The organism is Caballeronia sp. M23-90 (assembly GCF_053574605.1).
Genome location: NZ_JBSIPA010000003.1, coordinates 1 through 53,624, shown reverse-complemented (window position 1 = coordinate 53,624; position 53,624 = coordinate 1). Strand labels below are relative to the sequence as shown.

49 protein-coding genes and 2 pseudogenes are annotated in these 53,624 nt (G+C 54.6%); 30 read left to right on the top strand and 21 right to left on the bottom strand.

The genetic code is table 11. The features are described from left to right. Positions 1–211: 211 nt before the first annotated feature. The 5 genes from ACRXB1_RS00920 to ACRXB1_RS00900 all read left to right on the top strand — a co-directional run bounded on the left by ACRXB1_RS00920 (position 212) and on the right by ACRXB1_RS00900 (position 5,854). Entirely contained in the window at positions 212–544 is a 333-nt protein-coding gene (locus ACRXB1_RS00920; RefSeq protein WP_449490771.1) for a hypothetical protein, read from the top strand. Next, positions 544–1,725 carry a tyrosine-type recombinase/integrase gene (locus ACRXB1_RS00915; RefSeq protein WP_449490770.1) on the top strand — a complete coding sequence of 394 codons (1,182 nt, stop codon included), beginning with the start codon at positions 544–546 and terminating at the stop codon, positions 1,723–1,725. Before ACRXB1_RS00920 ends, ACRXB1_RS00915 begins: the two co-directional genes overlap by 1 nt. After that, complete coding sequence (locus ACRXB1_RS00910) at positions 1,722–3,425, top strand: integrase (RefSeq protein WP_449490769.1); 1,704 nt, start codon at positions 1,722–1,724, stop codon at positions 3,423–3,425. The genes ACRXB1_RS00915 and ACRXB1_RS00910 overlap by 4 nt, the downstream gene beginning before the upstream one ends. Further along, positions 3,418–5,484: an integrase gene (locus tag ACRXB1_RS00905; protein ID WP_449490768.1), complete on the top strand. Its 2,067-nt coding sequence runs from the start codon at positions 3,418–3,420 to the stop codon at positions 5,482–5,484. The genes ACRXB1_RS00910 and ACRXB1_RS00905 overlap by 8 nt, the downstream gene beginning before the upstream one ends. A 61-nt stretch (positions 5,485–5,545) precedes the next feature. Next, a complete protein-coding gene (locus tag ACRXB1_RS00900) occupies positions 5,546–5,854 on the top strand; it encodes a hypothetical protein (RefSeq protein WP_449490767.1) in 309 nt (102 codons plus the stop codon). Positions 5,855–5,861: 7 nt separating this feature from the next. On the opposite strand, the gene ACRXB1_RS00895 is transcribed toward ACRXB1_RS00900, so the two are convergent. The 8 genes and pseudogenes from ACRXB1_RS00895 to ACRXB1_RS00860 form a co-directional block, all read right to left on the bottom strand. Next, a complete protein-coding gene (locus tag ACRXB1_RS00895) occupies positions 5,862–7,559 on the bottom strand; it encodes a phage integrase family protein (RefSeq protein ID WP_449490766.1) in 1,698 nt (565 codons plus the stop codon). 187 nt (positions 7,560–7,746) lie between these two features. Continuing rightward, a pseudogene (locus ACRXB1_RS00890) lies at positions 7,747–7,959 on the bottom strand (transglycosylase SLT domain-containing protein); the annotation flags it as partial. A gap of 11 nt (positions 7,960–7,970) precedes the next feature. Further along, a complete protein-coding gene (locus tag ACRXB1_RS00885; RefSeq protein WP_449490765.1) occupies positions 7,971–9,239 on the bottom strand; it encodes a hypothetical protein in 1,269 nt (422 codons plus the stop codon). Beyond that, positions 9,236–10,039, bottom strand: coding sequence for a transglycosylase SLT domain-containing protein (locus ACRXB1_RS00880; protein WP_449490764.1), 804 nt, complete (start codon positions 10,037–10,039; stop codon positions 9,236–9,238). The genes ACRXB1_RS00885 and ACRXB1_RS00880 overlap by 4 nt, the downstream gene beginning before the upstream one ends. Then, entirely contained in the window at positions 10,032–11,282 is a 1,251-nt protein-coding gene (locus ACRXB1_RS00875) for a TrbI/VirB10 family protein (RefSeq protein ID WP_449490763.1), read from the bottom strand. Before ACRXB1_RS00875 ends, ACRXB1_RS00880 begins: the two co-directional genes overlap by 8 nt. Positions 11,283–11,287: 5 nt before the next feature. Next, a complete protein-coding gene (locus ACRXB1_RS00870) occupies positions 11,288–12,160 on the bottom strand; it encodes a TrbG/VirB9 family P-type conjugative transfer protein (RefSeq protein WP_449490762.1) in 873 nt (290 codons plus the stop codon). Positions 12,161–12,162: 2 nt separating this feature from the next. Beyond that, entirely contained in the window at positions 12,163–12,867 is a 705-nt protein-coding gene (locus ACRXB1_RS00865; RefSeq protein WP_449490775.1) for a type IV secretion system protein, read from the bottom strand. Positions 12,868–13,709: 842 nt separating this feature from the next. Then, positions 13,710–15,107, bottom strand: coding sequence for a replication initiation protein (locus tag ACRXB1_RS00860; RefSeq protein ID WP_449490761.1), 1,398 nt, complete (start codon positions 15,105–15,107; stop codon positions 13,710–13,712). A 786-nt stretch (positions 15,108–15,893) separates the two neighbouring features. On the opposite strand from ACRXB1_RS00860, the gene ACRXB1_RS00855 reads away from it, so the two are divergent. From ACRXB1_RS00855 to ACRXB1_RS00845, 3 genes are all read left to right on the top strand, one after another. Continuing rightward, on the top strand, positions 15,894–17,102 hold the full coding sequence (locus ACRXB1_RS00855) for a ParA family protein (RefSeq protein ID WP_449490760.1): 1,209 nt from the start codon (positions 15,894–15,896) through the stop codon (positions 17,100–17,102). After that, positions 17,099–18,079, top strand: coding sequence for a ParB/RepB/Spo0J family partition protein (locus tag ACRXB1_RS00850; RefSeq protein WP_449490759.1), 981 nt, complete (start codon positions 17,099–17,101; stop codon positions 18,077–18,079). The genes ACRXB1_RS00855 and ACRXB1_RS00850 overlap by 4 nt, the downstream gene beginning before the upstream one ends. Before the next feature lie 654 nt (positions 18,080–18,733). Then, positions 18,734–19,651, top strand: coding sequence for a hypothetical protein (locus ACRXB1_RS00845; protein ID WP_449490758.1), 918 nt, complete (start codon positions 18,734–18,736; stop codon positions 19,649–19,651). A gap of 2,332 nt (positions 19,652–21,983) precedes the next feature. On the opposite strand, the pseudogene ACRXB1_RS00840 reads toward ACRXB1_RS00845, so the two are convergent. From ACRXB1_RS00840 to ACRXB1_RS00830, 3 genes and pseudogenes are all read right to left on the bottom strand, one after another. Then, positions 21,984–22,156 (bottom strand): annotated as a pseudogene (locus tag ACRXB1_RS00840) (IS21 family transposase); the annotation flags it as partial. Between the two features lie 375 nt (positions 22,157–22,531). Then, positions 22,532–23,185, bottom strand: coding sequence for an IS110 family transposase (locus tag ACRXB1_RS00835; protein WP_449490774.1), 654 nt, complete (start codon positions 23,183–23,185; stop codon positions 22,532–22,534). Between the two features lie 526 nt (positions 23,186–23,711). Next, positions 23,712–24,188, bottom strand: coding sequence for a hypothetical protein (locus ACRXB1_RS00830; protein WP_449490757.1), 477 nt, complete (start codon positions 24,186–24,188; stop codon positions 23,712–23,714). An 888-nt stretch (positions 24,189–25,076) separates the two neighbouring features. Between ACRXB1_RS00830 and ACRXB1_RS00825 the strand changes: the two genes are divergently transcribed. The 3 genes from ACRXB1_RS00825 (at position 25,077) to ACRXB1_RS00815 (ending at position 27,280) form a co-directional block, all read left to right on the top strand. Next, positions 25,077–25,352 carry an HU family DNA-binding protein gene (locus ACRXB1_RS00825; RefSeq protein WP_449490773.1) on the top strand — a complete coding sequence of 92 codons (276 nt, stop codon included), beginning with the start codon at positions 25,077–25,079 and terminating at the stop codon, positions 25,350–25,352. 134 nt (positions 25,353–25,486) lie between these two features. Further along, a complete protein-coding gene (locus ACRXB1_RS00820; RefSeq protein WP_449490756.1) occupies positions 25,487–25,759 on the top strand; it encodes a DUF1488 family protein in 273 nt (90 codons plus the stop codon). Between the two features lie 399 nt (positions 25,760–26,158). Then, positions 26,159–27,280, top strand: coding sequence for a hypothetical protein (locus ACRXB1_RS00815; protein WP_449490755.1), 1,122 nt, complete (start codon positions 26,159–26,161; stop codon positions 27,278–27,280). A 34-nt stretch (positions 27,281–27,314) separates the two neighbouring features. On the opposite strand, the gene ACRXB1_RS00810 is transcribed toward ACRXB1_RS00815, so the two are convergent. Then, positions 27,315–27,515 (bottom strand): hypothetical protein, encoded by a 201-nt coding sequence (locus ACRXB1_RS00810; protein WP_449490754.1) that lies wholly within the window; start codon positions 27,513–27,515, stop codon positions 27,315–27,317. A 19-nt stretch (positions 27,516–27,534) separates the two neighbouring features. Then, positions 27,535–28,164: a sel1 repeat family protein gene (locus ACRXB1_RS00805; protein ID WP_449490753.1), complete on the bottom strand. Its 630-nt coding sequence runs from the start codon at positions 28,162–28,164 to the stop codon at positions 27,535–27,537. Between the two features lie 493 nt (positions 28,165–28,657). On the opposite strand from ACRXB1_RS00805, the gene ACRXB1_RS00800 reads away from it, so the two are divergent. Beyond that, positions 28,658–29,539 carry an H-NS family nucleoid-associated regulatory protein gene (locus ACRXB1_RS00800; protein WP_449490752.1) on the top strand — a complete coding sequence of 294 codons (882 nt, stop codon included), beginning with the start codon at positions 28,658–28,660 and terminating at the stop codon, positions 29,537–29,539. 413 nt (positions 29,540–29,952) lie between these two features. Here the strand turns inward: ACRXB1_RS00800 and ACRXB1_RS00795 are convergent, their stop codons facing one another. Beyond that, positions 29,953–30,420 carry a hypothetical protein gene (locus tag ACRXB1_RS00795; RefSeq protein ID WP_449490751.1) on the bottom strand — a complete coding sequence of 156 codons (468 nt, stop codon included), beginning with the start codon at positions 30,418–30,420 and terminating at the stop codon, positions 29,953–29,955. Positions 30,421–30,921: 501 nt separating this feature from the next. Here ACRXB1_RS00795 and ACRXB1_RS00790 point away from each other — a divergent pair. After that, positions 30,922–31,155: a hypothetical protein gene (locus tag ACRXB1_RS00790; protein WP_449490750.1), complete on the top strand. Its 234-nt coding sequence runs from the start codon at positions 30,922–30,924 to the stop codon at positions 31,153–31,155. Between the two features lie 121 nt (positions 31,156–31,276). Here the strand turns inward: ACRXB1_RS00790 and ACRXB1_RS00785 are convergent, their stop codons facing one another. Then, positions 31,277–31,522 (bottom strand): hypothetical protein, encoded by a 246-nt coding sequence (locus tag ACRXB1_RS00785; protein WP_449490749.1) that lies wholly within the window; start codon positions 31,520–31,522, stop codon positions 31,277–31,279. A gap of 1,131 nt (positions 31,523–32,653) precedes the next feature. Between ACRXB1_RS00785 and ACRXB1_RS00780 the strand changes: the two genes are divergently transcribed. The 4 genes from ACRXB1_RS00780 to ACRXB1_RS00765 all read left to right on the top strand — a co-directional run bounded on the left by ACRXB1_RS00780 (position 32,654) and on the right by ACRXB1_RS00765 (position 35,534). Continuing rightward, the gene (locus ACRXB1_RS00780) at positions 32,654–33,094 is read left to right on the top strand and encodes an SET domain-containing protein (RefSeq protein ID WP_449490748.1); all 441 of its coding nucleotides are present in this window, start codon (positions 32,654–32,656) and stop codon (positions 33,092–33,094) included. Positions 33,095–33,658: 564 nt separating this feature from the next. After that, entirely contained in the window at positions 33,659–33,907 is a 249-nt protein-coding gene (locus ACRXB1_RS00775) for a hypothetical protein (protein ID WP_449490747.1), read from the top strand. 53 nt (positions 33,908–33,960) lie between these two features. Continuing rightward, positions 33,961–34,281 (top strand): hypothetical protein, encoded by a 321-nt coding sequence (locus tag ACRXB1_RS00770; RefSeq protein ID WP_449490746.1) that lies wholly within the window; start codon positions 33,961–33,963, stop codon positions 34,279–34,281. Between the two features lie 842 nt (positions 34,282–35,123). Continuing rightward, positions 35,124–35,534: a hypothetical protein gene (locus tag ACRXB1_RS00765; RefSeq protein ID WP_449490776.1), complete on the top strand. Its 411-nt coding sequence runs from the start codon at positions 35,124–35,126 to the stop codon at positions 35,532–35,534. Here the strand turns inward: ACRXB1_RS00765 and ACRXB1_RS00760 are convergent. After that, the gene (locus ACRXB1_RS00760) at positions 35,473–35,970 is read right to left on the bottom strand and encodes an IS5 family transposase (RefSeq protein ID WP_449490772.1); all 498 of its coding nucleotides are present in this window, start codon (positions 35,968–35,970) and stop codon (positions 35,473–35,475) included. The genes ACRXB1_RS00765 and ACRXB1_RS00760 overlap by 62 nt on opposite strands. Beyond that, complete coding sequence (locus tag ACRXB1_RS00755; RefSeq protein ID WP_062093255.1) at positions 35,880–36,290, bottom strand: IS5/IS1182 family transposase; 411 nt, start codon at positions 36,288–36,290, stop codon at positions 35,880–35,882. The genes ACRXB1_RS00760 and ACRXB1_RS00755 overlap by 91 nt, the downstream gene beginning before the upstream one ends. Before the next feature lie 72 nt (positions 36,291–36,362). Here ACRXB1_RS00755 and ACRXB1_RS00750 point away from each other — a divergent pair, with 72 nt between their 5' ends. The 13 genes from ACRXB1_RS00750 to ACRXB1_RS00690 all read left to right on the top strand — a co-directional run bounded on the left by ACRXB1_RS00750 (position 36,363) and on the right by ACRXB1_RS00690 (position 50,434). After that, on the top strand, positions 36,363–38,234 hold the full coding sequence (locus ACRXB1_RS00750; protein WP_449490745.1) for an ATP-binding protein: 1,872 nt from the start codon (positions 36,363–36,365) through the stop codon (positions 38,232–38,234). Continuing rightward, the gene (locus ACRXB1_RS00745) at positions 38,224–38,874 is read left to right on the top strand and encodes a response regulator transcription factor (protein ID WP_449490744.1); all 651 of its coding nucleotides are present in this window, start codon (positions 38,224–38,226) and stop codon (positions 38,872–38,874) included. The genes ACRXB1_RS00750 and ACRXB1_RS00745 overlap by 11 nt, the downstream gene beginning before the upstream one ends. A 698-nt stretch (positions 38,875–39,572) precedes the next feature. Continuing rightward, positions 39,573–40,313 (top strand): hypothetical protein, encoded by a 741-nt coding sequence (locus tag ACRXB1_RS00740; RefSeq protein WP_449490743.1) that lies wholly within the window; start codon positions 39,573–39,575, stop codon positions 40,311–40,313. Positions 40,314–40,411: 98 nt separating this feature from the next. Beyond that, positions 40,412–41,746 carry a caspase family protein gene (locus ACRXB1_RS00735; protein ID WP_449490742.1) on the top strand — a complete coding sequence of 445 codons (1,335 nt, stop codon included), beginning with the start codon at positions 40,412–40,414 and terminating at the stop codon, positions 41,744–41,746. Positions 41,747–41,800: 54 nt separating this feature from the next. Further along, positions 41,801–42,832: a DUF4384 domain-containing protein gene (locus ACRXB1_RS00730; RefSeq protein ID WP_449490741.1), complete on the top strand. Its 1,032-nt coding sequence runs from the start codon at positions 41,801–41,803 to the stop codon at positions 42,830–42,832. An 87-nt stretch (positions 42,833–42,919) separates the two neighbouring features. Beyond that, positions 42,920–45,928, top strand: coding sequence for a tubulin-like doman-containing protein (locus tag ACRXB1_RS00725; RefSeq protein ID WP_449490740.1), 3,009 nt, complete (start codon positions 42,920–42,922; stop codon positions 45,926–45,928). A 141-nt stretch (positions 45,929–46,069) separates the two neighbouring features. Continuing rightward, positions 46,070–46,753: a tetratricopeptide repeat protein gene (locus tag ACRXB1_RS00720; protein ID WP_449490739.1), complete on the top strand. Its 684-nt coding sequence runs from the start codon at positions 46,070–46,072 to the stop codon at positions 46,751–46,753. Positions 46,754–46,914: 161 nt separating this feature from the next. Next, positions 46,915–47,550, top strand: coding sequence for a TPR end-of-group domain-containing protein (locus ACRXB1_RS00715; RefSeq protein ID WP_449490738.1), 636 nt, complete (start codon positions 46,915–46,917; stop codon positions 47,548–47,550). Between the two features lie 77 nt (positions 47,551–47,627). Then, on the top strand, positions 47,628–47,921 hold the full coding sequence (locus ACRXB1_RS00710; protein WP_449490737.1) for a TM2 domain-containing protein: 294 nt from the start codon (positions 47,628–47,630) through the stop codon (positions 47,919–47,921). A 207-nt stretch (positions 47,922–48,128) separates the two neighbouring features. Further along, positions 48,129–49,076 carry a CsgG/HfaB family protein gene (locus tag ACRXB1_RS00705; protein WP_449490736.1) on the top strand — a complete coding sequence of 316 codons (948 nt, stop codon included), beginning with the start codon at positions 48,129–48,131 and terminating at the stop codon, positions 49,074–49,076. Between the two features lie 7 nt (positions 49,077–49,083). Then, positions 49,084–49,404: a hypothetical protein gene (locus tag ACRXB1_RS00700; RefSeq protein ID WP_449490735.1), complete on the top strand. Its 321-nt coding sequence runs from the start codon at positions 49,084–49,086 to the stop codon at positions 49,402–49,404. After that, entirely contained in the window at positions 49,401–49,763 is a 363-nt protein-coding gene (locus ACRXB1_RS00695; protein ID WP_449490734.1) for a DUF4810 domain-containing protein, read from the top strand. Before ACRXB1_RS00700 ends, ACRXB1_RS00695 begins: the two co-directional genes overlap by 4 nt. Next, positions 49,760–50,434, top strand: coding sequence for a DUF799 domain-containing protein (locus ACRXB1_RS00690; protein ID WP_449490733.1), 675 nt, complete (start codon positions 49,760–49,762; stop codon positions 50,432–50,434). Before ACRXB1_RS00695 ends, ACRXB1_RS00690 begins: the two co-directional genes overlap by 4 nt. Positions 50,435–50,881: 447 nt before the next feature. Here the strand turns inward: ACRXB1_RS00690 and ACRXB1_RS00685 are convergent, their stop codons facing one another. The 4 genes from ACRXB1_RS00685 to ACRXB1_RS00670 form a co-directional block, all read right to left on the bottom strand. Continuing rightward, entirely contained in the window at positions 50,882–51,151 is a 270-nt protein-coding gene (locus ACRXB1_RS00685) for a hypothetical protein (protein WP_449490732.1), read from the bottom strand. 186 nt (positions 51,152–51,337) lie between these two features. Next, complete coding sequence (locus tag ACRXB1_RS00680) at positions 51,338–52,288, bottom strand: MarR family transcriptional regulator (RefSeq protein WP_449490731.1); 951 nt, start codon at positions 52,286–52,288, stop codon at positions 51,338–51,340. A 222-nt stretch (positions 52,289–52,510) separates the two neighbouring features. Further along, positions 52,511–52,906: a hypothetical protein gene (locus ACRXB1_RS00675; RefSeq protein WP_449490730.1), complete on the bottom strand. Its 396-nt coding sequence runs from the start codon at positions 52,904–52,906 to the stop codon at positions 52,511–52,513. Positions 52,907–52,999: 93 nt separating this feature from the next. Then, the coding region (locus tag ACRXB1_RS00670; RefSeq protein ID WP_449490729.1) for a hypothetical protein at positions 53,000–53,624 on the bottom strand (625 nt) is incomplete at its 5' end.

Below are 53,624 nucleotides of genomic sequence, written 5' to 3'. Positions count from 1 at the left end.
CGCAAAGCAGCCAGGTTCCGTCTGGTCCCCGTACGGCTCGCATAGCCCACCATAGGCGGCCGATGCATCGCGATGCGTTCTTCACACTCGCCATCGTCGGCCGAGCCATCAACTCCATAGTACTCAGGACTGTAACCTTGTAACAGTTACACAAAAGGCTCAACCATCGCCTATATTCAATTGCAACAGTGTTGTTCAGGAGTGCTTTTTTATGGGACCTTGGACTGCAGAGGAAATTGAATTAGCCAGAGCGGTGCCGTTTTATGTGCTGCTGCGTTTCGTAGGCGCGTATTACAAGCTGGATCGCGAATATAGATCCGCCACCTCTGGCGACAGCATTCGCGTCCTGGTCGGTTACCGCGGCCGTGACTTTCGGTTTGTCTTCACGAACGAAAAATGGGTCAACGAACTGATACCGCCTACCAAACGAGGGAGAGGCGGTGCGGGAGCGATCGATCTTGCCGCCCATATCACTGGGCTCGACTTTGTCCGGTCCGTAAAGATTTGCATCGATGCCCATGAAAGTACCGATGGGACGCTCTGATGAGACTCTTCTACACGACGCACGATTTCTTCTACAAAGGGCGGTCGTACCCGGGCATACCTTTCCTATGCTCGGAAGACATGGAACTCGTCAAACCGGCGAGCGACTATCTGCTGTGGGTTGCACTCGAAAACGGCCGAACGCGAAGCCACGCGACGTGGAAAAGCTACGCAGAAGCGATTTACGATTATTTCGCTTGGCTTGAGACTAACTTTTTTGACTGGGACGCATGGCAAATCGATTCTGAAGATTTCGGCGAAATATCGAACCTTGCGCTGTATCGTAACTGGTCGCTCGGCGTGCTCGACGCGAACTCCAGCCGACACTCCATGCAGCCGAGTACGGTACGCAAGCGGCTGTCGCAGATCATGCGCTTTTATGAGTGGGCCGCGACGCACAATCGTATCGCCCATGTTCCGTGGGACGTTCATCTATCGCGCACTGGAGACGAATCGCTTCGCGATGCGATCAGGGCATCGACCCTTCCCCGGGTACCCCGCCAGCCGATCCGGTTCCTCACGACCGAGCAGTGCCGCGCGCTTCTTGAGAACTGCAATAGCAGCACTGTGCAGTTGATGACGAAGCTGATGCTTCAGACCGGCTTGCGCAGCGAGGAATGTAGAACGTTTCCGATGAAATACCTCTTCGACCCAGCGACCGAAAGGCGTTGGCGCAAGGTCGCGATCGACCTGTCACCGTCTGATATGAAGATCAAAGGAAGCAGACCTCGCCGCGTCTACGCATCCGGGCAACTCATGAAGGATCTGTTCGACTTCGCCAACTTCGGCGAAGGCGCTGTACGGGCTAAGCGTTATCGAACGGCTCAAGGTGCAGCCTCCCCATATGTGTTTCTCAACCGGTTTGGGGCGCCTTGGAGCGAGAAAGGACTGTGTAACGCCTATCGAAAGCTGTGGAAGCCGACTGCGCCTGCGCGGCCTGTGCTCGACTTCAAGGTGACGCCGCACATGTTGCGCCACACCTTCGCTACCTTCGAGCTGTACGGGGAGAGTCAGAACCGTAACCTTGGGTATGCACTCGCGTGGGTACGTGACCGACTTGGGCATGCATCTATCTGGACAACAACTGCATACGTTCACTGCCTCGACATGCTTGGCGAAAAGCATCTGAACCGGTACGAGCAAGAAATCGACGAACTGCTTTTTGCGGGAGATACGCGATGAAACGGAAGAATTATCAACTCGACCGGGTCCCGAGGCAGCGTGCAGCGCCTGGCGCGACAAACGATGATCTACGGGTCGTTACAGCGAAGACGACCTTGGACTTCGGTCGGTGGCGATGTCGTACAGGAACGCAGATCGACGCTGGTCGCGACGAACTCTTACTGTCGATGACAAAAGGGCTGCGACGTCTCCAGCCGATTCTTGCTGATAACACTATCACGGCCATTTACTGGAACAGTCTAACAGGATGGTTCGATTTCCTCGACTCAACCATCGGCTCACGTCTTTCTATGCACCGCATATCGGATATCGATCGTCATTCGCTGCAGGCTTTCGTTGACTGGCTACAAAGTCGACCCGCCAACACGAAGAGTGGGCGACTGTCTCCGATAACTGCACGATCGCTATACGGGGGCCTGAAAACGGTGCTCGTGCAATGTGTTGCGACGGGCGAGCTTCGAAGGGACTGCTTCCCGCGACAGCCGTTTCCAAACGCTCGACGCGCCTGCAAGGCACCCTCGCCGTATACCAAGGAAGAAATGCAGAAACTCTTGGGTGCGCTAGCAAATGACCTCCGATCGATCCGGGCCGGGTTCTTTTCTGGCAATGAAGCTGATCGGTTGCTTGTGTACTTCCTTCTCGTCGCAGCCAGAACCGGCCGGAATCCGACTTCCCTCTTTGAGATGACACGCGATGCCGTGCGGGCTCATCCTCTGAAACCGCAGACGCATTCGCTGCTGACTACCTATAAGCGCCGCGGCAACAGCATCTTGACGCTGTCGATTGGCAAGCCCCACAAGGTCGAAGAGATCAGCGTACTTGCTGCAGACACAAGCGCCCTTATACGCGATGTGTTGGACCTCACTCACGAGCTGGTCGTCCTCGCTCCGCCAGAGCTGCGCAACTACCTGTGGTTGTATCGTCGCTCTCCCCATTTGGCACGCTGGGGCGCTGTGTCGGTGTTCTCCCAAAAAGTCCTTTCCACGTCCATCAAACGGTTCGTCGGGCGACATCAACTGTTCGTCAACGACGCAGACGAACGGGCAGGTGGCCAAGTCCCACTAGCGCTGTCTGTCATGCGGCTACGGAAGACGTTTGCATCTCGGTTATGGCATTTAACCGGGGGTGACGTCGCCATGACTGCGAACCTGCTCGGCAACCGACCTAATGTCACGGATACCCATTACCTGGCTGTGACACCCGAGATGGTTCGCAACCATCACTTCCTCGGCAAATGTCTGGAAATAGATTTGCGCGGGACCGCAAAGGATGCGCCAACACTAGCGCGACTGGCCAAGGAAATGAACGTCGCCCTCGACGAAGCAAAACGTATCGTCGCGGGAGAAAACAATACAGGTGTTGGCCGATGCTCCTCGCCACTCGATGGCCGGTATGCACCCAAAGACGGCCACACCGCATGCTCAGCCTTCCTTCACTGCTTCCGGTGTCCCAACCAGGTAGTGATGGAGAGCGACCTTTACCGTATGTACAGCTTCTACTGGCTGCTTGTGAAGGAAAGAAATCTGATTGGCAGGAGTCAATGGCAGAAGGTGTACGGGTGGGTGATCAGGGAAATCGACCGGGTCATTGCGCCCCGCTTTCCAGCGGCAGTCATGAAGCAGGCGAAGGGAAAAGCGCTCGTCGAACCTCACCCGATGTGGCGCGATCGATCAATGCTCCTTGTGCAAAACCATGGCTAACTCGACCAACCAACTTGTAGACTTGGCTTCAATCAACGATGACGAACTGAATCAGGTCATCGTCAGTCGGCAAGGCAACACGATCATTTCCCGCTATGGCGACGAGGTCTGGAATCTCGCGCCATACGTCGCACAAAAGAATACGACGGGCGTTCGGATCGTGTTCTCTTCCAAGCTTAACAAAGACGGTCGACTCACGGATCCCGCTTACGCGCCGCTGATCGCATCGGCGAAACGCTTCTTGTACACGCGATGGCGTGTAGCCAGTGGACAGCGTGGTAGGCCCGTAATGGCAGGTACGCTCATAAGTAACTGGAATCAGCTCAAAAAACTGCTTGTGTGGATGACAGATGAGGACCTGACTGCCTTCAGTGAGTTGACGCCCGACCACTGTGCTCGCTTTGCGTCAACCCTCGTTGGAGCACTGCAGCCTACAACAGCTGCTAGTATTCTTGGCACGATCACAAGCTACTACGAACTTGGCGACCACCTCGTTGATCGCATCCCGGAGTACCCATGGAAATATCAACATGGCGGTACGACACGTCTTGCCCGGGGCGGTCGCCAACCAAGACTGCAAAGCTGGAAGCAGGCGAGAACAGAAGTCATTCCTCAGCGGCTGATGAGCAGGCTAGTGCGTACGGCGCTTGACTACATTGAAAATCGGGCGGATTCACTCTTGACCTTGCGTGACCAGCTGGCCGCGCACGCAGCTAGCAAGTTGACCCGGGTCAAAGCGGCTCACCGTAAGACCCACCCAAAGGGGTTCTCAAGTGTATATGCCACTGAAGCTGAATACCTTCGTCGCAAGGCGAACCATCAAAGTTCGCCGGAGGAGCGACGACTGATCGCCGCGCATGGTTATAAGCAGCGGCTGGAGGTAACGGCCGACCTCCTCCATCTGCGGACCGCCTGCTACATCGTATGCGCTGCTTTCTCAGGCATGCGAGACTCGGAACTGGCGTCGCTCGAAGTTGGATGTTTCGTTAAAAGAAAAGGTTTCGACGGTGAGACGTTCTTCTGGCTCCGGGGAACGACATACAAGCACGAGCATGAACCGCGGCCGGCCGAGTGGATGGTGCCTGAGATTGTTGGAAAAGCGGTTGCCGTAGCAACTCGGTGTGGCGAGCCCGAACGTGCGCGGGGAGACAAACGGATCAAAGTCTTGGAGCGCGCAGCGAAGGCACCTGACCTCGATGAGCAATCCCGCGCAAAGATCCAAGTCAATCTTGAACGGGCTCGCCGTAATCGCAACGCTTTGATGGCCGTATATAACCCGGAGTATGGAAGTATTTCTGTTGTAGGAAGTGTGAGTGCCCGATATAGCTTGAGGGCGTTCAGCAAGATGGCAAATATGCTCGTCGAACAGCAGGACATGGACGGCGTGATCAAGCGAGATCGGATTCGACCTGGGGATCCATGGCCGCTCACTCCGCACGAGTTTAGGCGAACCTTTGCAGTCTATGTTGCCCGGCACGTGCTCGGCGACGTCCGGTATCTGCGCGAACACTTCAAGCATTGGTCACTCGACATGACCCTCTATTACGCCCGGTATGACAGCGGCGCAGATCGCACGCTTATTAACGACATCATGACGGAGCGTGATGAACTGCAAAGTATGATCATTCAAAGCTGGATGCATCCGCACAGTGGCCTCTCGGGCATGGGCGGTCAACGCATCATGGCATTCCGTAGCCGGGGCGAAGTTAAGACCGTTCGCGATATGCGCGACTTCTGCCGCAAACTTGGCGAAAGTGTCTTCATCCGAGGAACCGGGCATTCATGGTGTATGGCGAGCGGTAACGGTTGCGGGGGTCAAGGTCTCTACGATGCAGTGCGATGTACCTCGTGCGGTGAAGGCGTGATTGATTCGACTCACATTGAGATCTGGAAAGGGATCCGGCAACAGCAGATTGACGTGCTGCAATGCTCTGACCTTGGAAGGCCGTCACGTGAGCGCAGTGTCGATCATCTTCGTAAAGCCGAACGTGTACTCGCAGACCTCGGTGCCGAAGTGCCGCCCTTCAAACTTCCCAAAAAAATACGTCGTGCGAACTGAGCGCAAGAGCCCAACCCGGCGTCGCCTGGAGCTCGCACTTCGCCGATTGCAATTTGGCAGGATGCAGTCCGGCACCGGTGAACGGATTAGCATCGCGGCTGTTGCGCGAGAGGCCGGGTTAAGCAATTCGACGATACACAACCGATATCCAGACATCGCTGAACGCGTGCGCGCACTTCATGGTAAGACTAGCAGACACCAGAGAAAATCGCTTCCCGACAGTACCGATGTGCTTCAACGAAAGCTCAAAGAAGCACGCCAGGCGATCGAGCAGCTGAAAAGCGATCTGGTGAAATCGCAGTCGATCAACCTTCGCTTAGCCAAAGAAAACGAACAGCTGACCGCTCGCCTGAAAAAAGCATCTCAGTGAGCCGAACTCACCCCTCGGCAGCGAACGCGATGCTCACTTGCTGCATGCGCAGCCGCTCGTCACCATGCACATATCGCGAGGTCGTCGCGATCGATGCATGCCGAAGGTTATCGCGAACGCTGCGCAGTTCCACGCCACGAGCGAGCGCGCGCGTCGCATGAGTATGTCGAATCCAATGGGGGCTGGCTTGCTCGATTTTACGAGCCCCAACGGAATCCATCGGTCGGATCTGTTCGGCAACAAGACGGAAGAATCGCTTTAGCACGGCGCAAAGGCGCGTCCCGGAAATGCTCACCGAATGATCGCGGCCGAGTGCGGGCACAAGCGGTAGGCTCCGACTGCGATGGCGCGGGTCATCCTGCAGTCCTCGCTGATGAAGATAGGTTTGAAGGGCTTGCATGGCAAGTGGGGGCAAAGCGACTCGTGCGCTGCGGCGACCCTTCCCAACCACGCGAAGCCAGATGTCCGCAGCGTCCCCGAAGATCAAGTCGCCGATCCGCGCGTGAATCAACTCGTTCGCACGAAGGCCGGTCGCCAGCTGGAAGTCAAGGATGAAGCGCAGCCGTTGAGCTGCCTCGAGCGACCAGCCATGTTGTGTCGACAGATCATTGGCAACATGCCGAGCGAATTGCCACTCATCGTCATGAAGCGATCGCACGCTTCTGGAAACGGTTGCTCGCGTGGAACCTGCGCTCACGCCGGCGAACGGATTGGCAACCACGTATTGTTGCTCGACCAGCCACCGGAACATGGCTGAGAGCACCGACAATGCGTAGGCAACAGATGAGGGACTTAAACGTCCGAAGAACGGGCACCATCCATCAGACAGACGCGTTTGCCGCGGACCGATCCATTGATCTCGTGGCTCGGGGGAGCGCAGGAACGCTCGGTAGGCAATGGCGTCGCTGGTGTTCAACGATGAAAGCGCTCGCTTGCGCTCAACATTGGCCCAGAGTAAGAGCCGTTCGGCTTCCTTGCGATACGTCCGAGACGTTGTGGCGGCTTCATGCAAGGACAGCCATGCTTCGATCGCCTCGCGGTCGGTCGTGACACTGAGCAGGCACCTCGCCCTGGGCGCGCGATATCGCCCTCTAGAACCATCTCGACTGCGGGCGACCATGACAGCACTCCAAATAACGCGTTGCGTCCGTTCCGATCGCTCCACCAGCCGGCGCGCCGATTCGGTCAATGCCGGGTAACGCAAAAAGAACGCTTCGATACGGTGTGCTGACGCCGGGCCGATGCCCACCATCTCACTCCACCAGCGATTACGGCGAGGTACGCGCAATGTCAGCTCGGCAAACGTCCTGACACCCATTCGTCTCAACGCCAGGCTCACTCGCGGCGCCAACCACAGATCGAGATCGTCGCTGATCTGCGGCTCGCGGTCCTGCAACTCACGCAACGCCTCGATCGCCCGGTGAACGTTCATACCCCGTCGTGCGTGCTTCGTGTACCGATCCCTGAAAACAGCGGCAAGATCGTCTCGCCCGTTTGCTTCCGCGATATCGATCAAGCGGCGTCTGATCCGGCCAAGCATGCCGCGAGAGGATTGCGCCTGAACTCGCCTGTGCGACAAATAGCGTTCGACGGCCGTGCGCGCCGGAAGGCCCTCACACCACGCGCGCAGTGCCGCGAGGGAAGCGTAGTCGGGAAACGCGTCATACGTTTGCCCGTGTTGATCGATGCGATGGGACTGCTTCACGTTCGCCTCCGACGCGTACAGCGGTTCCACAGACTATGCCATGGCGGCTACCTTGCCTATCCCGCATCGCCAACGGCGCTGTTCTGATAACCGCTGTTATCGAAATAGCAGCTCACCATGCGAAAACTACTGCGCTCGGAACCGCGCTTAAGGCTCAGATCGTTATGTAACAGCATCAAAGGTTACGGTTACTCAGCATGAGGCCAATGTCTTCCGAACCATCGCTATTCACATTGACGGCATTCGCACGCATGCCCGATTCTTGCTGGGCAATGGCGCGCACGAGGACCACGTTCACGCGATGAAATGCGGCTGCATCATCAAGGCAATCTGCACGTGCGATCGACGGCGCAGCCACGAGCCACAGCACGACGCCAGCAAGAAGATGGTTGATCGTCATGACGGTTGTACTCACGATTTGGCTCTGTCAAAGAAGCGCACGTCATGGCGACGCGTCACATTCACCACGTTGCCGTCCGCATTCACAATGAACTGGTCGGACGTCCCGTTGAACTTGTAGTAGCGGCCTTTCTGTTCGCCTGTACCGAGATGCCTTGCATCAGCCACCGTTACGTGACCGACCGAATCAGCGAACTTGAAGAATGTCGATCCGTCCTTGTCGAACACACTTTCCAACGCGGCCTTATTCCCGGCGTCGAATTCGTAGACCGTTCCGGCGACCCGGGCCACTTCCACCTGGTCTGCGCCGTTCGATACAACGAAGCGCTCGGCGCGGTTGATCGTGAGTACGTTGCCCGCGTCATCCCACTTCGGACGCAACGACTTGCCGCTTTCATCGACCACTTTGATTTCCGCTGCCGGTTTTGCCGAAAATTTGATCTGGACGTGCGAGTCGTCGCCATCACGAATGGCGACCGCACCAAGCTTTGAGGCAAGCAGCGAATCATGGACGGGGGCGTCTGCAGAGCTCGCGGCAATCGCAGCAATTGGATCCGCGATCGTCGATGCCGATGCCGATGCCGATGCCGATGCCGATGCCGATGCCAACGGCGCATTGCTCGCGACATAATTCACCGCCACTGACTTGGGTGCCGAGCGCCGCAAGGTGACATGCCGCGAATCGAAATCAACGTCCGCGTACATGTCGGATGAGGCGACCAGTCGGTCGAACGACTGCATCCAGTTTTCGCCGTCCCGTGTAGCGAAACTCGTTGAAGCGGTGAGGTCGATATCCTTCTGTGCAGAGCCTGTCCACCCCTGCGGCACCAGCGCCTTGACCATTTGCGAAAGAGGCATGGTGGCGTTCAAGGCGCGGGTGCTTTCAAGGTGCGAGTGCGCACCGATTAGCGCGAGACGTCCGGAAAATCCAGTAAAACCGGACGGGAGATCGTCGCTTTCACGAGTCTTGTCGCCCATGAAGCGATTCGCTTTCTTCCAGTACGCCGTGGCAGTAGTTTGTCCCGTGGAGTAATGGATCACATCCGGGGTGCCCGGGACGACGACATAAGGTCCTTCGTTGCGGCCACCCTCGACACGCAGATTCTGTCCTGCCCGGGGCTGAAAGTACGTTGAACTTCCGTCATTGAAGACGAGTGCGGGACGCTCGAGTACATTGCCGGCGATTTCGTAGTCGAAGTCGAATGGATCGGTGCCGGCGAGCGCGACGTTCACTGAGAGCAGTGCCAACGCAATAGAAACGACTGTGAGTGATTGCTTCATAAGCCGCGATCGATTTGAGAGAGGTGCTGGACGAACCGCGCGAGATATTCGCGACCCGGCTGCGGGTTAGCGCTGTGGTAGTACGCCACCGCTTTCACCGCGGAACGCGTCTTCTGAAAGTTCTCGTTGAGAATCTCTTCGGCGACGTGGATATTGGTCGCCGGACTCAAGGCGTCCCACGGCGAAGCAAAGCGCTGGGAGTGGTATTTCCAGTTTATTTGCATGAGACCAATGTCGAAGTCGCTTCGACCATCGGCAATCAAGGTGCGAATCGCGCGATAGGCGTCCTCGCGCGTGCGAAAGAAGAACCCACGACCGGCTACATTCAGTGTCCATGGCCATGCGCGGCCGTTGTAGGCAGATTCGTTGAGTGCTATCCCAGCAAGGATTTTTGGATCGACTGTGGAGTGCATGGCATCAAACGGCGCTTGCGCGGACGCGCATGCCCAGCCACCACGCCGCTCTGTCATCGCAGCCTGGGCATCATCGGTGAGCACACCGGGTTGTACCCATCCACCTCTCACGAGGATGGCAAGCAGACTGACGGGCGCTCCAGCAACGTTGACGGTTGGCGTTGCGCCCTGCCCCGTTTCGAGAGATTGACCCTCCAGCCGTTGCGCCCACGACTGAAATGGCTTCATACCGCATGCGTAAACCGGGGTACCGCCGATATCGAGGATAGTGCGCTGTCCGGCACTGGATACGACGTATCGGGTTGGGCTAATGATTTCTTCTATTGTCGCCGCATGACATGCGGATCCAGTGAAGAGCAGCGCGGCTGCGAGGAGCGCTTTAGTCATGGTAGGGCTCCATGACGATGTCTTGCGTGACTTGCACGAGGAACTTCTCACCCGGATCGACCGTGATGGTGGGCGGGATGTTCTGGTTGCGCTGCAAAACGGCTTGCGCTGTCGTCGCGGCGACCTGACCTGCCGTGCTGCCGTAGGTTGTGACGCCGTTAGGACTAGACGTCGTTGCTGTTTGCGCGCCGTTGTCGAACGACTTCAGCAGGATCGCCGTGATGAAGCCAGCGCCGAAGATCTTTAGAAAGTGATTGTTTACGTCGCCGGAGAAACCAGCATAGCCGTTTTGATCAGCGCCTTGCATGCCGTTCATCGGCACGCTCTTTCCGTTGGGCAAGCGAAGAGATGTCGAGGCGACGAGCAAGCGCTCCTGACCAACCTTGACGTCCGCGCTGTACTGGCCGTTGATGAACGAGCCTTTCGGGATCATCAGACAGTCGCCTTGAAGGCTGTCGTACACGTCTTCATCGACCATGAGCGCGACGCGTCCCGGCTTATCCGAATTCAAGCCTTCAATCGTCTTGACGTGAATGTTGTGAGGGGGCGTAAGCGTGCAGCCGCGTGAGCGACCGTTGAACGTTGTCTGTTCGATGCCTCCCTGTGCGGCGGCCTCACGAAGAAACGCGCGATCCCGGTCTTCAGGCGCTTGCCCCTGCTTGGCCAACTGCATGGCGAGCTGCTCCGCGCCGGGGTCACCGGCGGCTGCTCGTGATGCACGAAACTCTTCCAACGAGGGAACACCTGGGGGAAGCGTTGTCGTCTGCTGAGGGTTGTTGCGTGACCCGCCCGACTGCTTGAATACGGAGGATGTGTAAATCGCGTCTTGAGCTGCATTACGTGCAAGCGCCTGCGTATCCGCCCCACCCTTGTCAATTTCGCTTTGGAAATCCGTTCCCGTCAGCATTGGCTTAACTGGATGCTGGGCAGCGGCCGCATCGGACGCCGCGCGCGCTGCCGCCTCTGCCGCTGCCGCGTCTCGCTGCTTGCGGATCTCCTGTTCGATATCAGTTGGACCTTTGTCGCCCGCGCCTTCGGTGCTGGACTTGAGGGCCAGGCTTTTTTTGTCGCGTGCGTCCTGCTCTGCCTGATTTGATGCCTTAAGTTCGTAGAAGAAGCCCAGAACACCGATCACGATTGCGGCAAGAATGCCGATGCTCATAATGGCGTTCCGAGGTGTCTTGCCCTTCGTAAGCGCGATCTGCTCTTCGTTGGGATTGTCAGCCGGGGTTTTCTTGGCCATGGCGATCAGAACAGCCCGAGCACGCGGCGGCGACCACGGGTGACCGTGACTTCGTCTTTGCCGGATTTCAAGACGATCTCATCTGCCAGGCGCTGCAGCACAAGAAAATCACCGCGACGAATGAAGTTGGCGACAACCGCGTCGCCGTGATCTTTGATAAACGGTACTGGCCACGACTGCGCCTTCTGGGGCATGCGCATCCAGATAGCGTGGCCGTCGTCAAACACCACTTCGGGTGTAAATTCAGTGCGACCGTCAACGCTGTAGTCCCAGTTCAACTTGTCCGGCGCGACACTGACCGATCCGGAATCGACACCGCCGCGATCCCCTGCAGTGGTCTGGTCGTCGCGCGAGGTCACACGTGTCATTGGCGAGTGCGGATACTGGAAGCGAACGGTTTGGTAGAAAAAGCCCCCTGCCGGCGACGCTATGAGCGTGAAGTCGTACTCGCGCTTGTTCGTCGTAAGGTGAAGGGTGTTCACAAGATCGGCCTTGTGGGGCTTGATGAAGAGGTGGTTCGACTTGTCGTCGTCGATCTCCCACTGGATGCTGTCGCCCATGGCGGGATCGGCAATGAGTTTTTCGCCCTTCTCCAGCTCGATCGTGGTGAGCTTGAGCGGTGCCGTCAGAACACGGTAGATCTGATCCCGGCTGTAGGGAAAGACGCCAATACGTGCGTCGCCGGGCATCGTCACAGGATCGGCCCCGCCATTGAACGGATTGAGCGCGCTCATGGGGTTGTCGGCGATCATCGCAGGTGTCGTTGCGTCGTTTGCAGATTTCTTGGCGAGCGCCGCAGGCGCGGTGACGACCGTTATCGCCGCGACTGCACAGATGGCGAATGCGCGCCGGCTAGAGTGTTTGAGATTGGCGTTCATGCTTAGGCAGTCCGCTCGAGGCGGAAAAACGGGATAAACACCCCGAATGGATTCGACGTGAGCGCGGCATCCGCAGTGGGTGCAACGATTTGATAGCGCAAAGTCAGCGCATAGGCCTTAACGTCCGGCTTACCAGCACCGCCCGCCTGAGAAGTCGTGGTTGTGAATTCGACGAGGACCGTTGAATCTTCCAGAAGCGCAATGTTTCGGACGTTGACCTCTCGGATCAACTTCGGGTTGGCGATGATCGCCTGGAAAGGTGCGTCTTCATTGAGCCAAGCTTTGAACTGACTTGCGCCTGCTCCAATCATCTCCGCTTTGACGGAGTTGATGTTCGTCGTCATGCGCGACGTTTCAAGTCGATCCGTCAAAACCGGTTCGATCGTGAACCATCGGACCGCCATGTCTCGCACGTGGGCGCGGATGGCTTGAGAATCCGGTTTGTATGCGACGAGCTCTGTCGTAACAGGATGTCCTGTCACATCAGCGGAGACACCAACGACGCGAACCACGGAAGGCGGCGGCTGGCGGGTCCATACGGCACCGGCCGCGATGGCTGCACAGGCAAATGCGATGAGCATCCAGCGATTCGACTCAAGCTTAAGCCGCGTGCTGGTTTCGAAAATGACTTTACTCGGATCTTCCTCGGCATACATGCCGGGAGCGGTGGCGAGCGCAGCTTGGCGCTTGTTTCGGAGAAGACGCATGGCAACCCTCGTTGAATGGGTTCCATTGAAACAGGTCATTTCATAAATTCTGGCTCGAAAGACAGTGCAATTTGCATGTCTTTGTCGCCGGATGCACAGACGAGTGCCTTCGATCCGAATGTCGAAGGACCGGACTAAATCATGATGATGCCCACTCCTTACAAAGGCCGCCAAATAAGCAGGTCTTTTCTTCACCACGAATGCTTAAGACGTGCTACCTGCCTGAAAAGCATGGCAGCAGAAACTGTCTGATGGTGCGGTCGATTTCAAAAGTCGTGTCCAGACCGCACCAGCCCTCCAAACCATAAATAGACTATTAAAATCAACATGTTGTGCTTTAAGAGCGGCCCCCTAGCTGACAACATCATGATGTGTTCAGTTTTCATGTGCATTGTTCGCCTTGATTCGCCCCCTACCGATCTTAGCCTAACGACATTTATCAGAAAGTTTGTTTGAACATCGCGAGGAAAGAACGCGCTTAAATTCGAATACATATTTTCCGTTTGCCGACGACGCAAATCAAACGTTATGGAACAGAGCAATCGTTTAGTTGCGCTAAGTGACTCGTGAACATTCGTTGATGTATCGATAACGCGGTTGACGCTGCCCACAAGCTGCCACGACATCCAAGCAAAAGGGTCGCCGGATTCCCCTGCAGTCGGGACCTTTTGCAGTTGCAAATCTATGGCTTGTCTTGAGTCAAACGACTGCAGGCAAAGGATTTTCAGATCAAGCAGAACTGCGTCTATCGACGCACCCAAGCAACTTGCTGGGCTAGTCGTCGGGGCGCGTCGGATCGTCCGCCGGGACCTCGCTACCAATTCTCGTAGATCCTTGGGCGGTCACGAGACAGTCCGCGATGCTTTGGGTTTGTTACGCAAATTCACGAAATGGTAGAACGCGAAGGAAAGGTCAGCATGTGCGAGCACGTCCGCTTCAGAAATCGTAGCAATATCAAACTTTAGACGTTTAATAGCGAGCTTTCCTGAAGGAGAAGCTATGTACGCCCGCATGAAGTCTCTTTTTGCTCGAGCGTCGGCTCGGTCAAAAGCGTCGTGACCGGCCCGAACTTCGGCCGCCAATCGCTGCTTAGCGTCTTCCTCATGAGCAGCACTACTTGCCTCAACAGCGCTTCTCGCCGTAAGTCTGGAAGTAGCTTCTGCCTGCGCTTCTTTGGCCTTCTGGCCTAATATCGTTTTCATGCGACGCTCAGCCTCGGAAAGCTTGTATCCCTCCGTGATCGCCTTCATCAAATAGCCGGCGGGACTCTTCGTTACCTTCGCTTCATCGATTTTTGCGCGCGTATATTCGATGGCATCAAGGATGCGCTCATCAGACCAATTTGCGCGGTTTTGGGAAATTAAGCTGAATTGTTTTTCTGTGAAAGCAAACTCGTTTTTCAGGGTTGTGTAAGTTTCTTTCAATCCAATCAGGCTCGCCCGGATGGTATTAACCCCTTCTTTTCGAGAAAGCCTAAACCGAATGCGGTCTATTTTCTTAGACGTTGGGCTCTCGGTGCGCGTTTCATAGCTCAGCTCGATGTCGGAGACTTCGTTGATCTGCTTTACTGCCGGCTCAAGGCTGTCTCGTTTGAAATACTTGAACACCGTTGCGCTGCCCCCGGCCTTGCCAGGCCAATGTCGAATCACGTCAACCTCAAACCAATCTGTAATCCCGTCCGCAACATAGCCGATAACGCGGTCGTATATTGCACGTGCATATGTGAGGGTGAACGCTGAAGTGATACGAAGACTCAGCCAATGCGACTTTTCCGGGTCTTTAATGTGGCGAATTAACGGTTGCGGTACTTCAAACGTTATTCGCCCGTTGTCGATACCAACGATGCCGAGCAGCTGCACGGAAATCCATTTCTCGTTTTCCTGTGAGTCGCTGCCTGGGGGAGTTGCGGAGACTTGAATAAGTGCTTTCTGTGCTTCAGAAACCACTGCTCTCAGATGCTTGTAGTTATAGCTGTCATAACGCATCAACCACCGGAAGTAGCTTAGCTCAACGTCGTAATACCTTGGCGATGTTGGCTCCTGCGCCACGATAAAATGCGCCGCATCAAGCAATCGACGCGCGGTAACACCGACGTCTGTAACGTCAACAAAAACGTTATTTCGTTGATAACCGATTTCCTTAGTTGCTTTATGGATCGGCGTGTCTGTTGACAGCATTTCCTCGAACAATTCAAGCGACATTTGACGTGATGTTGCACTTGCTGAAACGGCGGATGGCATTGTGAACCTCTTTTCTTGACTGTGGCCGCAAGCAGAATCTATCACCCGTAGGTGAGAAGTCAAAACAAAAAAGCTCACCATCATAGTACGCATCTCAACAATAGTTCTCACCCACTTTCTTGGTGTCAACAAAAAAAGACCTGCGCTGGGAAAGTGTGGGTGAGAACTATTGTAGCGACGGTTGGTTTGTACTTTAAAGATTTAAAAGACAATACCTACCAACCTACAGAAAGCTTCAAGGTCAACAAAAACAATGACTTAATAGCCGGAAAGTGAGCTGTTTTGGTCTGGAAGTGAGATGTTTTGTGGTTGAAGGTGAGCCATTCTGGTTGATGACGGTGAGCCGTTTACCTCCTTATGGTGAGGCTTTTTGTTGATGACGATGTAATGGTGAGGTGAATTGTTGGAACGCCACAGGCAATGGGCTCCATGAAACGAAAATATGTGTTTTCCGGGCGTCTGAGACACTGATATGGCGCTGGTTTACAGTTTCATGGACTCCGGAACGCCGGAAAATTCTTCGCTGTCCTAGTCCGAGTTGGGCGCTTCAACAATTTCCCTCACCATCAACTTCCTTGTCAGTAGGAGGTAAATGATCGTCGTTTGGTTGCCTTTTCGACTTTTCGCCGAAAATATTCCATATTGTGAAAAGCGTCCCCATATTGATGCTTCGAGTTACCGTTTGTGAGGGCGCTGGCCAAAGTTGTGCCTAAGTTTAATGCCACATTTTTGTATTTCCCTAGTACTCTACGCTTTGTATCGATTTCCGACTAAACCTTAAAAACCATGTCAAAAGCAGAATTTCCAGCAATCACGCGAAGGGTGACCTTAAGTGAACTCGCGGGCTTTTCAGAAAGGCTAAACACGCTTACGGAAGACTTGCGTAACAGTATTCTTACGCCAAAACCGCGAAAGTCGGCTCCGTCATTCACAACCGCGGAGGTCGCTGAACTATGTGGAATGGATCGTACGAAGATTCATTACCAGGCGACAAGGGAAGGGAGCGAGTTGCCGGCGGGTGAGGCATCAGGCACTGGCCGTAGCCGCCATTTCACTCTGGCAGAGGCTCGGATATACGTGCAGCAGCTATCGGAAATTTACCAATCGCCGCTCGTCACTGGGTCGCGCGGCGCGGATGGGAAAGTGATCCTGGTAGCGAATTTTAAGGGCGGTTCGACCAAAACGACAACATCAATGTGTTTGGCGCAGGGTTTGTCACTCCGCGGTCGGCGGGTGCTCGCGATTGACCTAGACCCCCAAGCATCGCTTTCAGAGCTTTGTGGCCTATACGCGGAAAAGGAGGTTGATGAGGACTCGACCGTTTTGCCGTTCATTTATGACCAGACGATTGAAGGGGGTCTTTCATCAGTAATCAAGCATACATACTGGGACGGTCTAGACGTCATCGCCGCCCATCCGTCGTTGTTTAGCGCGGAGTTCTACATTCCATCAATGCTAAAGGCCAAGCCTAGCTTTCAATTTTGGGCGATTCTTAGAGAAGGCCTCGCGTCATTACGGAATGAGTACGACTACATCATTTTAGATACCGCCCCTTCTTTGTCTTACCTAACTCTGAACGCATTGATGGCGGCGGATTCAATGGTCATGCCGTTGGTCCCAGAAAGCCTTGACTTCATTAGTTCTGTGTCATTCTGGGGTCTTTTTTCTGATATTGCGCGTAATTTTATGGAAAAAGAGGCTGATAAAGCCTACGACTTTATTTCTATCATTCTTTCGAAGGTTGACAACAGTCCTACTTCATCAGTTTCTGTGGTTCGCCCATGGACACAGCGGGCTTATGGTGACTGGCTTACAACGACAGAAATTCCTGCAAGTTCGGCAATGAGCAGCGGCGCACTTGCTTTGTCAACGGTATTTGATTTGAGCAAGAAAGACGCGAGCACTAAAACCGTCGAACGGGTTCGTCAGCCCCTTCGGGACTATTGCAAGTGGATTGACGACCTTTATGTCGAACAGTGGAGACTTGGCAAATGAATATTCGTGCTCGAATGGCAGAGCAGACCGCCAATTTGCGCGCCGCTTCTGACATTTCAAAAGATGAAGTAACGGCATCAATGCAAACAAACGATAAGCCAAAGACCGGTCCCGGGATGGCTGCCGCCTTAGCTGCAGCGAACATCAAAATTCAGGAGTTGGAGACACGGGGCGCGCATTCAGTACTGCCAGTCGCAGATATAGCACCTAATCCTTGGCAACCCCGGAGGGCGTTCAACGAGGTCAAACTTTCGGAACTCGCGGAGTCAATCCGGGAGGTAGGGCTGTTACAACCGATCGTCGTTCGCCGAGCTGAAGCTGGCTATCAAATTGTGGCTGGTGAACGCCGGTGGCGCGCACACAAACTGGTTGGGGTTGAGGAGATAAAGGTTCTCATCGTTGAGTGCTCCGACCAAGATATGGCGGTGTTGGCACTTGTGGAGAACATCGGACGGGATGACTTATCCGATTATGAGATATCCGTGTCCATTCGCCGCACTGAGAAGGAATTTCCAAATCGCAAGCGCCTAGCTGAAGCCATGGGCATGAGTCGTAGAGGTCTGTATCGCTATCTTGCATTTGAGAGCCTCCCTGTCTTTATTACCGGCGACCTCGATATAAATCCGATGCTTATCGGCGGTAATGCAGCAGACGCTATCGCACACGTTATAAAAAAGCACGGCGAGAAAGCAGTGGCCGCAGCCCATGAGCTGTGGCCGGACGTCGTTTCAGGAAATTTGGATCAAGGGAAATTCGCGCCAGCTATTGCGGCGTTGGTTGGTCATCAAGCTTTGGGCAAGACGGCGAGTGAACGCTCAATTGAAAAATTTTTCGCGGGCAAGCATCACGCGGGGAGCATCACGAAGGATGTAAACAGTTTCACTGTGAAGATTAAGACAGGCGTTCTTTCGGACGCTCAGGAGGCTCGAATCCGCCAGGTCATAAGCGAATTGTTTAATGGCGCCCCTCTTGACTGAAGTAGGTCTGCCAAGCCTGATCGCTTTTTGATGTCGTACAGCTCTCGAGGGAGCCAGGTCAATTATCTGTCGGTCAGTGTGCTACTAGGCACACTTTGTAGTAATCAGCCTGCCCCCCAATAATAGCGAAGGTGACGTGCAAAGAGTGTGCTACTAGCACACTCTTCTATTCATCCCCTTGAGCGTTCGGCGCGCCTCGACACGCGAAAGGCTGACTTACCCAATCGTGTACACGACCTTCTATCTTTTCGAAAATGTCGGTATTACGAGCGGTCTATTTGGGTGTCGCTCAGCGACTCGGTTTGTCTTGTGGTGATCGCCAAAACCAAGAGTCTTTCGCTTAGCCGGCCGTCTTGTTTGCCTGGGTGAGACCACACAGCCCAATAGCGTTACGTCTGGGCGGCCGATTTTACCCAGACGCGCAGCCAGATTGTCCCGCGTTTAAGTCTGTGGTCTATTCAGATTTCGAGAGTTGCTATTGCAGCCAAAGTTCAGCTGCCACCAAGCGGCTCGCTGCATTTTCCCCTAAAATCGGCCGCCTGTGCTACGGAAAGAGGGTGGAATACACACCTCTTTCCGTCATCCCGTCGCTCGGAGACAGAGGATAATCATCAAGAAGCGCTACTTTCTGGCGGTCCTCTCGAACCGACTTTCATGTCCAAAACCCGCCTGGTTAATTGTCACGACAACTCAAAAATTCCGGATCTCTTGCATTTGGCAAACATCTATGCGCAAGGGCTTGGCAAGGTTTGGAAAAATAAATCAGAGGCCACACGGATTCTTGGGATCACTTATCCGGGAATACGGCGACAGCATTTGACTGCTGCCGAGTCGCTCGCGCAACTCCCAAGCGAGGTCCTAGATCTATTCAAGGACGTCGGTTTAGGAACGTGGGCTTGGCGCCGCCTATCGAATGCAAAAAAAACACATGGACTTCCGGCACTTCTAGCGAGAGCTCATCGAATCAAGACGATTGAAAAAAATCTCACTCGTGCGGAGCTTATTGGCATGCTGAGTTCGGCGGGTCGCCTACATTCCAACGCCCCTTCGCGGTTTAACCCATCAGAAATTTCTAAGGCGTACGAACGCGGAGTAAAAGAGGGACGCTGGTCTACACTTCACGGTGCGGGAGAAGTATTAGGTATAGATAGGAGTGTCATAGCCGTAGCGTCCAACTTCTCTAAGCTCCCGACGCATGTTAAACGACTGTTTGATACGGAAACTACAACCTATGACAACTGCCGTGCAGTCCTCGAGTTAGAAAAAGTTTATGGGCGAGCGGCACTTGTTCACAGGGCGAGATTGATACCAATGGACACGCAAAAAACAAACGCCCCGTGCGATATCATTAGACTTTTAGCGGGAATAGTCCACCAAAGTGCGGCCGTGACTCCGCAGGTAAAAATCTTGCGCAACAAGCGTGAGATAGTTGTCGAGTTCCACTGCAAGGATAGTCGTTTTCTGTTGGATCGCTCTAACGAGCTATTAAAGTTAGTCGCAAAAGGCTTTACTTCGTATGTTGATGCTGCGATAGCTTCTATTGGAGCCAAGCCAACACTTCCTAGAAAATAGATATACTGAATTTCTATTCGGTTCTATGGGTTTTTGGCTGTGCACTCTAAACTGGTACCCGTTTGGAAGGTCGGAAGCAGTTTTTGGGACCAGTTAATGAACAAAAGATTGTGGCTCCTATTCGCATCGATTTCCGCCCTGACTGGTTGTCACAGCGCGTCTAACCCAACGAATGAAAACTTTTCGGTTGCCATCCAAAAGTATTTGGATTCGATGGCTGGTGCTTGTGTTGCTCTACCTGCCCAAACAGTCCCGTTTTCGCTTTCGAAGTACGACAGCGGCCTACCTGGGTCCGTGTTGGTGCGTGGGCGCGGGCTGGTAAATGCTGGTTTGCTTGGCATTGCGCCAGCAATAACACGTGGAGGCGGAAATACCGGTGCTGATACCCTAGTCTTCTCACTCACGGAGGATGGGAAGAAGTACCTTACTAAGGGCCCCGGGCTATTTCCTCAGTTCTGTGGCGGAAAGCGCAAGTTGCATGGAATACAAAGTGCGCAAGTTGTGAAGTCGCCGACGGGGACGCGAGCTCTTGTTTCCTACGCATATGATTTGGTCAATCAACCGTCGTGGATGAAAAATCAAACTCTACAGATTCAACATCCAGATCTGCATCCTCAGGGTTCGATCAATGATCAGATTGTCTTGACGCAAACGAACGACGCGTGGATCCCATAGGTACAAATCTCGCTCGCTTATGCTGTGAGTCCGAGTTTTATGGCTCTGTTAAACAGTCTCCTAATTCCTGTCTGGCCATTGATGATCGTGTTTGAAGTTGGGCGCTAAGTCCGTGGAACATCTACCGTCGTTTGTTTGACGTCACTTAGTGTATTATTATCAATGACTTAACAAAATTTCTGAAGCATTGTTTCACGGTAATACGCGTTTTAATCGCGGTTCACGTTGTCATTAGCCTTATTTGACGCAAATCTTCCTGGTATTTCCATCTAGGCCAGAAATCGTAACGAACGATACATTTAATGAGTAAAGGGTACGACTTGTCGCCGTGACAGCGCGATTACGTAGCTCAATCATTGGAAGACTCGCCGCGTGACTCAGGGAGCACTTGGCAATATCACCGAAAAGCGTGGTCCTTTTCTTGCGCCGGGCGTTCTGATGAAGGTGCTTGAGACTCGGACTCGCTGTCGTTAGCTTGCGAGCCTCGCATCGGAATGTGTGAACGTAGGTCATTGCGTGGACAATGGTCGCAAATGCGCACGTAGCCGTTGTTCAACCTCCGCTTGTCATGCAAGATTCAATCGGAGGCGGACGACGCCACAGACAAGAAGATGCGAGTAGAGGCGCGTCATCATTGATACATTTTCGCGCACTCGCGTTGTTACTGGCGCGACCGCTTTTGCTTGGGCAAGGAGAATGCTATGCATTGCTCTCGCGCCGCGGACTCGTTTCGGTAAATGAACCAAGTGAATGACAGTGTTGGACACGACCACCTAAAACCAGCGTGCCTACGTCATCGATTGATGCCACGCGGCGGAGCCAGGTGCGAGCGCCGATACCAGACTGCAAAGTCGGGAAGTTGGCGCGAACAAAGCTAATAAAATTTCCCCGAGGCTCAATCTCGCAGCCATGCATCAGGGATGCGGCGATCACCGCACATATCGACTGTTGCGATCCGCAATTTACGTGCTTTGCCTACAAATCGGTAAGCTCTTACGGGATGAAGCTGACTCATGGCGACAGCGTGATCGGTCTCTAGTAGGTAAGGCACGAATGCGATGATCGCCGCTCTTTAGGGAATACGTGGCTGCAGGCAGAAGCTTGGTACCAAAATGGAGATCTCGCCGAGACGTTGATAAGTTGGAGCTCGTCGCCATGCTCAGCGGGTACGCGACGCCGTTATACCTAAAACTAACGGCTGCTGCTTGATCGCTTAATGAGCAGCAAGGGCGTGAGCTTTGCATACCAGGTTATCTAACAAAGCCGGGTCGCAAAGTTCGTCGCTCAGGGGGCAGACGGTCAACGGTGCAAAGCAAGCATCTATCACTGAGCGGTTGAACGACAATTTTTGAGAAAACTCCCCCCACCACGCTTTTTCGATACTGCATTCGACCGAACGACTACAACGTTTTTTTTTCTGCGTGATTAGACCTCTTATGCACCTATTACATCTCGCACCATTCACACCTGAGCATGCGCCTACGCTCCACAGGTAGCTGTCGCTCGAAATGAACACGGTTGTTAGCCATAAAATCAGCGTCAGCAGTCTGTCTGTTCATGTAATTGGCGGTGATCAATTCTGGCCATGTGGCTTGTCTGGATCCGACGAAAACACACAGTCTTTTTTCTGGTGTTCTGTGATCCGTCAAGGGCACTCATATCCATTCATCCGTTCGACCTTGCCTATGGTCTTCGCGCGATAGGCCGACAAAGCTGGGGCTGAAACCCGTAGTGCTGGGCGAGGTCGAGAAACCCCGGCTGGAAGCGGTGCTGCTTCGGACCATACGCATCCCTCTCGATGACAACGGTCTTCATATTCTCTATTACAAGGACTTCCTCGTTTTGCAAGCAACAAGTTGCCGTACCTAATTGTCGTCGGCAGGTATCGTGAGGCTCTTCGATTGCGTTCATCCGTTAGCATGTTCGTGATGAGCTTGAGGTATGTGGACGGCGTGACTACAAGCGGACATTTCTGCTGCCACAAACGGCAGCGGTCCCTAATGAAAGACGCGCGCCAAAGGCTCCAGTCATACAACCGGGATTCAGGCGACAGCAGTGCCTGTTAAACCCAACAACATGAGCGAGCATTCCTCAGCGCAGGTCCAACCTCTTAGCTCATCGACAACTGCATGTCACACCATGCTGGCCATACTGCCGTACAAAACTACGTCATGACTACCTGAGTTCTCACAGCCGAAATAAATACTAGACCGGGACCTTGAACGCGTCGCCCAGGCGCAGCGCGGCCCAACACATTCGCCCGTTCTTGGCTGCAACTGCAACAACTGCACGACCGAATCCTCGCCGCTGCTTCAATTGCAAAGCCCAACGACTGACCGGATCTGTATGGGCTGCCGTCTTCATGAGCAGGGATCTTGCGCCCATGACGAGCAACGTTCGAAGGTACCTGTCGCCGGTCTTGGTAATACTTCCGAGTCTGGCTTCGCCCCCGGAACTGTGCTGTCCCGGGGGCAGTCCCAACCAAGCATAGAACTGTCGTGAATTCTCGAAGCCATGCCCGTTACCGACACTCGCTATTATGGCTGTTGCATTTGTCGGCCCGAAGCCCGCGGGCTTCATCAATCGACTTGCTCTGTCGTTCTGTTTGGCTATCTGTGCGAGATATTTGTCGTACTCGCTAATGCGCTCAAATAGACGACCAAGATGGTTAAGCATGTCTCCGATTGCCGTGTTGCACCAGCCGGCCAGATCTTCCAATACCGTGAGCGCCTCGCGCCGCATAGCACTCGTCTTGAGTGGAAGCGCGATGCCGAGTTCACTCAGAAGTCCACGGATCCTGTTGATCAGCGCTGTACGCTCTTCGATGTATCCTTGACGTGCCCGATGGATAAATAAAATGCTTGCTGACCGATCGTCTTGATCGGCACAAACCTCATGTTCGGCCGTGTGACTCCCTCACAGATTGCAGCTGCGTATTAGCATCATTCTTTCCACGCTTACCTGCCATCCGATATGGCGCGACAAACTTTGGCGCCATCAGACGAACGGTATGGCCAAGCTTCTCGAACTCACGCGTCCAGTGATGTGCACCCGAGCAGGCCTCCATGCCGATAAGGCATGGAGGCAGGGAGGCCACGAGTTCGAGCAACCAGCTACGGCGGACTTCAGGACGTACCAATTCGGGCTTGCCCGTCGGCCGACGCCGTGCAGCGCGAAGACATTCTTGGCCAGATCAATTCCGAGCGTTACGATTGTCATGGACTTCCCCTTCGAGTGAGTTGATGGAGCGTGAGAACCTCATCATGGCACCTTGACGCCGCCGCCCGCAACGGGCGCCTGATTTGTGATTGGGGAAGTCCCTTTCATTCATACAGCGCACGGCGCGGCACACCGCCTAACCAGTTAAGACGTTTGACGTGACACCTCAGCAAAGTATCGAGCCGCATGTCGGAAACGTCTTAACATAGGTCGCACGGCTATAGCCGAGAGTGGCCACGATTGCGAACAGATCCGCTCCTCTGCGCCTGCGGAATTCGACCCAGTCGACCTGCATCTGATCGCCTGCAGCAGTCTCGAATCGCACCAACGGATCGGGCGCCGGTACAGGCCTGAATGTGGCAACGAACTTGCGCACGATTCTCTCGCCGCCATCGAATCCCTTCGACTGAATCTTGCGCCACAGAGCTGTCGCTGGGATCCAGTCCGATGCCGCTGACGCGATCCGTTCCCGAAGATAGGCTTCGAACGGTTTCAGTATCGACCCCCGCGGAGTCGCCGCGGGCCGAAACATCGGCGCGTCCTGCGTCGCCAGATACTTCCTCACCGTGTTGACCGAACAGCCAACCTCACAAGCAATGCCTCGCAGGCTCTTACCCTGCTTGTACAATATCCTGATCTGCATGTATCCCCCGTACGAGATCATCGCCGCTCAAAGCGACCATTATTCCTTTGTCGAGGTGGATCAATTCTTCAGTGCCGACGGTGTATCAATTTACAGGCGCCGATGACAATCCACGGAGGTGGGGTCTTCGCCGTTGCTGTCATTGCGCATTGATGGAATACAAAAGTGAAAAGCTTTTTGAACTTAAGGCCAATCGTCTTTGCGCATGAGATCAGAGGACAGCTACACGTCATTTTAAGACTTAGCCGGCGGCGAAGTAATTGATGCTACGATCGGTTGAGACACCGAGCATTGGATTAATGACATTATGCACAAAGCTGGTAAGCCGAGTAGGACAACTATCTAAGGTATGTCGGTGTGACCGTGAGGGTCAAACCGCCTGACGTATCTTCGTCGATTACAGCCTTGATGCTGTAGCGGTCCCGCAAACAGTAGGAGGCGAGTTGGCTTCCGACGTGGGGCTAAGGTTTTTCGCCTGCCAATGCTCTATGCGCAATGAGAAGCCGAAAACTGAGCGCGCCGGTTAACTGGAGCGGCAATAGCGGTTGAGGGGAACCTGGAGCACTATATCTGTCGGCAATCCTCGCCATTTTGCTAGTAGCAACATACACCAGCGATGTGATCTCAGCAGCTGATTTTAAGGACCCGCCGTCGCAGTCGTCGATGCCGCGCTACCTTTCATCATCGAGAGGGAGATCCCTTGAGCAGTTCGCCCAGCTGTGTGTATTCGGATGCCATCTTTTCGGCTTGCGCGCTGTAGTGGGTGGCTGGAACTCGACGCGAATCGCAACATATGCAAATAGATCAGCTCGGAGGTCTTTTCTAGTGCCTACCTAATTCTTGATGGTAAAGTTTGACCAACGAAACTTAATTATTGAGAAAATCCTGATGAACAAACAAGAACTCGTCGATGCAGTCGCAGCACAAACCGGCGCAAGCAAGGCCTTGACCAGCGAAGTGATCGATGAGGTGCTGGCGGCGATCACGCAAGCGGTGGTGTCTGGCGATACGGTTCAATTAATTGGTTTTGGTTCGTTCGGTGTTGGCGCGCGTGCCGCCCGCGCGGGGCGCAATCCGAAAACAGGCGAAGCGCTCCAGATTGCCGCAGCTTTCACAGTAAAGTTTACTGCAGGAAAAGCGTTCAAGGACAGCGTCAATCAGTAACGCTCCGTATTCGACTGTTCATCATTGCGGGACACTCCGTGTGTGCTCATTGGCAGTGTAGTGCTACACGGAGCTTGATACACTTGCACCTATAATTCGGTTGATTTGGATTAGATCTGACAAGTGACGAAGAAATGAACGGCGCGCAACACTCACATGAACCATCCCTCGTGGAAAATGGCCGGGCCGTTATGTTCACGGTAGTGACCGCTGGTCGCGAGGTGAAGGCACTGATTACGAGGACGGCGCTAGAGCAGTACTTCTGGTTGGGTCCGGATGCAAGCGAAGGCCGCGTGCTGCGTATATTTGCTGACGGCCGCCATCGCATAACGGCCGTCACGCAGCGCCTGGCTTTGTGCAGCGGCGCGACCGAAGTCCGCCTTGATGCAGAGGACTTTGCGTCGTAGGCGCTTACATTTCCAACCCGCCCAGATTTTCATAAGTTTGAGTCTTTAATCGTTGAGCTGTGATGCTTAGGCTCGGTAAATTTTTAGGTTCGGTTTATTGCTGTAGCCATCTCTCGGTTACTTGGCAGCAGTCTGACTGCTTACTGGACTCTCGCTCTTGCCGCAATCGCGAGCGCAACATTCGGAGTTTATTTTATGAGTCGTACATTTGGACGCCCAGATTCGCGAGGCAGCGGTCCACGTCCAGCGCGCCAGCACCCGCCAACCAGCGCATCGCAGACGCAAAAGAAGCATTACGGGAAACCTGTTCAGTCAAAGGATCCCGCCCAGACGGCATCTATATTCAAGACTCGAGCGTTCAAAGTACTCGTCGACGCTGTTGGAGCCGAAAATGTAGCGTTGGGTCTCGACTCGAATCTGGCCCGCATCGCAGAATTGGTCAGCGGTGAGCGTTTTACGCCCGAGACAGCGTTTCACATGGAAACGACGCTTGGTCTTCCCGATGGTTTCTTCGATCACCCAAACCCAACGTTGCCACCAGACGTGATCGCGCGACTGCGCTCTCCGCTGGAAAATAGGCCAACTGACGGCGTATTTGATGACCCAGTGGACCCTTCGCCAAGTCATAAGTCGGCCGATCATAAAAAGCACCCTGTTTTGAGCGAAGCTGTAACAGCCAAGGATGTCGATATGCCAAGAAAGACCAGCACTGCACCCGCGCCAGCCAGCAAGAAGGGCAAGGTGATTGCCCCGAAAGATGCCGGCGCAAGCGCGAAGACCGCACAGTCGAAGGGCGTTTCGAGGGCGGCGAAGGCAGCGCAGCAACAGTCGCTTGAACTGGCGAGCACACCTTCTATACCTGAAGTTCGACAGGCGAACCTTCATATCTTGACTGCCCGCAACGGATCGAAAGCGCTGCTAAGTCGAATGTTGAACCTAAGCCAGTCAAACATGGCGCATCGGTTGCACGGGAAAAAGCGTTTGGACGATGTCGAGGCGAAACGCTTTACCGATGTACTAGAGCTGCCAGCGGGGTGGCTCGACACGCCACGCCAGACGGACGATGTGCCTGACCACGTGAACGAGCTCCTCGCACCGACCTCAAGAAAACGCAAGACTGCGACGCCCACAGCAACAAGTTATAAACCGCAAGCGGCGGTAGCGAAACATCTTGTGGACGAAACTAGCACGGTGCCTCAACCGCAAAACGTCAGCGTCCCAGAGCAAGACGTTACAAGTAACCCAATGGAAAATGTCACCACTGTAGTGAACACTGCAAACTTATCTAACAAACCTGTTGATGCGGTTAATGGTGCCAACCCGAACAACCAATCGTCGAATATCGGGAAAGACTTGGCCGATGAAGCGCTTTCGATTTCTGTGGCGAGCGACCTTGCGCATTTGCGTGGGATTCCACCCATCGCTGAAGCATTGCTGAAGACAATTGCTGCGAAGGCGCGGACCGGGGTTTTGAACGAAAACAAGGCGTTGGAGCTCTTGCAACAAATGATTTTGCTCTGATGAATCTTTCGTCAAGAATCAATTTCTCAATTGATCATGACGACAAGTTCGTGTAGATGGTCTGGGATGCGGTGTGGGGCGGCACAAATAGGTTGATGCAAATCTGCGCCGGATCCGACGCCGTTATTGGTTGATGCGTCGCATCCAGGGCTATTCGAAGACCGGCAACGATATAGTCGGCCTGCGGTATGGCATTTAAACCCAGCATCGCGCGACGAACGATGCGGAGCCGCACGGTTTTCTCCGCGCGCCAACTATGAAGCGATGGGGCTCGCTGTTTGCAAGATCTTTTGATTGTTTTGACCGCAACGTTTGTACCACTTCTGGGCAATGGCGCGGTTAGGAACCGAGTCGCCTGACGCCGTGCATCCCCAGCGATTCTCCCAGTAGAGAGCAAGTGTCTGCGCAGCTTCGCGATGGCCAAAACCGAATGCCGTCTCGTATCTTGCCTTCGCGAGCTCGACATCAAGCGCCTCGCCGCGCCCAAGCCGGGCACTATCGCCAAGCGCCGCTGCCGAAAGTCCCTTTAGCTTGTCTTGCGCGTTTTCATCTTTCAATACGTCGACGAGGATGCGATTAGCCAATTCCGGATCGCTGTCGCCGCCGGTGCCTGCGAAGAGCGACAGAGCGAAAGTGACGCGCAACGCGGGATGCTTGTCGATGCCGATCTGCATGAGGAGCTTACGGCCCAAATACGGAGCGCCGGAAATTGAAGATAGGAGCAGGGCGTTGGCGGTCGTGGCAATTGACTCGAGCGGGGCAAAGCCCGATTTGTACGCGGATACCACATGTCGATAGAATTGTTCGATGTCGAGAGCAGCATCGTGAGCCTTAAGCGCTTGCCACTCTCGATGGATCTGGTTAAACCAACTCAATTCGGCCATATGGATTTCCTCGCGTAACAGATGCGAGATATATTACTCTCGATTAGGCAGTGCTTGAGTGAATGGCGGTCTCTGTTACGACTTACCTGATTCACTGGGTGACTCCTCCCAAAAACGTCTGCTCACACGGCAGCAAAAGCGCCAGGGCATGCTTCTTTTTGCCAACTTTATTCGTAGGACAACGGCGGATGTGCGCATCTTCGATCCAGGATAGACGTAGGAAGAAGCCTTGAGTTTGCGCAGCGCAGCTCGCGTCTACAAAAGAATGAACAAACAGAGTCTGAATAAGATTCCAATAGTGCAAGGGCACCGCTGTTCTTCGACCGACAATCGATAAGAACTCGATGCTCAAGTATCCGAGCTTTGAAAACGAAGCGGTAAGGCTGCAATCGAAAATATCGATGTACGCGGATGTAATGCTTTGAACTGACAAGTTTGTTTGCGTAAATCAAGCGTCGTGGCATAGTGCAAGCATTCACTATTGGAGGCCACGATGCCCACACTCGAAGTCATTCAAGAAAAGCTAAAGAACTTGCAGGCGCAAGCCGACGTGCTCATAGCAAAGAAAGCGCAGTCAGCAATATATCAAATCCGTCGCCTGATGCTGGAGCATGGGTTGACCACCGAAGATATTGAAGAAAAAACGAAAGCAAGGCGGGAAGCAAAAGGCGACAGCGGTTTGGGTATTGGTTTAAGGCGGAAAGCATCCAATGCCCTTGGCTCCAAGGTCGCGCCCAAGTTCCAGGACCCGAAGAGCGGTGCCACATGGACCGGCCGGGGAAGAGCACCGGCTTGGATCGCAAAAGCGAAAAACCGCAGTCGTTTTATGATTCAAGGTGATGCGGTGGCGGCTCACGCGGCGTCTCCCGAAATTGAGAACGCAGATTCAACGACTACAGCGAAACCGCGTGGGTACCGAACGGGACCGCAGCCGGCTAAGTATCGCGACCGCAAGTCAGGTGCAACATGGAGCGGCAAAGGACGCGCGCCTGCATGGCTTGCGAACGTCAGAGATCGCACCAAATTCCTGATTGAGGAGGAGGGTGCATCGCCCGTTGCTGAAGTCGCGACTAAAGCGGCGCGTAAAGCGTCCGCGGGGGCCAAAAAGGCGAACGCGGCAAAGAAGAGGTCGCGGAAAGTCGTGGCGAAGAAAATCACCGCAAAAAAGGCCGCCGCCACAAAAAATGAGGTGAAGGAAGCAACGCCAAGACAAGCCGTTGCTGCTAGCAAGAAGGTTGCTGCTAAGAAAGCAGGGTCAGCTGCGAAAAAGAGAGTTGCAAAGAAGGTGAGTGGTTCAGGCAGTGCTGCGAAGGCCGCGACGGTAGCCGACGATAACGGCACTACCCAAGCAGCCATTGAAGCGCCCGCAGTGTAGATCGCGTTAGAGCGAGTGGGGCGGCCTCTTGGCCGCTCGCCCCCAATGCAGTGCGTAACGACGCCCGTAAAAAGCTCCGTCGATCGACCGTTGTCAGTTGTTTTCGTTCTTGCACCTGCGAGATCGGACTAGAGCACCACCAATCTCTGGCTGGACAGAAACAAACCATGTGCAGCTGAAGGCTCAATCTCTACGATTTGTGTTTCTCTGTCTGCTCGGGCAGCAAAGCCATCCATTTGTTGCGTTGAATGATGGACTTGGAAGTCAGCCAGAACAGCCCACAAAAATGGTTTCGAGCGACAAAATCCGCTCTTGTAGGAGTGACAGCTTTAACTCTCGTCTACGGCAACCGACACGTTTAATTTTCGGCATGTCTGAATTCTTAACACGTACGTTGAAAAGGAAACCATTCGCTATTTCGAGCTCGGACGGACCAACGGAGAGGCGCTTTCGCCGGCCAGAAATTGACGCAGTTGTTTTTCAACTTCCACCACCCGGTGCATCGGTGCCTCGCTCAATTGCTGGTCGTGAAGTGCAAGCACGCGTTCGATCACAGGCGCGTCTTGCTCGTGGATTGTCCACTTGGCACTTTTTGCAGCAATTGCTAGTGCATTTTCAAACGCCGCTTCTGCGTGTTCGTAACACTCAAACGGCACCTCACCGAAGCCCATGCGTTGAAGGTAGTAGGCCATATAGACCGAACGGACCAATTCGTTGATTTGGTGCCGATTCGCACGCTCACCACGACAGGCAGCCAACGCAAGATGATGAGCGAGCGACAACTCCCGTGCCGATTGTGCCGACATTGGCAAAAGCGCGGACTTACCCAGCGGTTTTCGGATGACGCCCGGGCGGGTGGATTTACGTTTTGTTCCGGCCATATGTGGATCGACAAGGTTTGGGAGAGATGCGGCAGCTTCAACCGCCGCGCAAATCACGAAATTTCGTCGAATTGCGGAACAGCGATTGGATCTGCGTGACTGCAGTAGCGATTGACTAAACTTCGTACCGTCGTGATCATGAGTATCCGACGCTGGTCGCCGACATGCAGGCGCGGCGGGTCGTGAGCGGGCCAATATATTCCGGCCTGTCGTTCGTTATGATCACTCGTACGTTAGCTCAGGGACAGCGTCACGGTGCTGGCGTCGGCCAGTCAGAACCATCTCGGAGAGCCTTGGCACGACTGCCATTTGGTCGCGCCCCGATGCCAAGATAACGGCCGCAGCGGCATACTGGCGTATCGTGTTGGCCTCCATGAATGCTTGCAGCAGATAGAATGACCAAGAGTAGCATGTACCGATACACATCGCTCTAACACCTGTCGAGCTGATCTCGCAGGACAGCACCCGCTAGCCTCTTACAAGTCTGAAGGCAGATAACCGGTGGCAACCGAGAGTTTTAATAAACGTGAAGCGGAGGCGCTCAAAAGGATGGCGGAAGCTGCACGTGAGGTACAGGCGGCGTCTGCTGCCATAGAAGCGCATTTCGCTAAACCGGGTGAACGACAAGCCTCTGCGCTTGAGTTTGCCCGGTTGACCGCCGCTGTTCAGGAGCTTGAAGATGCGCGGAGAACTTTAGCGGTTGTCATCGACGCAGCAAACGCGGCGCGACGTTAAAGCGAAGCTCAGCATTGTCGAGCGATACGACCGTCGGGATCGCGATCTTGAGCCGGAGAGCGAGACGAAGGTCGCTTTGAGACGCAGGTAACGTTCCCGTCAGCTAACATCTCAAGCGCGACTAAAGCGTGCGGCGTTGACCTTGCTTCACCTCTGCGATGGCCTCTCTCAAAGCTTCGATACCCGCTTCCGTAAATGCGGTTACCGTGTTCGATTCCTCGCGATCTGGACCGAGTTTATCGACGATCTGTAGACACCCGTCTTCCGGTTCCAGATTCATGAGCGCGATTTCCTCCAACCAGGCCTCCGGTTCGCCCAGCATCACGGCAACGCACGCAATCGTATAGACATATGCTGGAGCAGCCACTACGTTTTCCTCCTAAGCCGGGTGGCGCTAGGTTGCTAGGCGCTGCCGACGTCCGAGAAGTTTGCCAAGTCACTCGCTAGCGGTTTAACACGATTTGGAAGCTCGCTGTCCTGGTTCGCACCGCTTGGCGATCCGTTGCCAACCGTTATGAGCGCGAGCGGCGTCAAAAAGGACATCGAGGTATTCGTCATGGTTCACTCGATCGTCGCTCGGCAACCCCCTATCGGCATGCTGCAAAATCAACGCCTTTCGATCACCACGACAATGGGCGGCCGAACTGATCCGGCTCCATGCCTCGCAGGCGTATGCAAACGTTTCCCGCATATGATAGTCAATGTCGAGGATATAATCGGTGCGAGCGCTTGCGGCCAGCCCACAAGCCACGCGTCTGGAGTTGTGAAAGACGTGCGCAGCCTCGTGAACGACGAAATCGGCAAATGGGTCGGTCTCGTCAAAGTAATCCATCGACACGTAGCACGTCGTTTCTTGGCTCAAGCTAATCCATCGACACGTAGCACGTCGTTTCTTGGCTCAAGCCGACTATATTGCAGGGCTGTCCAGATAGCGTCGGGGCCTTAACGCTCTCCAAAAATATGTTGGCCACATCCCAAGCTGTAGAAAGCCACCGTTCAGCCATTAAGATTTTTTCCAGGTTAGCTCGGGTGACAAATACAACGTTATCTGAAAGCAGGCGAATGACGGTCGCGCGTTCACTCGGGTTGAAGAGACCATCCACCATAGGCTTGAGTTTTCCACTGTTCCATACGTAAAGGTCAACTGGGAGACGCGAGACAGACTCGAAGCCTTTCGAGCGCCGCATCGTCTCTGCTACAAGGGCGCTTCGGAGGCGCTGGGACGCACGTGTCGCTATATCAGACAGATTAGAACCCGGCCATCCCACGAAAAAACTGTCGTATTCGCCTGTCCGCAAATAATCATGACCCGATTGCCCCTGGCACCACCCAATACCTCAGCCACACGGTCGTCATAACGAACCAGCGTACCTCGAGCGGGCCGGCGTTTCAAATAATAGGTGCGTGGTCGCATGAGCCCCGTGCTGTAATCTCGTTCAGAACGGTATGATTTTGCATCGGAGGGACATTCGTCAAGCATCATTTTCGGAGGAGGGGCATGCGCAGGTTTTACATACAACGGTCAGCCATTCACGGGCGCGGGGTATTCGCGTCGGCGGTCATGGCGCATGGCGACTATTTGCTCGAATACAAGGGCGAGGTACTGTCTGAACGCGAAGCAAATCGACGGTTTGCCCGATCAGAAGCGGAGGCGGGGCACACTTTCTTCTTCGGGATCGGCGATGGCCGCGTGATCGATGGAGCGGTTGCCGGCAACTCCGCGCGCTGGATTAATCACAGCTGCGCACCGAACTGCGAGGCCGAGCAGGACAACGATCGCGTCTATATCCGTGCGATCAAAAAGATCAAAGTCGGCGACGAAATTTTCATCGATTATCGTCTGGATGCTGGAAGCCGACCCAGCAAAGCGATGAAAGCGACCTACGCATGCCGGTGCGGTGCGAAGAAGTGCCGTTCCACAATGCTGTATGTAAAGTAACCGGAGTTCGATGCAAGGGTTCAGGTTCACGCATTGGCTCCAGCCGTTTCCTGGATTGTTTTGAAACCGCTTTCGCAAGCTGGTGTAGAGAATATTGGTGTCTTACGTCAGGTTTCCTGCACGCGATGGCGGCTCGTCCGGAAAAGCTTTGCAGCCTGTCGTGAGCGCCGCTATCGGTTTAGACCCGTTTCACCGCCAGCAGTCGACTTTCTCATTTTGCATCAGCTGCTCATTTGCCTCTTACGGATTAGACACGAACGTTGCCACGTTCGTTGAGAATTCGTCGTCTCACGGATCAATTGCGGATTCTTGCTTGTGCTGACTGCAGCGCACATCAATATTCGAGTCTCCTTGGTCGAACGGTATCTATCGCGCAAAAAGGGGGCATGACAGCTCATTGCGCTATCGCCCGCGCTCCCCATCAACTTCGAATGATCTTGGGTTACTAAAGACTAAAGTTTTCTCAGTCTTGGCCGATGTAAAGGGGGCGCGGGCGTTGGTATAACAAGGCCGCCGAGGCAGGGGTAGTAGATTGAAGACCAACAAAAAATAAGAGAGAGCGGTATGACCGACAAAGCCCCGGACGCGCTTCCTACGGATCGCGATCTGTTCATGGAAGCGCGTGCTTTCGCCCTATCTATCGTGGCGATACGACGCGCGAGGGGTAAGGCGAACCCAGCCGATTTCGTTGTTGGCACACCGGAATGGAAGGCGGTCGTCGAAGACTTTGCGGCCGACATACTTCGTTTGCCGACAGACACCTATAGACAGTTTGCACGCTATCGCGGATTAGACCTCAAGGATGAATTGTAGTCGCGCGCCCCACCGTGCGGATCAGGTGCAAAGGTCGTCGACCGATATGTGAATTGAGCTCGCTGCAGGTCGGCTACAAGAACACGGCGAACCTGACGCAACAGGCGGCGGTGGAGTCTTCATTGTTGTCGACGCAACTCGGCGATCTGAACACGGTAACCGCAACACAAACCGGTTCGCATGAAGACATCGTGCTGGCTCAGCTTGGCGTGGGCAACAGCGCGACGGTTTCGCAAAGCGGCTCGGGCAACCTGGGCGTGATCACGCAAGCCGGACTGGCTAACACCGGCACGATCGCGCAAGCGGGCGGCGGCAACACGGCGATCCTGACGCAGACCGGTACGATGAACACGGCCTCGATCATGCAACACTAAGCACAGCAATTGGTGGTTTTTTGCGGGCGGCACGCGGTCCTTTTTGTGTATCGCTTGCCGCGCTTCTTTTATCGTCAACGACACGCTCTACCGACTAGAAAAAATGGTTGCACACTGAATGCGAGCAGATCAGTCGAACTGAGATGTCTTCCTAAGGCAACGCGATTTGAAGCCTGGATGTAAGCAAACAAACAGATGCTATGGGCTGATATGCCTAGCTGAAAGACTTCCTAACGCGGCTCCTACGCAGCCTGCCAGTCGACTCGACGAGCCGGTACCGCACCTCTGGCAGCCTAGCTTCGACAGTAGGCTGACATCGGCTCCCGAACCCCTGAGATTGCCGAGCGCTTACGGACATTTTCACCTTTTTTGAATTTGGAGCGATTTGTATTGGGGGGTGCCGGTGAGAGCGTCGCCGAGCGCGAGATTGATCTGCGTCGCCCGCATAATCACGGAGATCCGCCGAGGCCATTTGATCCAGCGCAGAAACCTTGCGAAGGTATTGTTGGAGCCATCCAACGAATGAAATAGGTAGCAGCAGCGTCTTCTGCATAAACTTAAAAAGTCGTCTAAGATCGCACTCAAACAAAAACTGAGAGCGACAAAATATCGACAAAAAACAACGAGCTCCTAATCGAGCCAGAGACATGGATCAAGCTTTCGCCTGCTTCAAGGCTATTACTTGCTGTCGAATTGGTCCGATCTTTTGTAATTAGCAACCATCCCAAAGATCAGCAAGATCTCGTCGAGCTGCTCCCACAGCAGCGTTACATCACCTATTTTCATCCGCCAATCCAATGAGGCGGAGATATCTTTCGGGCCAAGCCAAGACCATTTGCTATGTGGCCGGGATATGGCTCTGTGTCTCGGTTGGCATCTGTGGCGTTTTCGCCAATTCCGAGATAAATCGAATCAAAGAGGAGTTCTCCCTGCAGAGCGAGGCGACTTACGAGATCGTCAGGCAGCGGCTTGATGAAAACGATGCCGTGCTCGCGGGTATCGATTCACTTTTGCAAACCTTTCCAGAAGCCGACCCGAAGGGACTGCGGGAGTATTCGCACGAAATGCTTGTCCGATACCCGCATATATATATGGTTGAACTGCAGCCTCGCGTTGAAGCTGCTCAGCTTGACCGTTTCGAAAGCTGGGCCAAAGCCAGCATCGACCCTCATTTTGTTGTAAGAGGGCAGTTCAAAAAGGCTGCTCAGTTCGGCTCAAGATGTTCCAGCAGACGAGTGAGCAGGCTAGTTTGAGGAATGCTTCGTGAATGTCAGATCGGCGCTCGAAGCGAATGCGAAGACGCCGGAAACCATGGAGCCACGAATGAGTCCGTTCAACGACCCAACGAAACTTGCCGAGACCGCTGCCGTGTTCGGTGCGGCGCCTGGCGATGACCGGTCTGATTCCACGCTCGCGAAGTCGGCGGCGATGCGAGTCGGAGTCGTAGCCACGGTCGGCGTAGATGACCTTGGGTTTGCGAAGCGGTCGGCCGCGTGTGCCGCGAATCGGCGGGATAGCGTCGACCAGCGGCAGCAGTTGCGTCACATCATTGCGGTTCGCGCCGGTCACGATCACGCTGACAGGAACGCCGTTCGCGTCTACGAGGACGTGGTGTTTGGACCCTGGTCGTGCGCGATCGGTGGGGTTTGGCCCAGTTTTTGGCCCGCCCCAACGGCTCGCACGGACGATGAATCGACAGCCGCGTATGAGAAATCGAGCTGGCCAGATTCGCGCAGCTTGTCGAGCAGTAGCCCGTGCAGCTTGTCCCACACCCCGGCCTGCTGCCAGTCGTGCAACCGACGCCAACAAGTCGCTCCAGAGCCGAAGCCCAACCGGGTCGGCAGATGGTTCCATCGCATTCCTGTCTTCAGCACAAGCAGGATGCCATTGAGTGCTGCACGGTCCGAGACCGGCAACCTTCCAGGGTATCGCTGGCGTCGCGGTTTGGGCGGTGGAAGTAGCGGTTCGATCAGTGCCCACAATTCGTCATCGATGATAGGTGCCGGCATTCCTTGATCCGTTGTTCAGGTATCCAAGGTTAACCGTTTCGTGGAAAAGTAAACAGCCCTTCCGAGCTCTTTTTGAACTGGCCTTTAAAAGACTTCGGATACGGTGGTCAGCGGGAATGGCACGCCGCCAGGGGAAGAGCGGTCTATTATCCAATCACGTTTATGGAGCCATCCGCTGAAGCGGCGCATCCGGTGCTCGGGCTTGATGTTTATGCCGACAACAAATTCAAAGCGGCGATTGATCAAACAATCGCTTCCGGGCGACCTTCAGTATATGCGCCATTTGATCTGTTTGAAGGCGGCCGTGCTTACCTGATCTTTAAGGCAATTTACGCTCGAGCAATCGAGCCACTGTCAAACCTCGGTAGCCCGGCGCCCCGAACGGCGCCGGGCGTGACAGATGTCGCGACTCGGGTAGTATCGTTACTGATCTACGCTGGGAAGTTTCTTGGCCCCGGTGAGCTCTCGCCTCCGACAGCGTCATTGCGGATCTATCTTCAAGGCTATCAACGCGATGACCCGCTTGGACTAGTTCAAAAGACATCGGCGCGTCCTAAGTCCAAATGGGAGAGAGCAGTCTTCCCGGAACTAATTTTTAGCCGAACGTTATCCAATGCATCCCAGCCATTCGTGTTTGAGACCCGGCGACAGCTTGGAATAGACGTTTTGCGCCCTTTGCCAACGGGCCTAACGCTTGTCGGAACTCTTTTGATTCTCTTGCTGGCATCCACTGCATACGGCGACAAGATCGCCGCGCGTGCGGCTGTGCGTGATGCAAGGCGGCGACTCTTTGGCGAAAAAGAGCAAGCACTTGTGACATTACAGGCGATCGCGGATGCGGTGATCACGCTCGATAGTAAAGGGCGCGTTCAGTTCATCAATCCCGTCGGCGAGAGGATGTTTGGCATTGAGCATTACGAGGCTTTTGGCAAATCCGTCGAGGAGATCGTTGACATCGAATTTGATCTTGCGCATGAGGCGTCGCAGAGTCCATTTGACAGAGCATTAGCCACGCGAGCGATGGTCACGCTTTCAGATAACAGCTTTGTGTTGCGCCGAGATGGGCAAAAAATATTGATCGAAGGGACCATCTCTCCAGTCTTCGACCAAGAGGGCGCGCTGACAGGCGTCGTCGGTGCCATGCGTGACATGGGACCGGTTCGCAAAAAGGCAATCGAAGCGTTGCGGGCAAGCGAGCAGCGCCTGCAGGAGCGACAGGACGAACTGACGCATGTGGCACGCCTTCATTCGATGGGGGAGATGGCCTCCGGCATTGCACATGAACTCAATCAACCGCTTTCTGCCATCTTGAGTTACAACCAGGCATGTGTCCGGTTGCTGCAAGAGGAGCAACTCGACCTTCCGGCGATCGCTGACGCCATGCGGGCAACCACTGAACAAGCTAAACGCGCGGGCGACATCATCGGGCGATTGCGCGCGTTCATCGCAAAGCGTCCCGCGAACATCGTTTCACTCGATTTGCGTCAGTCCGTTGCTAACGCGCTCGAGCTGAGCGAGCCATGGCTGGGGCAAAGTCAAGCCGATGTCGTCATCGATTCCACGCCAGATGAATTGATCGTTCGCGCTGATGCTGTTCAGATTGAGCAAATCGTTCTAAACCTGATTCGCAATGCAGTCGAGGCGACGGAACACATGCCTGTCAGCCAAAGAAAGATCCTACTGCGCCTGCGCGCCATCAATGGTTCGGCGGTGCTTAGCGTGTGCGACACCGGGCCAGGCATTTCGCCGCCAGCCCGTCTTAAATTATTTCTGCCGTTTCATACAACCAAAGAATCCGGTATGGGGCTCGGCCTGTCTATTTGCCAATCCATCGCGGAAACTTATGGCGGGAAGATCATCGAGTCGTCAGGCGATTCGCCGGGTGCCGAATTTAAACTGATGCTTCCTTTGCAAGAGGAGAGCGCGAGCGCCTATGGCAACTAACCCATCTTCAACGGCGGCGCGAATTGAGCCGACCGTCTATCTTGTCGATGACGACGCGGCGGTCCGTGACGCTTTGTGTCTGCTTATTCGTTCGGTGAAACTGAATGTCGTTGCATACGGAGATCCTGCTGAGTTCCTGCGAGCGTTCACTGGAGACGAAGTTGGCTGCCTCGTGATCGACATCAGAATGCCGGTCCTCAATGGCTTCGCGGTGCAGGAACGGTTGCAGTCCGCTAAGAGTGCCCTGCCAATCATTTTCATCACAGGTCACGGCGATCTCGCCCAGTGTCGGCGGGCATTTCAGCACGGTGCAGTCGATTTTCTGACAAAGCCAGTTGATGAGCATGCCCTCCTGGAAAGCCTTCAAAAAGCGATTCGGTTGAATGACGAATGGCGCCTCACGCGTAGCCGCGGACATTCGGCGCGTATCGCGATCGCCAAACTTTCTTCGCGAGAGCGGGCCGTGTTTGATCTGCTCTGCGAGGGAATGGCAAATAAGGTGATAGCAGAAAAACTGAAGCTTTCGCTGCGTACAGTTGAGGCGTACCGCGCTGCTGTTCTCGAAAAGACGGATACATCGTCGATTGCCGATCTCGCAAGACTGCAGTTATTTGCGGTTGAGAGTGGGTCACTACCGTAGAACCCGCAATAAGAAGTGTATTTTCCCGGATAGCAAGTTGTTACGAAACGCCCTACTATTGTTACAACTAGTTTCAAATATGGCTCGAGACAGGTCGCTGGTTGAAGAATTCCTTCAAGCCACACGACGGAGCTCTGCTAGCTCTACTGTTTGTCTGCGCTAGGTAAAAGAAGTAAAACGTGAGAGAGACGTCGTCAGCGACGTTATAAAAAAAGATCGGGGGGAGTGTGTCATTGTTCAAAAAGCCTATGCGCATGGTTGGGTACCAGCCACCTGTCAAAACGATCGCGAAGTTCGAGCACACACGTCTCGAGCCGAGGCGACCGAACACCCGCCATTAACAACTTAGGTCCGTCTAAGCATCGCGAATTCAAGCAGCTTTGTGCCTAGCGTTGTCTCGGTGAGGACCTGTCTGTTAGCCTCCTCTTACGCCTGAGTGCAATACAGCGCATCGATATAAGCGGCCGTCAATCAGCATAGGACGGGCGATTGGAGCACTTCGTCTTCAAGAAAATTAGCGATCGAAGTAAATAAAGAATAACGAAGTATTTATCCTAAAGATTTTGACACCTGTGTCGACAACCTGATCACGGTCGATGCACGCAGCCAAAGCAATCAGCAGTCCGTCCGATGAACTCTCGGTCTCGTCTGTAAAAGGCAGAGATCAATAAAATTCGTACTACTATTTTATGAAAATCATGAAACTAAGCGCCAATGTTGGTCAGTACCTGTCGATTATTGCCGCGACATCACTGTTGCAGCTCAGTTCGAACGTGCAAGCTCAGGAATCCGCTAATGCCGAACTGGATTCATGCGTACGAAACGAGCAGATCGTTACAACCGCGAAGGGCGCGGGCGCTGGCGCCATTGCCGGCTTGAGCGCGATGTTTGTCGCACATAAAAGCAACGACGCGGTCAAAGGCGCGCTGATCGGGGCAGCGGTCGGTGGTGTAGCGGGCTTCGCTACCGCTTATTATACGGCAGTCGACACGTGCTACAAGAAAAATCCGGCGTGGAAGCCCGAGTCAAAATTGGAGCGCACGCAGTCTTACTCCGACCTCAAAAAGAAGATCAAATATAAGCCGAGTCAGGGCATCATTGCTCGCGCCGAATCAGTCGATGTTGCCGCGCCCGTAAAAGCCGATTCGCAAGCCGAGATGAATAGCACGTTCTACGTAATGACTCCGGACGGGGCCGAAACTAACGTGACGGTCGAGCGCAAGCTCTTCGTTGTGACTGGGGACAAAGAGGAACAGGTGATTTTCCCCGGCGATGCCACGCAAGCTTACACGGTCGCCGGTGGCGAGCAGCGTGACACTGTTCGTATCCCGATTGCAAAAGACACGAAGGCTGGAACGGTTTATCGGGTTGAATTCGATGTCGCTGCGGCTGGCCTGCCACCTTCGACATCATCGAAGACGTTCACTGTTTCAGAGTAATCGCTTATGTATCTGCATTGCGGATGAAACACAAATCCGCAGTGCTTTATTTGCGTGATAACTGCTTTCTACAATCGACACAACGCTATATGCAACCCATGATGACGCGCATCGCGCGAGGCATGTTCCTGCTCGCCTGCGTGGTGCTGAGCGGATGCGCGGCTAGTAACCTGCCGGGTTTTCAGAATGCCTACTATTCGTACAACGTACCTGAATCGCTAGTCAACCAGATAAAGGCTAAGTTCCAGGAGCACGGGCTAAATCGGGCAAGCGTGACTCGCGATAATGTCGGCCGTATTGAGCTCACGGGCACCTACAAAAACGAAGACGACGTCGACAAAGCATTCAGCATTGTTCAGTCGATCGTTGGTTTGAAGTCGACCTCGCCGTTTTATCCGCAGGACGTCCAGCAAAAGCGCTGGGAGCTAGCTGCTGCGAAGGCACTGGATTCAGACAACAAGCGACGCAAGGAAGCAGCGTCGGCACCTAAAAAGATTGCTTTAGTGATTGGTATCAACCATTTCATGGACTCGGAGCGATTGCACGACATCCAGGGCGCAGATGACGCTGCAGTCGTACAACGCTATTTGCAGGCAGCTGGATTTTCCGTAACTGCGATCCTTGGGGATCAGGCAACCAAACGTAATGTCGAGCAAGCGCTTCATCGACTTGACGATTCGATCGGGCCCAACGATAACGTCTTTATCTATATATCGAGTCACGGCAACGCGCCAGTGCCTTCTCCAACGGGAACTGATCAGCGCAAGATGTCCATTATGGTGTTCGATTCTGGAGAACCCGGTGTCAGAGTTATTGATAAGGTGGATTACAAGATACGGTTGCAAGAGACGAGCGTAGCGGACACGCTTGTCCAGGCAATTGCGAAGAAGCCGAGCCGTATTACCCGCATGCTGATTGATACGTGCTACAGCGGCGATATGCTTGACGACGTCTCGCCCGAAAGTCACGCGTATATCTTGAAGACCAACAATGGTCGTGCCGAGCGGGCAGGCATTTCGCTCGCGTCCTGGACTGGCCCCGCCTACACGACCAAAGGCATTCATTTCGCGGATGACTCTGGGGAGAGTACGTCCAATACGAAGAAGCCAACGGCCAAGACCGTGATCGATCGCAGTCGCAGCGGCTACACGATCATCACCGCGACCAGCGAAAACGAAGCGTCTCTGGGTCCCGATGCCAAGATCGGCGCGTTCCCAAGCCCGATTCCACCTTACAAGCCTCTGAGGGGATCGTTCTTTACCCAGTCCCTTTTCGATTATCTCGGCAAATACAACGGCGATCTCGATGCCTCGTTCCGTGATGCACAAAGCTTCACGTCAGCGAAGGTCATCGAAGTCACGAACGGACAAAGGCATCAGGTTCCGCGGCAGTACTCGACTATCCCGGCTCAACAAAATCAGTTGCTTCAATAATTTGCTGAATGCGCGCTCCGGTGGGCGCAGCGGTAGAACTCTTAGGGGAAGGGTATGAAAAACGTGTTGACTGCGTGGTCATTGGCTTTTATCGCGACATCGGCGATGGCGCAAGAAGGCTACAGCGCAAAGTCCTTGTTCTTTGACGAAAGCGATTCGGTCGTTACGGTCGCAACAGGTCAGAAAACCGGGGCAGATGCAAACATCAGGGTCGCGGGAGCACCGGCAGTTGGGGCATCAGGCGCAAACGACACTCCAAAAGCTGTGCTTGCGACCTCACAGCAAGATCAACATCTTGTGAGAGTAGCGCATAAAAAGTCCAAGCAATCAGGGCCGCTCGGTGCGAGTTACTTCATCCGATTAAAAAGCGCTGACGGGTCAACCCGGGATGTCCTCGCCTCACGAACCTTCAAGAGCGGCGAGCGCTTCCAACTCGGTGTCAAGGTGAGCCGGCCCGCATACGTGTACGTCCTCAATCAGGCACCGGATGGCACGGTCTCGCAGATCTATCCGCAGCCCTCGCAAGACAATTTCGTCAATGCAATGGGCGTCGTATTTCTGCCGGGTAAGGGGTCGTTCGAATTTGACAACAAGCCGGGTGTTGAGCAGTTGCTCGTCTTCTTGTCGCCAGAACCTGCGAAAGGTGACATGACCCAACAGATTCGCACGATCCAACCCGATCTCATTTCTGATCCGCGCGTGGCACTCCATACAGCGCAAGCTTCATCTTGCGCAGCGGCGCAGACCGCCGCGGCGACTCCGGCGGATACAACGGCGGCGGGAATGTCTGCGCCATCGACCGCTCAAGTGTCCGCGGCGTCCGGAGTCACGCTGGCGTCGACCAACGACCTGCAAATCGCAAGCAATGAAACAGGCTACGCCGCCAAGGGCATTGCGTTTGCGCCAGATGACGGATGTGGTGCGGCGACGGAAAACGTCTCCGCAACCGGGTATGCCGCAAAGGGCATCGTATTTAGCGACGACGACTCACCGGCTGCGGGCGGCCAAGTCGCATCATATGTCGTGAAACGGACCACTCAAACAGCGGCCGACCTGTACCTGAAGATCAATTTGGTTCACGAATAAGACGAATCGCTGGTACGCCCAGGTAGCTGGGCCGAATCCGCATTTGATATCTATTGACGATCATTTCGAAACAACGAGACGCCTATCATGGAACAAAACCATCTGATCATCGGCCTTGGTGGATCGGGCGGAAAAATTATCCGCCACATTCGCAAAACCATAGAGCGCAACAAGGATTCGCAGGGGGCCAGCTCGACCGAGGCGCGGTTTGAATTTTTGTACGTGGACACGTCTACCGACGAGATCGACAAGAAAGAAGAATGGAAAGTTCTCGGCAAGGACATCGACCTTGCCCGTAGCCAATATCTCATTAACACCGCGAGCAGTGTTCGCCCGGTGCTTGATGATCCAGATTCTTTTCCGGGCCTGAAGGGCTGGATCGAACCGCGCAATATTTTCGACTTCGTTAAACCTGGCATCGCTGGCGCCGCGCAACGAAGAAAGCTTGGCCGTTTAGTGTTCGCGCAGAACGCGTCACGCTTTGTGAAGGCAATTGAAGACCGGATGCGTGTGTTGCAGGAAGGACCTGGCCGCACTGGTGCAGTTATTCACGTCGTCTGTGGATTGGCAGGCGGAACAGGCAGCGGATCGATTGTCGATGCGGTTGCGCAGATTCGTCACAAATATCCCGATCACGATCAATATCGGATCTTGATGTACGCCTTGCTGCCAGAAAAAGACTCACGACGCGTCAAGGATGTGGCCGGCTTCTCTAACTACTATGCAAACGGTTATGCGGCGCTTGCCGAGTTGAATGCTATCGCGGTTGGGAAATACCATCCTACCAACTTGCTCGATGGCACACGGCTTGATCATGACGTCTACTTCAACGGCTGCTATCTTGTGAACAACGTGAACGAGCACAACATCCAGTTCGAGGTTGAATCGGAGGTGCCCCGTATCGTTGCCGAGTTCATCTTCCAGAAGACGCTCAACAAGGAGTGGGAAGGACTGGGGCGCGCGGAAAAGGGGGAGAACGACATCAAGAACTTTGAGAGTGAAGACGACATTGGCAAGGCGCGCGCCAAGCTCTTTCTCTCGTTTGGTATCAAGCGAATCGTCGTTCCGGAGCAGGAAATCAAGGAGTTCCTTGCGTACGGTTTCGCTGAGCAGGCAACACGGCAGTTGATGTTCAACAACTTCCGTCAGGGCGAGGGATATGCAGACGAGGCAGTAGAAAAAGACTGGGGCTCAGAAGCACGCAAACCCGAAACTGTTCAGTCCTTGCTGCTGAGCGACGCGCACCTGATGCTTGAATCAGGAATCCTCGAAGACGACGCAAAAAATGCCATGTGGAAGCCTGTGCGCGACTACTGGAAACAGATTGTCAATCGCCTTGCTCCAGAAATCAAAGCAGATCCAGGTATCGAGCAAACGACGTGGGTGCACGTCCTGAACTCCCGCCTGAGCAAGGTGTTCGACGATACCTACCGGACGATGGGCGGTGTTCGGAAGTTCTACGAAGTGAAGGGCAATGCGCGCCTTGAGATGGCACGTCACATCGGCCGCCAGATCGAAAAGGAGCTTTTCAGTCGGTGGAAGGTCGGAACGGCATCGTTGATTCAGTTGCGGCAGTTCACTGACGCGTTGGTCGATTCACTTGATGAACGCCTCGGGATTTTTACCGATGAGATCGCAAAGGCGCCTACTGTATTGCAAGCTGTGCAACAACGCATGGCCGAGCTCAATGGGCAGTTCAATAAAGTCGGCTTCCTGGGCAAGCATCTAACGGACAGGCGCAGCGCGCTTTTTTCCGATCTCGCCATGCAGCATCAGGACTATTACGTCCTGAGCACACAGCTTGAGGGCAAGAAGTTCGCCGTCAGTTTGATCCCGTTTATCAAGGACGAGCTCGTAACGCTGCGTGGTGTCATCGACGAAATGCACCAAAATCTGGCCGCGGCGACAGAGCGAGTCAACCAAGAGCAGGCAGCGCGCCTTGGAACCACTGACGCTGCATACCAAAAGCGCATATTCGATCGCAATGCAATTGCGAACGTCATGAAGGCGGTCATCGTCGACGAGCCGAGTCAGGCTGCGCGAACACAGAAGGTGCGTCAATCGATCATTGATCTTGCGGGAACGGACGTTGACTCGTTCGAAAAACTGGTTCATAGCGTGTCGCTTGGCGCGATTATCTCGACGCTCTCGCAGGCATCGGCATCTATCGTAGAGATGGCGCATGCGGAGATTTCGAAGACTTTGCCTGCGGTACTGCACGTGAATATCGTTGAGCGACTGCAGAAGAAATACGACGCTAACCCGAATGGTCTCAAGGCGTTTGTCTCAGAGCTCTACGATGAATCGGGAACGATGCTGCAGTTCAATAAGACTGAGGTCGACCGGTCAGTTGCGAACAATGCGGGTGGATCGCGCGGTACGAACCACACGATCGGCGTCTTTCTGCCTGAATGCGAGAACCAAAAGGATTTTCACGCGGCGTTGACTACGATGTTCGAAGAGCAGAAGGATCCCGCGTCCGACACAGCGGTCGCCTCGGGGAAGTTGCCTAACGAGATCGTAATCATGAAGATCGCATCGCTAATGCCGGCGCGCTTTGTGGAATCGTTGAGCGTATTGAAGAAGCATTACGACGGGCTTCTTAACGACTTTAACGAATCGCATTTGCTGCATAGCGAAGGCGATGGAAAGAAGTTGCCGCCGCTCTATGCTCGCTCGGCAGCAGACATCAGCGCACGGGCCAAGCGCAAGCCATTCCTGCTTGTTGCCCGGTTGCTCGGCATGATCAAGGAGCGCCAAAACAAGACAACCGGCCTTACGGAATGGGTATTTATCTACGAATCCGACGGGCTGCCCGCAGCAAAAATCCTGAAGGGTGCGCGTTGGAGCGACGTCATCGATGGCGAGTATCCGATTGAGCTGCAGTCGTTGATCGAGCGCGAGGTCGGGAAGCGTATCGATAGCGACTTCAAGCATATAGAGAAGAAAGACGGCCTCTTGAAGGACTTTCAGGCAATTGCTCGTGAGCGCTTTCAGGCCGCGGGCGAGGACGATCAAGATCCAGAGTTTTTGGCTTTGAGCGCAATGCGAAAACCGATTCGAGAGATTATCGGCCTGCCCGCGACCAGCGAATAACCGAAACCGGCATAGAAGGGAAAGGTAAAGAAAATGGCAACATATAAATGTCCCACACTCGGTGATTGCGAACGCGCAAACTTGGGTGAACTATTTTCTCGTGCCCCGGGAGAAGATCTGAAGTGCCCGTCGTGTTCGACCTTGCTCGAACTGCAGGCAAGTGGGCAAAACAAGGCGGGCATCGACAAAAGGGTGATTGTTGCCGCAGTCGTGGGCGCGATCGTCATCGTTGGTGCAGCGGGCGGTTTTTATTACAAGAAGGTTAAAACGTCAGCCGTTGATGTACCCATCTCCGCAACGGTTCCCGCGACAAACACCGATGTGGCTGCTGCCTCGGCATCAGGTACCGATGCTTCTGCGCTCGTTGCAAGCGGCAACACAGCAGCAGCCTCTACGTCCTCAAGTGTCGCTGCCAGCGGTGGGATCGCACCCACGGACGAGGACATCAAACAGACCCGCAGAGACGGCGATACCAAGCTGACAACTGGCGATCCAGCCGGTGCGGCGACGGCGAGCAATCAGGCAGCGGCCAAAGAACTGGTTAAGTCCGCAATCGCCCAGATGTCCCAGGGCAAGCTTGAAGCGGCAGACAAGGATTTGGGCGACGCCTTAGCTCGTGATGATAAGCAGCCCTTGGTCTACTACAACGTTGCGATTTTGCGTCTAAAACAAGGTCGCACCGATGACGCATTGAAGCAGCTGGAAGCGAGCTTCTTGAACGGTTTCAAGTTCTTCGATCAAATGGACAAGGATCCCGATCTGGATAGTATCCGGCAAGATCCGCGGTTTGTAGATCTCGAAAAGCGATACCGCGCGGCGGCATGATGAGGCATTTGTCTCTGGGCAGCCTCGCGGTTAGCGTCGCGCTTGTTGCGTTGACGACGGCCGGTTGTTCGAAGTCGGACGGCCCATCCATTATTGGTCATTGGCGGGCCGAGCGCGTTCAGGTCATGAGTGCCCACCTGCCCATTGGGCCCGATTTCGTCGTGAGCCAGCATGAGCTTGCGAGCCCCGACGCGGAAGTTCAAATCCCGATCGCGGGTATTGAATCAAAGCGCAACGAAGCCATCGTGGATTTCGCATATGGCGTTGGGCTCTCGTTTTACTTCGATGGACCCGACCGAATGTATGTGCAGGTGCCGCTTGCGGGCAAACTGTACTACCGCAGAGTAAAGGACGAGGCTGGGAGTGGAGTGGTTGCGCATTTAGTGATCCCCTCGCGTGTAGCCGACGCACCAGCCGTGGTGAGCCACCCTCCAACCGTTCCAGTAGAGACGAACTCAAGCAGCCAGCCGCCGCGAGAGCCACGCGAGAGCGAGAAAGCGGAGCCGCCATACAAGATCGCGATCAAGCAAGGCGAGCTTTCCATGGCTCGGGGAAATCTGGAGGCGGCCGGAACGTACTTCGCGTCGGCTAGTGCCGATCAAGACGCGCATCCGATGATCGACTACGACTTTGCACTGTTGAAACTCCGACAAGGGGATCAGGACGCGGCAATACGTCATCTGGGCGATGCGTTCGCGAAGGGCTTTCGTGGGTTTGACGTTATTGCGCAAGACGCGTCCTTCGATCCAATTAAATCAGATGTTCGCTTTAACGCGCTCGTGTCGAGGTATCGCTAGCTTGTAGTTGTTGTTAGCAACAGATCGGTGTCAAAACAGTGCGCTAAGCACTAAAAAATTACTCAAAGGGGAAAAAAATGAACGATACGGCACGTGACATGATGATGTACGACGCGCAGAAAAAGAGCGTGGGCGTGGCTTACCTCCTATGGTTTTTTGTAGGGTACCTCGGTGGACACCGCTTTTATGCGGGTAGGACAGGCACGGCCATCGTTCAGCTTCTACTTACCATCTTCGGTGCTTGCACAGCAATGTTCGGTATCGGCTTATTTGTACTCGGGATCGTGGGACTTTGGATCCTTATCGATGCGTTTCTTATCCCGGGCATCGTCAGCTCCCACAACGTGTCCCTCGCCGGACGCTTGAGCTGAGTCACGCGCGACGCCAGCTTCAAACGCGATGAGAAGGTCTGCCATGAAGTGGCCTTAGTGCCGTGTCATTTATTTGGCATTGGAAGCATTGGAATCGGCATCGCCGGGACTTTCGCAGTTCCTGGTAGAGCGCAAGACAAGCTTGTGAGTCACCAAAAAAACAACCTTAGACCTTAGAAAAATTATTAAAGCGGACATCCGGGGAACATGAAAATAAACTACTTATTCATTAGCGTGACGAGTGCGATGCTCGTGGCGTGCGCGACGGTATCTACGCCTCCGCAAGTTAAAGAGGCGTCAGTCCCAAGAACGCAACAACAGGCCACGCAGTCGGCGAACTTGCTGGTCGACGAAAAAGCCGTTAAGCGAAAGGTCGCAATTGGCCGCTTTAGCAATGAAACTCGCTATGGACGTACGTTCGTCACCGACGCCAATCTGGACCCGCTCGGAAAACAAGCAAGCGATATCCTCGCAAGCCGTCTGGTCGCATCCAAGCAGTTTCTTGTATTTGAACGTCCGGACATTGCGAAGGTCGCTGCAGAACAGTCCCTCTCGAAGGATGCTGGTCTAATTGGTGTCGACGCTCTTATCCTCGGTTCCGTGACCGAATTCGGACGGAGCACGACCGGAAAGTCGGGTTTCCTGAGCGCTACCAAGATCCAGAATGCTCACGCCAAAGTCGAACTACGATTGGTCGACGTGAAGACGGGTTTTGTCTTCTTCTCGGCATCTGGCACCGGTGAGGCTTCAACGGAATCCGGAGAAGTCGCGGGATTTGGCAGTCGCGCAGACTACGACGGCTCACTCAACGACAAGGCAATTTCTGCTGCGATTTCTGATGTTATCGGCCGGATGATGACGAAGCTCAAGGAACGTCCTTGGAAGTCGGACATTCTGAAAGCAGAAGGATCAACCGTATATATCAGTGGTGGCGCGCTTCAAGGCATCAGGCCAGGCGCAAACCTCCATGTTTTTAAAGCGGGTGAGTCGATTCAAAGCGGACAGACCGGCTTTACCGTCGCCCTACCTCCCACTCCAGTAGCCACTATTCGCGTCACGTCCAATTTCGGCGACAGTGAAGTGAATGAAGGCTCAGTAGCGCTCGTGACCAGTGGATCCGTCACGAAGAACAACTCTCTTTTCGTAGCGGAGTAACTTCAAAATGATTCGTTCTCTTTGCGTGGCAACGCTCGCCGTTGCTTTCGCTGGCTGTGCCGTGCCGCACAGCCAAGTCGCATCGGGCAGCTCGCGTCCAACCCTCAGTCTTGTGGGCGCGCCCAACGGCAGCGAGCTCGTTCTCGATGGACAACTTATCGGTTCGGCAAGCCAATTCGATGGAGTTAGCGGTGTGATGTCAATCGAAGAAGGCCCGCATTCCGTCGAAGTTCGTCAAGGCTCTGCTGTCCTAGCGAGGCAGAAGATTCTAGCTGCGAGCGGAGAAGCTGTTTCTATCGATGTCATGAGTGGAGGTCAACAACAATGAAGCTCGGGAAGCTCGCAATCGTGTTTGCTGCAATCAGCATGACAGCAGCGTGTGCTCCACAAACGAAGTATGCATGGGGAAATTACGAATCTTCGCTGTACCAACACTATAAGACCCCCGGTGACACCACGGCATTCGCTCAGCATTTGGCCGACACGATCACCTCTGCAGAGGCATCCGGCCAAAAAGTCCCGCCGGGGGTGTATGCAGAGTATGGTCAAGTCTTGCTGGAGTCTGGAGATTCTAAGCAAGCGGCTGTGTTTTTTGAGAAGGAAAAAGCTGCGTGGCCTGAATCGACAGTCTTCATGACGACCATGATTCATGTCGCCTCAGGCACTACAAAGGAGGCAAAGCAATGAGCACGATGACCCGTCTTATGAAATATGCATTTGCGTCAGTTTGCGTCACTGGAATGGTCGCGTGCGCCCCTGTGCCAGTGCACAACAACTACAGCGCTTTTCGACATTCAGATCCCCACTCGATACTAGTCGTGCCGGTTGTAAATCGAAGTGTCGATGTAGACGCTCCGGACTATTTTCTGTCGACGATTAGCAAACCGCTGGCAGAGCGCGGTTACTACGTATTCCCTGTCAATCTGACAAAGCGAGTGATGGAGGACGACGGTCTTGGCGATGCGAGCCTTGTTCACGCGAATGATCCCACTGTCCTTGGGAAGATGTTTGGTGCCGATTCGATCATGTACATTACGATCAATCGTTGGGACGCTCAATATGCGGTGCTCGCAACGTCTGTAACGGTCGACCTGAGTTATGCGCTCAAGAGTGGCACCACAGGCGAAACATTGTGGACCCACAAACAGACCATGGTGTACTCGCCGCAAGCCTCGACAGCTGGCAATCCCCTCGCTGCATTGATTGCAGCGGCAATCACGGCAGCGATCGCAAAAGCCAAGCCGAATTATGTCCCGCTTGCACAGCAGGCAAATGCCATTTCTGTCATTAAGGGGGGGCAGGGTCTACCGGCAGGCCCGTACGACGGACAGTACAAAAGCGATGGCGCGACCTTCTGAATTTACTGTGACTACCTAGATGGTCCGTGGAGCTACGCTTCGCAGACCATCCCGCTCAAACACTTTAGCACGCTGCTGTGACCGCAAGACTGGCCGGTTTTCTCTGCGGCCGTATAACCACTTGGGTGGCCTATTTTCTTTCGGCTTTGCGGTCTGATAGGTTCGCGGTCGATCTGCGGAGCTTCACCCTTCGGCCAGTTACCCCTTTTCCACAGTGACTGACCGGTCACCCCACCAACGCGTACATGTCGATAGCGAAGCAAAATCGACTCGCTGGGGTGCGGATAAACATCGGGACTGGCAACGTATGAATCCGAAACCATCCAGTACTCGACCTGTCTAAGCACCCCATTCAGATTTTGATCCGTTTTCATTGTTTTGCGTGGCGCGAGCGCCGGCGCCCGTGGCTCTTTTGAGCAGAAAGAAAGCGGCGCCTGATGCTCAGCGTCATGCTTCGGCGGCTTCAGCCGAGAAAAGGTGGCCAAGGCGACCGCCAACAATGAAGAGGCAAACGCATAGATTCAGCGCGACTTCCAAGGTCCATCCCGTCCCGAAGCCCATATGCCACGTTTCGGCAATTGCCGGAAGGGCGAAGCCGAACATACAAAGAACTGCGCCCGCAAACAGCCAAGCAAAATCTCTCCCCATCTGGCCGCTGCGTCCGTAAATCAGTGTCCCGAACCACAGCACGAGGCCCATCCCGAAGAGAAGGTTCAAGATGGGGATTGAGGTGCACACCAGAAAGGACCAGACCGCGGCGGCTTTGCCGAATGCTCGGCCGCGCTTTGCTTGCGTTTCGTTGCTTGCGAGTTTTGATTGCGTGGACATGTTGGTATCTCAAAAATGATGTTGTCGATAGGTCGCTCGCGAGAGCGCCCGCTCAGTGTGAAATGGATAAGGGTGTTATTGGAGATCGGCGATGGTTCCTCCTAGTTCGTCCGTCACGTGGGCGGAGACGACTTTGGCAACAACGTCCTTGCGCGTGGCATAGCTCACAACGTCCGCGGCCTTCACATACAAATCCACATTGACGCTCATCCGATCTCGGCCGCTCGCGCTGACTTTGGTTTCCAACGCGCGCGCTTGGTCCTCACTGGCCGGTGTGATCGAGTCGAATCGGGCGTCGCCGCGTGGCACGATCGCGTAGTCGGCGCTGTCATTCATGCTGAGCCGGGAGTCGCCATCGAGCGCCAGCTCAAACAGCGGGAACGACTTCGTTTGCGGGTTGTAGTGCCCCAAGGACGCGGACAGTCTGACCTTGAGATAAGGGGATGCGGCTTCGGTTTTTTGCTGAGCTTCGTATTTGGGAGCAAGGGTTTTCAGGAGGTCTTCCCGCTTGAACGTGTCGCTTGTGCGTTGGTAATCCATGTCGAACGAGCGAGCCAATTCGGCGACCGGCAGTGGCTCTTTTGCGTAAAGGTAGTAAAGCACCGCGATTTGGGAGCCGCTTCGCAAATCCGCGTAGCTTGACAGCGGTATCGATTTGTCAATCGATGTCGCGGACAGGTCGGCCGTGCATGGACCGACCGGAGCCGATTTGTTGATTGCAGCTTCCATGATTTCCTGGGCCTTCTGGGCGCTTGTCGCCTCCACAGACTCTTGCGTGTCGGAAACCTTCTTCATGCCGATTTGCGGCCGGTCGACCGGGTGCGCCCTAGTGAACAACTGAGGATTGTCGAAGAACGCGAAACGGCATACGTACGTGCTTTTGTCACCCGCGTCTTGAGCGATCGCGGCCTTGGCGGCGTCGTCGTTCCAGTCTCGCGGCAAAGCCGCAGGCGGCGCTGGCTGATCCGGCAGTTGTGACGCGGTATCCGTCGGTTTCTTCGTGCAGCCAAGGAGCGCGGCGACCACGAGGCAGGCACACGCGGCGGCAACTGAATGTCTCGCTTGGGGGGCGGAGCCGCTTATTTTTGGGGCAATAGGCGAATGTGTGGGGGTGAGTTGTTTGAGATGTGTTGTGCGCATGGTTTTTTTATAGTTTTCGCTCGCGCCGTACGGCGAACAGGCACGGGCGAAGCTGTCAACGACAAAATGACTCTTGGGCTTTCGAGTCGACTTTGGGCGGGGCGACGATCAGCCTTTGCCTGGATCACTGGCCAGCCAGCCATCGGAGCCTTTGACCATTCGGATTTGACCCGCGCCGCTCTTGCCCTCGACGTCGCAGAGGTACGCTTTATCCCCGTCGGATTTGCAGCCGATCAGTTTCATGGCGACAACGGCCCTGCGGCTCTCTTCCGCTTGTCGATCCAAGAAAGTGCTTTTCCCCGCGATCTGCCGGGCTTGCTCCAAGCCAGCGTCGACTTGCTTAGACAAAGCCGCTCGCACATCGCTTTCGCTGGGCGAGCCGCCGCATGCGGCAAGCGATAAAGCCGCCATCAGCGCGACGGCAAGGGTTCTCGGGAACACCGTTAAATGACCCGGGCAGCGGGGTGGGATTGGGAGGTCGTGCACGGTGACCGGATGGTTCATTTTCAATATCCTTTCGATTGATTGAGAGCGCAACGCGACGCGCTGAATTCGGAAGAAGACAAGCAGGTTCGAGCGACGGGAGGGCCGTGGTATTTATGGCGGAACCGAATGGAAGCTCGTGAGTTCTGCGTGTGTCTTAGTAGGCGCCCGCCGCGGCGACTGGTCTTCATAGTCCATCCGAACGATTCGACCCGTTGTCGGCGCATACCAATCTGTTTCTCTCGAACCGCCATGGCCGCCATTCCCGCTGGACCCAGACCAGCTCGTGGCCTGCTCGATGCGAAACGTGTCGAAATCGCCTCCCGCGGTATGAATTCTTTCGACGCCAACGACGTTTGCAGTCCGATCAACCTGCGATGCCCATGTGCCTGTGCGATAAACGTAAGAGATAGACCAGCGCTTGCCGACAGACAGCGGGAACTGCAACTTGCTATCGCTCGGCTCGAAGCTTCCCGACGCCGTCTTCACGACGTTGCCGCTCGCGTCGAGTTGGAGGGAAGCGCTCTGCCCGCCATTCACCGCGATTGCGGCTCGCCCGTCGTTGATGGCGACCACGGTCTGGGAGTAATGCTCGTTCTTTTGCGGCTCAAGCGCGGTCTCAAACGAAAACTCCCAACTCTCGCCCACGGTAAACGCCGGCGCTTGCGCTTCAATCGACGGTCTTGGCGCTGACGGTCCTGCGGCGGATTGCGCCAAGGCGGGGCCGCCCCACGCTTGA

What these genes read in the sequence shown, in the direction of transcription:
- ACRXB1_RS00920 (WP_449490771.1), top strand. Translation starts at nt 212, where the DNA reads ATGGGACCTTGGACTGCAGAGGAAATTGAATTAGCCAGAGCGGTGCCG.
- ACRXB1_RS00915 (WP_449490770.1), top strand. Translation starts at nt 544, where the DNA reads ATGAGACTCTTCTACACGACGCACGATTTCTTCTACAAAGGGCGGTCG.
- ACRXB1_RS00910 (WP_449490769.1), top strand. Translation starts at nt 1,722, where the DNA reads ATGAAACGGAAGAATTATCAACTCGACCGGGTCCCGAGGCAGCGTGCA.
- ACRXB1_RS00905 (WP_449490768.1), top strand. Translation starts at nt 3,418, where the DNA reads ATGGCTAACTCGACCAACCAACTTGTAGACTTGGCTTCAATCAACGAT.
- ACRXB1_RS00900 (WP_449490767.1), top strand. Translation starts at nt 5,546, where the DNA reads ATGCAGTCCGGCACCGGTGAACGGATTAGCATCGCGGCTGTTGCGCGA.
- ACRXB1_RS00885 (WP_449490765.1), bottom strand. Translation starts at nt 9,239, where the DNA reads ATGAAGCAATCACTCACAGTCGTTTCTATTGCGTTGGCACTGCTCTCA.
- ACRXB1_RS00880 (WP_449490764.1), bottom strand. Translation starts at nt 10,039, where the DNA reads ATGACTAAAGCGCTCCTCGCAGCCGCGCTGCTCTTCACTGGATCCGCA.
- ACRXB1_RS00875 (WP_449490763.1), bottom strand. Translation starts at nt 11,282, where the DNA reads ATGGCCAAGAAAACCCCGGCTGACAATCCCAACGAAGAGCAGATCGCG.
- ACRXB1_RS00870 (WP_449490762.1), bottom strand. Translation starts at nt 12,160, where the DNA reads ATGAACGCCAATCTCAAACACTCTAGCCGGCGCGCATTCGCCATCTGT.
- ACRXB1_RS00865 (WP_449490775.1), bottom strand. Translation starts at nt 12,867, where the DNA reads ATGCGTCTTCTCCGAAACAAGCGCCAAGCTGCGCTCGCCACCGCTCCC.
- ACRXB1_RS00860 (WP_449490761.1), bottom strand. Translation starts at nt 15,107, where the DNA reads ATGCCATCCGCCGTTTCAGCAAGTGCAACATCACGTCAAATGTCGCTT.
- ACRXB1_RS00855 (WP_449490760.1), top strand. Translation starts at nt 15,894, where the DNA reads ATGTCAAAAGCAGAATTTCCAGCAATCACGCGAAGGGTGACCTTAAGT.
- ACRXB1_RS00850 (WP_449490759.1), top strand. Translation starts at nt 17,099, where the DNA reads ATGAATATTCGTGCTCGAATGGCAGAGCAGACCGCCAATTTGCGCGCC.
- ACRXB1_RS00845 (WP_449490758.1), top strand. Translation starts at nt 18,734, where the DNA reads ATGTCCAAAACCCGCCTGGTTAATTGTCACGACAACTCAAAAATTCCG.
- ACRXB1_RS00830 (WP_449490757.1), bottom strand. Translation starts at nt 24,188, where the DNA reads ATGCAGATCAGGATATTGTACAAGCAGGGTAAGAGCCTGCGAGGCATT.
- ACRXB1_RS00825 (WP_449490773.1), top strand. Translation starts at nt 25,077, where the DNA reads ATGAACAAACAAGAACTCGTCGATGCAGTCGCAGCACAAACCGGCGCA.
- ACRXB1_RS00820 (WP_449490756.1), top strand. Translation starts at nt 25,487, where the DNA reads ATGAACGGCGCGCAACACTCACATGAACCATCCCTCGTGGAAAATGGC.
- ACRXB1_RS00805 (WP_449490753.1), bottom strand. Translation starts at nt 28,164, where the DNA reads ATGGCCGAATTGAGTTGGTTTAACCAGATCCATCGAGAGTGGCAAGCG.
- ACRXB1_RS00800 (WP_449490752.1), top strand. Translation starts at nt 28,658, where the DNA reads ATGCCCACACTCGAAGTCATTCAAGAAAAGCTAAAGAACTTGCAGGCG.
- ACRXB1_RS00795 (WP_449490751.1), bottom strand. Translation starts at nt 30,420, where the DNA reads ATGGCCGGAACAAAACGTAAATCCACCCGCCCGGGCGTCATCCGAAAA.
- ACRXB1_RS00780 (WP_449490748.1), top strand. Translation starts at nt 32,654, where the DNA reads ATGCGCAGGTTTTACATACAACGGTCAGCCATTCACGGGCGCGGGGTA.
- ACRXB1_RS00775 (WP_449490747.1), top strand. Translation starts at nt 33,659, where the DNA reads ATGACCGACAAAGCCCCGGACGCGCTTCCTACGGATCGCGATCTGTTC.
- ACRXB1_RS00755 (WP_062093255.1), bottom strand. Translation starts at nt 36,290, where the DNA reads ATGCCGGCACCTATCATCGATGACGAATTGTGGGCACTGATCGAACCG.
- ACRXB1_RS00745 (WP_449490744.1), top strand. Translation starts at nt 38,224, where the DNA reads ATGGCAACTAACCCATCTTCAACGGCGGCGCGAATTGAGCCGACCGTC.
- ACRXB1_RS00740 (WP_449490743.1), top strand. Translation starts at nt 39,573, where the DNA reads ATGAAACTAAGCGCCAATGTTGGTCAGTACCTGTCGATTATTGCCGCG.
- ACRXB1_RS00735 (WP_449490742.1), top strand. Translation starts at nt 40,412, where the DNA reads ATGATGACGCGCATCGCGCGAGGCATGTTCCTGCTCGCCTGCGTGGTG.
- ACRXB1_RS00730 (WP_449490741.1), top strand. Translation starts at nt 41,801, where the DNA reads ATGAAAAACGTGTTGACTGCGTGGTCATTGGCTTTTATCGCGACATCG.
- ACRXB1_RS00725 (WP_449490740.1), top strand. Translation starts at nt 42,920, where the DNA reads ATGGAACAAAACCATCTGATCATCGGCCTTGGTGGATCGGGCGGAAAA.
- ACRXB1_RS00710 (WP_449490737.1), top strand. Translation starts at nt 47,628, where the DNA reads ATGAACGATACGGCACGTGACATGATGATGTACGACGCGCAGAAAAAG.
- ACRXB1_RS00705 (WP_449490736.1), top strand. Translation starts at nt 48,129, where the DNA reads ATGAAAATAAACTACTTATTCATTAGCGTGACGAGTGCGATGCTCGTG.
- ACRXB1_RS00700 (WP_449490735.1), top strand. Translation starts at nt 49,084, where the DNA reads ATGATTCGTTCTCTTTGCGTGGCAACGCTCGCCGTTGCTTTCGCTGGC.
- ACRXB1_RS00695 (WP_449490734.1), top strand. Translation starts at nt 49,401, where the DNA reads ATGAAGCTCGGGAAGCTCGCAATCGTGTTTGCTGCAATCAGCATGACA.
- ACRXB1_RS00690 (WP_449490733.1), top strand. Translation starts at nt 49,760, where the DNA reads ATGAGCACGATGACCCGTCTTATGAAATATGCATTTGCGTCAGTTTGC.
- ACRXB1_RS00675 (WP_449490730.1), bottom strand. Translation starts at nt 52,906, where the DNA reads ATGAACCATCCGGTCACCGTGCACGACCTCCCAATCCCACCCCGCTGC.